Origin of the sequence: Tardiphaga sp. 172_B4_N1_3 (genome assembly GCF_052076035.1) — a bacterium.
Lineage (GTDB): Bacteria > Pseudomonadota > Alphaproteobacteria > Rhizobiales > Xanthobacteraceae > Tardiphaga > Tardiphaga robiniae.
This window is the reverse complement of sequence record NZ_CP197238.1, coordinates 4,715,544-4,771,855: the sequence shown is the minus strand read 5'-3', so window position 1 is coordinate 4,771,855 and position 56,312 is coordinate 4,715,544. Positions and strand designations below refer to the sequence as shown.

The 56,312-nt window shown below is 61.5% G+C and carries 54 protein-coding genes (2 of these 54 cut by a window edge); 22 read left to right on the top strand and 32 right to left on the bottom strand.

What is annotated here, in order from left to right:
• On the bottom strand, window positions 1-164 hold the start of the coding sequence (thpR, locus tag AB7783_RS22565) for an RNA 2',3'-cyclic phosphodiesterase (protein WP_231078692.1). 373 nt of this gene lie to the left of the window's left edge; only the first 164 of its 537 coding nucleotides appear in the window; its start codon is at window positions 162-164; its stop codon lies beyond the left edge, outside the window.
• 227 nt (window positions 165-391) lie between these two features.
• Complete coding sequence (locus tag AB7783_RS22560) at window positions 392-1,099, bottom strand: arylesterase (RefSeq protein ID WP_089263282.1); 708 nt, start codon at window positions 1,097-1,099, stop codon at window positions 392-394.
• Here AB7783_RS22560 and AB7783_RS22555 point away from each other — a divergent pair.
• From AB7783_RS22555 to AB7783_RS22540, 4 genes are all read left to right on the top strand, one after another.
• Entirely contained in the window at window positions 1,098-1,838 is a 741-nt protein-coding gene (locus AB7783_RS22555) for an ABC transporter ATP-binding protein (protein ID WP_089263284.1), read from the top strand. The two genes, AB7783_RS22560 and AB7783_RS22555, sit on opposite strands and share 2 nt — an antisense overlap.
• A 4-nt stretch (window positions 1,839-1,842) precedes the next feature.
• Complete coding sequence (locus AB7783_RS22550) at window positions 1,843-4,413, top strand: ABC transporter permease (protein ID WP_441278849.1); 2,571 nt, start codon at window positions 1,843-1,845, stop codon at window positions 4,411-4,413.
• Between the two features lie 312 nt (window positions 4,414-4,725).
• Window positions 4,726-5,514, top strand: a complete 789-nt coding sequence (locus AB7783_RS22545; protein ID WP_089263288.1) for a Bax inhibitor-1/YccA family protein — start codon at window positions 4,726-4,728, stop codon at window positions 5,512-5,514.
• Between the two features lie 82 nt (window positions 5,515-5,596).
• The gene (locus tag AB7783_RS22540; protein ID WP_441278848.1) at window positions 5,597-6,121 is read left to right on the top strand and encodes an N-acetyltransferase family protein; all 525 of its coding nucleotides are present in this window, start codon (window positions 5,597-5,599) and stop codon (window positions 6,119-6,121) included.
• A 15-nt stretch (window positions 6,122-6,136) separates the two neighbouring features.
• On the opposite strand, the gene AB7783_RS22535 is transcribed toward AB7783_RS22540, so the two are convergent.
• The 3 genes from AB7783_RS22535 to acnA form a co-directional block, all read right to left on the bottom strand.
• Window positions 6,137-6,511: a DUF2794 domain-containing protein gene (locus AB7783_RS22535; RefSeq protein WP_175369277.1), complete on the bottom strand. Its 375-nt coding sequence runs from the start codon at window positions 6,509-6,511 to the stop codon at window positions 6,137-6,139.
• Window positions 6,512-6,947: 436 nt separating this feature from the next.
• Window positions 6,948-7,700: a DUF1223 domain-containing protein gene (locus AB7783_RS22530; RefSeq protein ID WP_089263293.1), complete on the bottom strand. Its 753-nt coding sequence runs from the start codon at window positions 7,698-7,700 to the stop codon at window positions 6,948-6,950.
• 167 nt (window positions 7,701-7,867) lie between these two features.
• Window positions 7,868-10,588: an aconitate hydratase AcnA gene (gene acnA, locus AB7783_RS22525; protein WP_441278847.1), complete on the bottom strand. Its 2,721-nt coding sequence runs from the start codon at window positions 10,586-10,588 to the stop codon at window positions 7,868-7,870.
• Between the two features lie 228 nt (window positions 10,589-10,816).
• On the opposite strand from acnA, the gene ccmA reads away from it, so the two are divergent.
• The 6 genes from ccmA to AB7783_RS22495 all read left to right on the top strand — a co-directional run bounded on the left by ccmA (window position 10,817) and on the right by AB7783_RS22495 (window position 14,222).
• Entirely contained in the window at window positions 10,817-11,419 is a 603-nt protein-coding gene (ccmA, locus tag AB7783_RS22520) for a heme ABC exporter ATP-binding protein CcmA (RefSeq protein WP_441279750.1), read from the top strand.
• Window positions 11,416-12,090: a heme exporter protein CcmB gene (gene ccmB, locus AB7783_RS22515; protein ID WP_441278846.1), complete on the top strand. Its 675-nt coding sequence runs from the start codon at window positions 11,416-11,418 to the stop codon at window positions 12,088-12,090. The genes ccmA and ccmB overlap by 4 nt, the downstream gene beginning before the upstream one ends.
• Window positions 12,091-12,213: 123 nt before the next feature.
• Entirely contained in the window at window positions 12,214-12,951 is a 738-nt protein-coding gene (locus AB7783_RS22510) for a heme ABC transporter permease (RefSeq protein ID WP_439060166.1), read from the top strand.
• Window positions 12,951-13,130, top strand: coding sequence for a heme exporter protein CcmD (gene ccmD, locus AB7783_RS22505; protein WP_068730071.1), 180 nt, complete (start codon window positions 12,951-12,953; stop codon window positions 13,128-13,130). Before AB7783_RS22510 ends, ccmD begins: the two co-directional genes overlap by 1 nt.
• Entirely contained in the window at window positions 13,127-13,705 is a 579-nt protein-coding gene (locus AB7783_RS22500; protein WP_439078769.1) for a DsbE family thiol:disulfide interchange protein, read from the top strand. Before ccmD ends, AB7783_RS22500 begins: the two co-directional genes overlap by 4 nt.
• A gap of 145 nt (window positions 13,706-13,850) precedes the next feature.
• Window positions 13,851-14,222, top strand: a complete 372-nt coding sequence (locus tag AB7783_RS22495) for a ComEA family DNA-binding protein (RefSeq protein ID WP_089263307.1) — start codon at window positions 13,851-13,853, stop codon at window positions 14,220-14,222.
• 75 nt (window positions 14,223-14,297) lie between these two features.
• On the opposite strand, the gene AB7783_RS22490 is transcribed toward AB7783_RS22495, so the two are convergent.
• Window positions 14,298-15,203, bottom strand: coding sequence for a LysR substrate-binding domain-containing protein (locus tag AB7783_RS22490; protein WP_441278845.1), 906 nt, complete (start codon window positions 15,201-15,203; stop codon window positions 14,298-14,300).
• Between the two features lie 237 nt (window positions 15,204-15,440).
• On the opposite strand from AB7783_RS22490, the gene katG reads away from it, so the two are divergent.
• A complete protein-coding gene (gene katG, locus AB7783_RS22485) occupies window positions 15,441-17,645 on the top strand; it encodes a catalase/peroxidase HPI (protein ID WP_441278844.1) in 2,205 nt (734 codons plus the stop codon).
• Window positions 17,646-17,865: 220 nt separating this feature from the next.
• Window positions 17,866-18,471, top strand: a complete 606-nt coding sequence (locus AB7783_RS22480; RefSeq protein WP_089263313.1) for a glutathione S-transferase family protein — start codon at window positions 17,866-17,868, stop codon at window positions 18,469-18,471.
• Between the two features lie 6 nt (window positions 18,472-18,477).
• Here the strand turns inward: AB7783_RS22480 and fabI are convergent, their stop codons facing one another.
• From fabI to fabA, 3 genes are all read right to left on the bottom strand, one after another.
• The gene (fabI, locus tag AB7783_RS22475) at window positions 18,478-19,284 is read right to left on the bottom strand and encodes an enoyl-ACP reductase FabI (RefSeq protein ID WP_441278843.1); all 807 of its coding nucleotides are present in this window, start codon (window positions 19,282-19,284) and stop codon (window positions 18,478-18,480) included.
• 4 nt (window positions 19,285-19,288) lie between these two features.
• Window positions 19,289-20,515 carry a beta-ketoacyl-ACP synthase I gene (gene fabB / locus AB7783_RS22470; RefSeq protein WP_068730055.1) on the bottom strand — a complete coding sequence of 409 codons (1,227 nt, stop codon included), beginning with the start codon at window positions 20,513-20,515 and terminating at the stop codon, window positions 19,289-19,291.
• An 82-nt stretch (window positions 20,516-20,597) separates the two neighbouring features.
• Window positions 20,598-21,137, bottom strand: a complete 540-nt coding sequence (gene fabA, locus AB7783_RS22465; protein WP_210269351.1) for a bifunctional 3-hydroxydecanoyl-ACP dehydratase/trans-2-decenoyl-ACP isomerase — start codon at window positions 21,135-21,137, stop codon at window positions 20,598-20,600.
• A 307-nt stretch (window positions 21,138-21,444) separates the two neighbouring features.
• Between fabA and irrA the strand changes: the two genes are divergently transcribed.
• Complete coding sequence (gene irrA, locus AB7783_RS22460; RefSeq protein WP_089263317.1) at window positions 21,445-21,933, top strand: iron response transcriptional regulator IrrA; 489 nt, start codon at window positions 21,445-21,447, stop codon at window positions 21,931-21,933.
• Between the two features lie 22 nt (window positions 21,934-21,955).
• Here irrA and AB7783_RS22455 read toward each other — a convergent pair whose 3' ends face one another.
• Window positions 21,956-22,783 (bottom strand): SGNH/GDSL hydrolase family protein, encoded by an 828-nt coding sequence (locus tag AB7783_RS22455; protein WP_441278842.1) that lies wholly within the window; start codon window positions 22,781-22,783, stop codon window positions 21,956-21,958.
• Window positions 22,750-23,277: an SH3 domain-containing protein gene (locus tag AB7783_RS22450; protein ID WP_068730049.1), complete on the bottom strand. Its 528-nt coding sequence runs from the start codon at window positions 23,275-23,277 to the stop codon at window positions 22,750-22,752. Before AB7783_RS22450 ends, AB7783_RS22455 begins: the two co-directional genes overlap by 34 nt.
• A 223-nt stretch (window positions 23,278-23,500) precedes the next feature.
• Between AB7783_RS22450 and AB7783_RS22445 the strand changes: the two genes are divergently transcribed.
• Window positions 23,501-24,502, top strand: a complete 1,002-nt coding sequence (locus AB7783_RS22445) for a 2-hydroxyacid dehydrogenase (protein ID WP_441278841.1) — start codon at window positions 23,501-23,503, stop codon at window positions 24,500-24,502.
• A gap of 29 nt (window positions 24,503-24,531) precedes the next feature.
• On the opposite strand, the gene AB7783_RS22440 is transcribed toward AB7783_RS22445, so the two are convergent.
• From AB7783_RS22440 to tsaB, 11 genes are all read right to left on the bottom strand, one after another.
• Window positions 24,532-25,290: a tRNA (guanine(46)-N(7))-methyltransferase TrmB gene (locus AB7783_RS22440; protein WP_441279749.1), complete on the bottom strand. Its 759-nt coding sequence runs from the start codon at window positions 25,288-25,290 to the stop codon at window positions 24,532-24,534.
• 78 nt (window positions 25,291-25,368) lie between these two features.
• Window positions 25,369-25,785, bottom strand: a complete 417-nt coding sequence (locus AB7783_RS22435) for a helix-turn-helix domain-containing protein (protein WP_068730045.1) — start codon at window positions 25,783-25,785, stop codon at window positions 25,369-25,371.
• Between the two features lie 273 nt (window positions 25,786-26,058).
• Window positions 26,059-27,666, bottom strand: a complete 1,608-nt coding sequence (gene lnt / locus AB7783_RS22430) for an apolipoprotein N-acyltransferase (protein WP_441278840.1) — start codon at window positions 27,664-27,666, stop codon at window positions 26,059-26,061.
• Window positions 27,663-28,778 carry a hemolysin family protein gene (locus AB7783_RS22425; protein WP_093757734.1) on the bottom strand — a complete coding sequence of 372 codons (1,116 nt, stop codon included), beginning with the start codon at window positions 28,776-28,778 and terminating at the stop codon, window positions 27,663-27,665. The genes lnt and AB7783_RS22425 overlap by 4 nt, the downstream gene beginning before the upstream one ends.
• Window position 28,779: 1 nt before the next feature.
• A complete protein-coding gene (ybeY, locus tag AB7783_RS22420; RefSeq protein ID WP_093757733.1) occupies window positions 28,780-29,292 on the bottom strand; it encodes an rRNA maturation RNase YbeY in 513 nt (170 codons plus the stop codon).
• Window positions 29,293-29,357: 65 nt separating this feature from the next.
• On the bottom strand, window positions 29,358-30,413 hold the full coding sequence (locus tag AB7783_RS22415; RefSeq protein ID WP_439078763.1) for a PhoH family protein: 1,056 nt from the start codon (window positions 30,411-30,413) through the stop codon (window positions 29,358-29,360).
• A gap of 4 nt (window positions 30,414-30,417) precedes the next feature.
• Window positions 30,418-31,836, bottom strand: coding sequence for a tRNA (N6-isopentenyl adenosine(37)-C2)-methylthiotransferase MiaB (gene miaB / locus AB7783_RS22410; protein ID WP_120287603.1), 1,419 nt, complete (start codon window positions 31,834-31,836; stop codon window positions 30,418-30,420).
• A 104-nt stretch (window positions 31,837-31,940) separates the two neighbouring features.
• Entirely contained in the window at window positions 31,941-32,645 is a 705-nt protein-coding gene (locus AB7783_RS22405) for an HAD family hydrolase (RefSeq protein WP_441278839.1), read from the bottom strand.
• Window positions 32,646-32,658: 13 nt separating this feature from the next.
• On the bottom strand, window positions 32,659-33,111 hold the full coding sequence (locus AB7783_RS22400) for a Fur family transcriptional regulator (RefSeq protein WP_068730031.1): 453 nt from the start codon (window positions 33,109-33,111) through the stop codon (window positions 32,659-32,661).
• A 42-nt stretch (window positions 33,112-33,153) separates the two neighbouring features.
• The gene (rimI, locus tag AB7783_RS22395; protein WP_089263687.1) at window positions 33,154-33,639 is read right to left on the bottom strand and encodes a ribosomal protein S18-alanine N-acetyltransferase; all 486 of its coding nucleotides are present in this window, start codon (window positions 33,637-33,639) and stop codon (window positions 33,154-33,156) included.
• Window positions 33,639-34,334 carry a tRNA (adenosine(37)-N6)-threonylcarbamoyltransferase complex dimerization subunit type 1 TsaB gene (tsaB, locus tag AB7783_RS22390; RefSeq protein WP_441278838.1) on the bottom strand — a complete coding sequence of 232 codons (696 nt, stop codon included), beginning with the start codon at window positions 34,332-34,334 and terminating at the stop codon, window positions 33,639-33,641. The genes rimI and tsaB overlap by 1 nt, the downstream gene beginning before the upstream one ends.
• A 380-nt stretch (window positions 34,335-34,714) precedes the next feature.
• Here tsaB and AB7783_RS22385 point away from each other — a divergent pair, with 380 nt between their 5' ends.
• Complete coding sequence (locus AB7783_RS22385; protein ID WP_441278837.1) at window positions 34,715-36,394, top strand: methyl-accepting chemotaxis protein; 1,680 nt, start codon at window positions 34,715-34,717, stop codon at window positions 36,392-36,394.
• 74 nt (window positions 36,395-36,468) lie between these two features.
• Here AB7783_RS22385 and AB7783_RS22380 read toward each other — a convergent pair whose 3' ends face one another.
• The 4 genes from AB7783_RS22380 to murJ form a co-directional block, all read right to left on the bottom strand.
• Window positions 36,469-37,038 carry a NifU family protein gene (locus AB7783_RS22380; RefSeq protein WP_089263329.1) on the bottom strand — a complete coding sequence of 190 codons (570 nt, stop codon included), beginning with the start codon at window positions 37,036-37,038 and terminating at the stop codon, window positions 36,469-36,471.
• Window positions 37,039-37,174: 136 nt separating this feature from the next.
• On the bottom strand, window positions 37,175-37,669 hold the full coding sequence (locus tag AB7783_RS22375) for a universal stress protein (protein ID WP_089263331.1): 495 nt from the start codon (window positions 37,667-37,669) through the stop codon (window positions 37,175-37,177).
• A gap of 156 nt (window positions 37,670-37,825) precedes the next feature.
• The gene (gene trpS / locus AB7783_RS22370; protein WP_093757729.1) at window positions 37,826-38,878 is read right to left on the bottom strand and encodes a tryptophan--tRNA ligase; all 1,053 of its coding nucleotides are present in this window, start codon (window positions 38,876-38,878) and stop codon (window positions 37,826-37,828) included.
• An 88-nt stretch (window positions 38,879-38,966) separates the two neighbouring features.
• Window positions 38,967-40,520, bottom strand: a complete 1,554-nt coding sequence (gene murJ, locus AB7783_RS22365) for a murein biosynthesis integral membrane protein MurJ (protein ID WP_441278836.1) — start codon at window positions 40,518-40,520, stop codon at window positions 38,967-38,969.
• A 160-nt stretch (window positions 40,521-40,680) separates the two neighbouring features.
• Between murJ and AB7783_RS22360 the strand changes: the two genes are divergently transcribed.
• Window positions 40,681-41,682, top strand: a complete 1,002-nt coding sequence (locus tag AB7783_RS22360) for an adenosine kinase (RefSeq protein WP_441278835.1) — start codon at window positions 40,681-40,683, stop codon at window positions 41,680-41,682.
• A 162-nt stretch (window positions 41,683-41,844) separates the two neighbouring features.
• Here AB7783_RS22360 and AB7783_RS22355 read toward each other — a convergent pair whose 3' ends face one another.
• The gene (locus AB7783_RS22355) at window positions 41,845-43,029 is read right to left on the bottom strand and encodes a serine hydrolase domain-containing protein (RefSeq protein WP_441278834.1); all 1,185 of its coding nucleotides are present in this window, start codon (window positions 43,027-43,029) and stop codon (window positions 41,845-41,847) included.
• A gap of 274 nt (window positions 43,030-43,303) precedes the next feature.
• On the opposite strand from AB7783_RS22355, the gene AB7783_RS22350 reads away from it, so the two are divergent.
• Together AB7783_RS22350 and AB7783_RS22345 are read left to right on the top strand one after the other, a co-directional pair.
• Window positions 43,304-43,633, top strand: a complete 330-nt coding sequence (locus AB7783_RS22350; protein WP_093757725.1) for a hypothetical protein — start codon at window positions 43,304-43,306, stop codon at window positions 43,631-43,633.
• Between the two features lie 155 nt (window positions 43,634-43,788).
• Window positions 43,789-45,279, top strand: a complete 1,491-nt coding sequence (locus AB7783_RS22345) for an NAD-dependent succinate-semialdehyde dehydrogenase (protein ID WP_089263343.1) — start codon at window positions 43,789-43,791, stop codon at window positions 45,277-45,279.
• Window positions 45,280-45,392: 113 nt separating this feature from the next.
• Here the strand turns inward: AB7783_RS22345 and AB7783_RS22340 are convergent, their stop codons facing one another.
• Window positions 45,393-45,605 (bottom strand): hypothetical protein, encoded by a 213-nt coding sequence (locus tag AB7783_RS22340; protein ID WP_089263345.1) that lies wholly within the window; start codon window positions 45,603-45,605, stop codon window positions 45,393-45,395.
• 277 nt (window positions 45,606-45,882) lie between these two features.
• On the opposite strand from AB7783_RS22340, the gene AB7783_RS22335 reads away from it, so the two are divergent.
• From AB7783_RS22335 to AB7783_RS22320, 4 genes are all read left to right on the top strand, one after another.
• A complete protein-coding gene (locus AB7783_RS22335; RefSeq protein WP_441278833.1) occupies window positions 45,883-46,239 on the top strand; it encodes a hypothetical protein in 357 nt (118 codons plus the stop codon).
• 58 nt (window positions 46,240-46,297) lie between these two features.
• Window positions 46,298-46,648: a hypothetical protein gene (locus tag AB7783_RS22330; protein WP_139285799.1), complete on the top strand. Its 351-nt coding sequence runs from the start codon at window positions 46,298-46,300 to the stop codon at window positions 46,646-46,648.
• A 472-nt stretch (window positions 46,649-47,120) separates the two neighbouring features.
• Window positions 47,121-48,311 carry an efflux RND transporter periplasmic adaptor subunit gene (locus tag AB7783_RS22325; RefSeq protein ID WP_441278832.1) on the top strand — a complete coding sequence of 397 codons (1,191 nt, stop codon included), beginning with the start codon at window positions 47,121-47,123 and terminating at the stop codon, window positions 48,309-48,311.
• Window positions 48,312-48,319: 8 nt separating this feature from the next.
• A complete protein-coding gene (locus AB7783_RS22320; RefSeq protein ID WP_441278831.1) occupies window positions 48,320-51,487 on the top strand; it encodes an efflux RND transporter permease subunit in 3,168 nt (1,055 codons plus the stop codon).
• Between the two features lie 42 nt (window positions 51,488-51,529).
• Here the strand turns inward: AB7783_RS22320 and AB7783_RS22315 are convergent, their stop codons facing one another.
• From AB7783_RS22315 to AB7783_RS22300, 4 genes are all read right to left on the bottom strand, one after another.
• Window positions 51,530-53,722 carry an SLC26A/SulP transporter family protein gene (locus AB7783_RS22315; protein ID WP_441278830.1) on the bottom strand — a complete coding sequence of 731 codons (2,193 nt, stop codon included), beginning with the start codon at window positions 53,720-53,722 and terminating at the stop codon, window positions 51,530-51,532.
• 174 nt (window positions 53,723-53,896) lie between these two features.
• Window positions 53,897-54,814: a phosphoribosylaminoimidazolesuccinocarboxamide synthase gene (locus AB7783_RS22310; protein WP_441278829.1), complete on the bottom strand. Its 918-nt coding sequence runs from the start codon at window positions 54,812-54,814 to the stop codon at window positions 53,897-53,899.
• 66 nt (window positions 54,815-54,880) lie between these two features.
• Window positions 54,881-55,798, bottom strand: coding sequence for a pirin family protein (locus AB7783_RS22305; protein ID WP_441278828.1), 918 nt, complete (start codon window positions 55,796-55,798; stop codon window positions 54,881-54,883).
• A 105-nt stretch (window positions 55,799-55,903) separates the two neighbouring features.
• Window positions 55,904-56,312, bottom strand: partial view of a 3-keto-disaccharide hydrolase gene (locus AB7783_RS22300; protein ID WP_441278827.1) — the 3' portion only. Its footprint extends 194 nt past the window's final position; the window shows 409 of its 603 coding nt (coding positions 195-603); its start codon lies beyond the right edge, outside the window; it ends in the stop codon at window positions 55,904-55,906.

Below are 56,312 nucleotides of genomic sequence, written 5' to 3'. Positions count from 1 at the left end.
GCGATTTCGTTGGCGGAAACGCCATCGATGTCGCCGATGAAGCGAAGCGTGACATGATAATTTTCGGGATCGATCCAGCGTGCGCCTGGCAGGCCGCCACGCAAATTGGCCAATGTCTGGCCGATCTCGGCTGGTATCTCCAGTCCGGCGAACAAACGCGGCATAGTCAGCTCCTCTTTGCCGGGGCGCGATTTTCGCCGAAAGGTGCTGACTACGGTGTGCTTACGCACGCCCGCACCCCTCGGCGAAAATCATGCCCGAACAAACGAGCCGGTGACGAATCACCGATGTCTTTTTTTACCCGACTTCTGTGACTCTGCGAAGCAGATGCCGCGCTCGGTGCATGAAGGTTCCGTGAAAAACCGTCATTAAGGTTGAGGCTGCCTGTTTCTCAACTGCGTTGCCCAGCGATCGTGCCGACAAATGCCTCGACGCTGGGCAGGATGTTTTTCACGACGATGTCGACCCCATCCGCTGTCGGATGCATCGCGTCGGCCTGGTTGAGCTTGCTGTCCCCGGCGACGCCTTCGAGAAAGAACGAATAGAGCGGCACGCCAAATTGCTTGGCGAGATCCGGATAGATCGAATTGAACTTTTCCGCATAGTCGGCGCCGTAGTTCGGCGGTGCCACCATGCCGCAGAGAAGCACGGCGATGTTGCGGGCCTTCAGCCGCGTCAGAATCTCGGTGAGTGCCGCCCGCGGGACCTTCGGATCGGTGCCGCGCAGCGCGTCGTTGGCGCCGAGTTCGACGATCACGCCCTGCGTCCCCTCGGGCACCGACCAGTCGAGCCGCCCGAGGCCGCCCGAGGTGGTATCCCCGGATACACCGGCATTGATCATCTCGACCTCTATCCCCTTGTCCTTCAGGGCCTTTTGTAGCCGGACCGGAAACGCGGCTGCCGCCGGCAGGCCATAACCTGCGCTCAGGGAGTCCCCCAGCACGACCAGTTTGACGGGCTTGGCCGTGCCGGTGGCGGCCGTCTGCGCCGTGGCGGTGGGGATCGGAAGTGCGACCGTCAGCCCGGCGACGACCAGCCACATAAACGTGCGCAGCAGCCCCTCGACCGCCGCAAACGAAGTGCCATATGAAGCTCGCATGGATACTTTCATTGAAGCCTCATCATCGGCCGGCGTTTCGCCGGACACCATTTCAATCTCGAACATCAACCTCTCGCTCGGCACCGGCGCCGCGCGGGTGCATATCCTCAAGGATATCAGCCTGCGCGTCGGATCGGGTGAAGCGATCGGGCTGATTGGCCCGTCGGGCTCCGGCAAGTCCACGCTGCTGATGGTGATGGCGGGGCTGGAGCGTCCTGACTCCGGTCAGGTGGTGGTCAATGGCACCTCTTTCAATGATCTCGATGAGGACGGATTGGCGCGGTTTCGCGGCCGTCATGTCGGCATCGTCTTCCAGTCCTTTCACCTGATCCCGACCATGACGGCGCTGGAGAATGTCGCGGTACCGCTGGAGCTGGCAGGTCATCCCGACCCAGCCGGCCGTGCGGCGCGCGAGCTGGAAGCGGTCGGTCTCGGCGCCCGTCTGCATCACTATCCGACCCAGCTTTCCGGTGGCGAGCAGCAGCGCGTCGCGCTGGCGCGCGCATTGGCGCCGGATCCTGCGATCCTGGTCGCCGACGAGCCGACCGGCAATCTCGACGAATCCACCGGCGGCCAGATCGTCGATCTCTTGTTCGCGCAGCACGCCCAGCGCGGCATGACGCTGGTGCTGGTGACCCACGACAACACGCTGGCGCATCGCTGTGACCGCGTGGTGCGACTACGTTCCGGCCGGATCGATGGTCCCGCCACCGAGCGCAACTGGGTCGAGACGGCCTGATCCGATGATCACCATCACCGAGACCATTCCTAACAGCCGAGGCCCGTCGCTGGCGCTGCGTTACGCTTTCCGCGAGATGCGCAGCGGCCTCCGTGGCTTCTACGTTTTCATCGCCTGCATCGCGCTGGGCGTCATGGCCATCGCCGGCGTCGGTTCGGTCGCGGCTAGTCTCGGCGAGGGCGTGGCGCGTGAAGGCCGTACGCTGCTCGGCGGCGACGTGGCATTCTCGCTGATGCAGCGTGAGGCCAAGCCGGAAGAACTCGCCTTCTTGCGCGCACGCGGTGCGGTGTCGGTTGCCGCAACGCTGCGCGGCATGGCGCGCGCGCCGGACGGCAATCTTGCGCTTGTTGAGGTCAAGGCCGTCGATGGCAGCTATCCCTTGCTCGGCAAGGCGACCCTGGCGCCGGACATGCCGATGAGCGATCTGCTCGCCGAACGTGACGGGGCCTATGGCGCCGCGACGGATACGACATTGATGGCCCGGCTAGGCCTCAAGGTTGGTGACCGCCTCACGGTCGGTAATGCGACGTTCGAGCTTCGCAGCGAAATTTCAGCGGAGCCCGACAAACTCGCTGGCGGTGTCGGGTTCGCGCCGCGTTTCCTCACCAGTGAGGACGCTCTGCGCGCCACCAAGCTTCTGCAGCCCGGCAGTCTGGTGCGCTGGATCTATCGTGTTCGCCTGCCGGACACCGTTTCCGGCGATCGCGCTGCCAAGGCGCTGGCTGACGATGCGCGTGCCCAATTGCCGCAAGCCGGCTGGGAAATCCGTTCGCGCGACAACGCGTCGCCGCAGCTTGAGCGTACCATCACGCGATTCACCCAGTTCCTGACGTTGGTCGGCCTCGCGTCCCTGCTGGTCGGCGGCGTCGGCGTCGCCAATGCCGTGAAGAGCCATATTGATCGCCGTCGCGATGTCATCGCGTCGTTGAAAGCGCTTGGCGCGACTGGCCGCGACGTATTCGCGATCTACCTCACCCAGGTACTGGTGCTGGCGGTGATCGGCTCGCTGATCGGCATGGTGGTCGGTGCGTCCCTGCCGTTTGCCATTGTCGGCCTGTTTGGCAAGCTGCTGCCGCTGCCGGTGGTGCCGGCGCTTCATCTCGGCGAGCTGGCGTTGTCGTTGCTGTACGGGCTGCTGACGGCGCTGGCTTTTGGGCTGTGGCCCTTGGCCCGGGTGCATGACGTCCCGGTCGCGGCGCTGTTTCGTGATGCGGCATTGACGGAATCTCACCGGCCGAAGTTGCGCTACATACTCTGGATGGCACTCGTGGTCGGGGTGCTGATCGCGGTGGTGGTCGGGCTCGCTTACGACAAACGCGTCGCTGCCGTATTTGTGGTGTCGTCGATGGTCGTTTTCGCCTTGCTGCGCGGTATCGCCGGCGCATTGATGGCTTTTGCGCGTAAATTACCGCGGCCGAGCATGACCATGCTGCGGCTGGCTATTGCCAATATCTACCGGCCGGGCGCGCTGACGCCGTCGGTGGTGATGTCGCTCGGGCTCGGCCTGACCGTGCTGGTGACCGTCACCCAGATCGACGGCAATCTGCGCCGGCAGTTCATGGCGGCGCTGCCGGAGAAGGCGCCGTCGTTCTATTTCATCGACATTCCCTCAACCGATGCCGACCGCTTCAGCGCGTTTCTCAGGGAGAAGCAGCCGCAGTCGACCGTCGAGGATGTGCCGATGCTGCGCGGCCGGATCGTCGCCGCGCGCGGCGTCAAGGCAGAAGACCTCAAGCCGTCATCCGATGCCGAATGGGTACTGCAGAGCGACCGCGGCCTCAGTTACACCAACGAGGTTCCGCGCGGCTCCAAGCTGGTCGAGGGCGAATGGTGGGCACCCGACTATAGCGGGCCGCCACTGGTGTCGTTCGAGAAGAAGCTGGCCGACGGGCTCGGGCTCAAACTCGGCGACGAGGTTACCGTCAACGTGCTCGGCCGCGATATCACCGCCAGGATAGGCAATATGCGGTCCGTCGACTGGCAGAGCCTCGGCATCAATTTCGTGCTGGTGTTCTCGCCCAATACCTTCCGCGGTGCGCCACATACCCATATTGCCACGCTGACCGAACCGAAGTCCGATCCGTCCCAGGACGCCGGTCTGGTCAAGGCGGTGGCCGACGCATTCCCGATGATCACCACCGTCCGGGTCCGGGAAGCGCTCGACACTGTGGGATCGGTTGTCACAAATCTCGTGCTGGCGATCCGCGGTACCAGCGCGGTGACGCTGCTCTCGGCCATCCTCGTGCTCGGTGGCGCGCTGGCCGCCGGTCACCGGCATCGCGTCTATGACGCCGTGATTCTCAAGACCCTCGGCGCAACGCGTGCGCGGCTTCTGGGTGCCTATGCCCTCGAATATCTGATGATCGGCCTGGCCACGGCGGTGTTTGGGGTCATCGCCGGCTCGGTGGCGGCGTGGCTGATCGTCACGCGCCTGATGACGCTGAGCTTTGTCTGGCAGGCTGGCAGCGCGGCTGGCGTCGTGCTGGCGGCGCTAATTGTCACAGTGGGTTTGGGCCTGGTGGGTACGTTGGTAGCCTTGAACCAGAAGCCTGCCACCGTGTTACGGAATTTGTGACCTGTTTTGACACGAAGCAGCCTTTGCACGGGCTGATTCGTGCAAAATGACTGAGAAATCGCCAAGCTTGCGTCAGGCTGAAAGTTTACCAGGATGCCTGAATACAAATCGGAGCGACATTCCGCCACGCGTGGAAGCTTGCAGCGAATGTGTTAGTTTACCACATACCCTTTGGGTCAGACATCGAGTGCAGATGACGTCGATTTTTTATGAAATCGAGTTTAGTGTCAGGAAGCGCAGATATCTGGGATATAATTTGAACCGGCGACGCGAACCCTTTGCGATCAGCCGGACAACATCGAGGTTTCGACCATGTCGGATCTAGACCGTAACTATGCTTCCCCCTTCGGCCGGGCCGGCGCGCGCGATGCCGCTGCCGTGGACGCCGGACTGCGCTCCTACATGCTGCGCATCTACAACTACATGACGATCGGTCTGGCCATCACCGGCCTGGCTGCTCTGGGCGTGTACATGGCCGCCGTGACTACCGACCCGTCGGGCGCCGCTGCGCGGATCGGCAGCTCCTACCTGACGCCGTTCGGCTACGCGATGTTCGTGAGCCCGCTGAAATGGGTGTTCATCCTGGCGCCGCTGGTGATGGTGTTCGCCATCTCGTTCGGCATTAACCGGCTGAAGCCGGCTACTGCGCAGTTGCTGTTCTGGGCCTTCGCGGCTCTGATGGGCATCTCGCTGTCGTCGATCTTCCTGGTGTACACGCACACGTCGATCGTGCGGGTGTTCTTCATCACCGCTGCCTCGTTCGGTGCGCTGAGCCTTTACGGCTACACCACCAAGCGTGACATGACGGGCATGGGCTCGTTCCTGCTGATGGGCTTGTTCGGCATCATCATCGCGAGCGTCGTGAACATCTTCGTCGCTTCGTCGATGCTGCAGTTCATCGTGTCGGTCGTCGGTGTGCTGATCTTCGCGGGCCTCACTGCCTACGATACCCAGCGGTTGAAGAATGACTACATCTACGGTTACGCCTCGCAGGGCGGCGATATCGCCGAGCGCGCGGCGATCACCGGTGCCCTGTCGCTCTACTTGAACTTCATCAACCTGTTCACGCTGCTGCTGCAGCTGCTCGGACAGCGCGAATAAGCTCAGAGCATAGAGAAGATCTTAGCCCCGGCCGAAAGGCTGGGGCTTTTCTTTTGGGCGGAGCAAAAATAGTCTCAGCGCCATGTCCGATATTGAAATCAGGCCCGCCACGGCGGCAGATCTGCCCGCGATCACCGCGATCTATGCCGAGGCGGTGCAGTTCGGCACGGCCACGTTCGAAATGATCCCACCAGATTTGGCCGAGATGACGCGGCGTTTCGAGGGGATGGTGAGCGGGGGCTATCCGTATCTCGCGGCTGTGCTGGAAGGCCGGGTTGTCGGCTATGCCTATGCCAGCGCGCATCGCCCGCGACCGGCCTATCGCTTTACCGTCGAGAATTCGATTTATCTCGATCCGAAAGCCCAACGGCGAGGCGTTGGCGGCAAACTTCTCGCGCGGCTGATCGCCGAATGCGAGAGCCGCGGCTACCGCCAGATGGTCGCCGTGATCGGTGACAGCGCGAATGCCGGCTCCATCGCGGTTCATCGCAATGCCGGATTTCAGATGGTTGGGGTGCATACCGATGTCGGGTTCAAGTTCGATCGCTGGCTTGATACCGTTTCGATGCAGCTCGCACTTGGCGACGGCGCCCGCACGCTTCCCTGACGCTCTGCGAATCGATTACACTACCGCCAGCTTGCGATCGATCACCAGGAGCACGCGGTCGAGTTCCTGGCCGCGGCGCAGAATCATGCCGCTGGCCGAAATCACGCTATACATGCCCTGCTTGCGCGCCAGTCGCGGATCTTTCTCGATGCGATAGAGCGGCACTTCCGACGAGCGGCGGAACACCGAGAACACCGCGCGGTCGCGCAGAAAGTCGATGGCGTAATCGCGCCACTCGCCGTCTGAGACCATACGGCCGTACAGATTGAGGATGCGGCTGAGCTCAAGGCGATTGAAGCTGACGACGGGCGCGGTGGCGGGTGATGCGGCGGCTTGGCCCGTCGCCGCGCGATTCTCGGTGGGCTCAGTATCTCCCGGAATCACATTCATGCAGCGCCTCCTGTCATATCGTCGACATGATCGCGCCGACCGCGGTCCTCTGCAAGGGCCGATCCGCAGGCCCGATGGTAGAAATTTCCCGTCACGGGAACGTCAGGTGAATCTTATTGCCGCCAAATTTTGGCCCATCGGGCGCCCTTCTGGATTGCGACAAGAAGATACTGCGTCGGGTCCGGTTCTTCCGGTCTCGGATTCCTCAGCCCCCAGCCCCCCGCGGTCGTTGGGATCGGACCCTGCGCAGGAAGTTAATCCCCACTGGGCCAACGCAAGTTGGTCCTTTTCTTTTTGGTGGATGCTTTTGCGAGACCATCAAACGTCATTGCGATAGGCGAAGCGACGAAGCAATCCAGTTTTCGCCGAGGGCTCACAATGATGCAGGCATGCCACGCGTAAGCGCAGCAGCTACCGAAGTTATCAATCTGAAGACTTACTGTAGCGATGTATAGGCCGCGCCGCGCATCGCGCCGGGCTTGTCGCGCGTGCCGTCTTGCACATAAACGACGGCGGCATCGACGCCATCCCTGGAGATGTTCTCCAGCGGCAGCGTCCAGTTGGCGGCGTTGCCGGTCCAGTCACCGACCTTCAGCCAGTTCCGGACGACATTGTAGTAGGTCAGTTGCTTGCCGCGATTCTCGCCGCGACCGACCGTGATCGGCACTGCCTTCGACACGGAACAGATCCAGACTTCGCCATGCGCTGTATCGGGCGCATTGCTCGATGCGGCAACGGACACGTTGACGTGTTTCCCGGAGACCGACATCGACACCGGCACCGTCATCACGGTGCCTTTCTTGGTTTCGCTGATCGCGCCCTGGATACGATCGGCATCGCTGCCGATCACCTGAGTGGCGCCGTTGACGACGACTTGCGGCGTGTAGACGTCGCGATCACCGCGCATCTGTGAATAGGCCTTCTGCCGCGCGCTGAAACGCGAGTCGGCCAGCGTGTCCTTCCAGCCCAGGTAGTCCCAGTAGTCGATCGGCATGCTCAATGCGATCACGGACGGGTCTTTGGCGAGGTCGCCGATGATCTTGTCTGCAGGCGGGCAGGACGAGCAACCTTGCGAGGTAAACAGCTCCACCACGGCCCTAGGCTGGGCCAGCGCGCTACCGCTTGCTGCAATGGCGGCGCACACGCTGAGCGCGCCGGTCCACTGCGATATGCCGCCAAAGGATTTCATGAGGTTTTGCCACGCTCGAGGTGAGACACATAACAGACGGTGTCGCACATTGGTGTCGCTAACACGTTCATGCCCTCAAACGCCAGAAGGCGGCTCTTCATAGGCCGCCTTCTGTTCACTAGCCACTCACTTCGCGGTGAGGCACTACGTCACACCACGTATGGGCGTCAGGCTGCAAGCTGACGCAGCACGTAATGCAGGATGCCGCCATTGCGGTAATATTCGAGCTCGTCCAGCGTATCGATGCGGCAGAGCAGCGTCTCCTTGTGGAGTGAGCCATCGGCCGACACGATTTCCGCCACCATCTGCTGGCGCGGCTTGATGTCGCCGGTCAGGCCGCGGATCGTGACCTTCTCGTCGCCCTTGAGGCCGAGCTTCTTCCACGATGAGCCGTTCTCGAAGGTTAGCGGCAGAATGCCCATGCCGACCAGATTGGATCGGTGAATACGTTCGAAGCTTTCGGTAATCACGGCGCGAACGCCGAGCAGACGGGTGCCCTTCGCAGCCCAGTCGCGCGACGAGCCGTTGCCGTATTCGGCGCCGCCGAACACGACCAACGGCACCTGCTCGGCCTGGTACTTCATCGCGGCGTCGTAGATCGACATCGCTTCGCCATCGGGCCAGTGCTTGGTCATGCCGCCTTCCGGTACGTTGCCGTCAGCACCCTGCATCATGAAGTTCTTGATGCGGATATTGGCAAAGGTGCCGCGCATCATCACTTCGTGGTTGCCGCGGCGCGTGCCGTACTGGTTGAAGTCGGCCGGGCGCACCTGATGCTCGGACAAATACTTGCCGGCGGGCGAGGTGAGCTTGATCGAACCGGCCGGCGAGATGTGGTCGGTGGTGATCTTGTCGCCGAACAGAGCCAGGATGCGCGCATCGACGATGTCGGTGGTCGGCTCCGGCTCCTTCTTCATGCCTTCGAAGTAGGGCGGGTTCTGCACATAGGTCGAACCCATGTTCCACTTGTACGTCTCGCTCTCGACCGTCTTGATCTTGCGCCAGTTGGCATCGCCGTCGAACACGTTTGCGTACTTCTTCTTGAAGATCGTCGACGTCACGTACTTCTTGATGAAGGCGTTGATATCCTTCGTGGTCGGCCAGATGTCTTTCAGGAACACCGGCTTGCCATCCTTGCCTTCGCCGATCGGCTCGACCGCGAGATTCTTGGTCACCGTACCGGCAAGTGCGTGCGCGACGACCAGCGGCGGCGAGGCGAGATAGTTTGCCTGCACATCCGGCGAGACGCGACCCTCGAAGTTACGGTTGCCCGAGAGAACCGCTGCGGCAACGATGCCGTTGTCGTTGATCGACTTCGAAATCTCCGGCGGCAGCGGGCCGGAATTGCCGATACAGGTGGTGCAACCGAAGCCGACGAGGTTGAAGCCGATCTTGTCGAGGTCGAGCTGCAAGCCGGAATTGGCGAGATATTCAGCGACGACCTGCGAGCCCGGCGCCAGCGAGGTCTTCACCCACGGCTTGGTCTTGAGGCCCTTGGCCACGGCGTTACGTGCCAGCAGGCCGGCGGCGATCAGCACGCTCGGATTCGAGGTGTTGGTGCAGGAGGTGATGGCAGCGATCACCACATCGCCATGGCCGACATCGAAGTTCTTGCCCTCGACGGGGAAGCGCGCGTTGTGGTTATCCGGCTTCTTGTATTCGGTGGTTAGCGCGGCAGAGAAGCCTTCGGCGATGGCGGGCAGTGCGACGCGGCCTTCGGGACGCTTCGGGCCGGCCATCGAGGGTACTACGTCGCCGAGATCGAGCTTCAGCTTTTCGGTGAACACCGGATCGGGCGACTTGGCGGTGCGGTACAGGCCCTGCGCCTTGGCATAAGCGGCAACCAGTGCGACACGCGCCGATTTGCGGCCCGAAGTTTTCAGATAGTCGATGGTGGCGGCATCGACCGGGAAGAAGCCGCAGGTCGCGCCATATTCCGGCGCCATATTTCCGATTGTCGCCTTGTCAGCGACCGACATGGCGTCGAGGCCGGGGCCGTAGAATTCCACGAATTTGCCGACGACGCCCTGCTTGCGCAGCATCTGGGTGACGGTGAGCACGAGGTCGGTGGCGGTGACGCCTTCCTTGAGTGCGCCCGACAGCTTAAAGCCGACCACGTCGGGCAGCAGCATCGATTGCGGCTGGCCGAGCATCGCGGCTTCCGCCTCGATGCCGCCGACGCCCCAACCGAGTACGGCGAGGCCGTTGACCATGGTGGTGTGCGAGTCGGTTCCGACCAGCGTGTCCGGATAGGCGACCTCGAAGGTGCCGGTCTTCTTGCCGACCGTCATCTTCTGCTTCTTCGTCCAGACAGTCTGGGCGAGATATTCGAGATTGACCTGGTGGCAGATGCCGGTGCCGGGCGGCACGACGGAGAAATTCGAGAACGCGCTCTGGCCCCACTTCAGGAACTCGTAGCGCTCCTTGTTCTGCTTGTACTCTTCGGCGACGTTCTTGCCGAACGCCTTGTTGTCACCGAAGAAGTTCACGATCACCGAGTGGTCGATGACCAGATCGACCGGGACCAGCGGGTTGATCTTCTTGGGATCGCCCTTCAGCGCCTGCATCGCATTACGCATGGCAGCAAGATCGACTACCGCGGGGACGCCAGTGAAGTCCTGCATCAGCACGCGCGCAGGGCGGAACGAGATTTCGTGCTCGAGCTTGCGCTTCTTCAGCCATTTCGAGAAAGCAACGATGTCTTCCTTCTTGACGCTGCGGCCGTCCTCGTTGCGCAGCAGGTTTTCCAGCAAGACCTTCATCGAATAGGGCAGCTTCGAAATGCCTGTCAGACCATTTTTCTCAGCGAGCGGCAGGCTGTAGTACACGTAAGTTTTAGCGCCCACCTTGAGGGTTTTTTGGCACTTGAAACTGTCGAGCGAGGTCATGTGAAGGGGTTCCACTTCAGTTAACTGATACCCGGCAATAGGTATCAAAACACCTTCGGCGAGGAGGCCGGTTTGTTTGAGGCGCCGATTGTGTGCTGCATCAGGTTCCGATTTATAGAATCTTTCTAGATGCGCCGCCACACCGACAACCGTTTGCAGCCCTGCGAAATAGTGCAACAACGCCGCGGCGACCTCTGGACCAAATCAGATGGTCATGGAAGGGTTAAGATGCGGCTCTCGGGGCGCAATTTGAGATGCCTGCGGGGTGGCCGCGAAGTCTTCGCCGGGCTCGATTTCGATGCCACGGCAGGCGAGGCCGTGGCGGTCATTGGCCCTAACGGAGCAGGCAAAACCTCGTTGTTGCGGTTGATCGCAGGCCTGCTGGCGCCGGCCGAGGGCTCCATCACTCTCGAGGGCGGCGACGGCGAAATGACTGTTGCCGAACAGGCCCATTACCTGGGCCACCGCGACGCTATGAAGCCGGCTTTGACGGTGACGGAAAACCTGACCTTCTGGGCCGACTTCCTCGGTGGCACGCCGGCCGATCCAGCCACGTGCATTGCAGCAGTAGGTCTCTCCCATGCCGCAGCATTGCCCGCGGGTTTCTTGTCGGCCGGCCAGCGCCGCCGGTTGTCGATTGCGCGTCTGCTGACCGTCCGTCGGCCGATCTGGCTGCTCGACGAACCGACCGCGGCGCTCGATCTGGCCAGCCAGCGGATATTCGCGGGACTGATGACGGATCATCTGGCATTGGGCGGGCTGGTCATTGCTGCGACCCATGGCCCGCTTGGCATTCCTGCACGGGAGTTGCGCATTGGGGGCGAGGCGTGAGTGCCCTTGGCGCGTTGATTCGACGCGACATCCGCATTGCCGTCCGGGTCGGCGGCGGGGCGCTGATCGGTGTGCTCTTCTTTCTGACGGTTGTCGTGCTGATGCCTTTCGCGCTGGGGCCGGATCTGGCGCTGCTGGCACGGCTAGGGCCGGCGATTCTTTGGCTCGGGGCGCTGCTCGCGAGCCTGCTGACGCTGGACCGGTTGTTTACCGCCGACCACGACGATGGGTCGCTGGATCTCATCCTGATGAGCCAGACGCCGCTGGAACTCGCCTGCGCCGCCAAGGCCCTTGCCCACTGGCTGGCCGCAGGCGTGCCGCTGATCGTCGCAACGCCAGTGCTGGGGCTGCTGCTCAATCTCGACGGTCCGTCGACGCTGGCAGTTGCGCTGACGCTACTGGCGGGTACGCCAGCACTGACCTTCACTGGCATGATCGGCGCCGCGCTGGCGGTGACGCTGCAGCGCGGTGGGCTCTTGCTGGCGGTGCTGGTGTTGCCGTTGTCGATCCCGGTGCTGATTTTCGGCGTTGCGGCGTCGAATGCCGCCATCCTTGAGCAGGGGGCACTGACATTTTCGACCCCGTTCTCCATTCTCTGCGCGCTGTCGCTGGCGAGCCTCGTGATCGGGCCTTTTGCGGCGGCGGCGAGCCTGCGGCATGGACTGGATTGAGACGGTTGGAATAATCACGACAGGCTGAGACACTGGATTGACCTGGGTCAACTCGTCGCGAGCCGTGTTGAACGAGAATAAGTTGCATTGATCGCGGACAGAGCCGCGACTATTGGAAATGCCATGACGCTGACCGAACTCGCCAATCCGACCCGGTTCCTGTCGCTTGCCACACGCATCCTGCCGTGGCTGGCGATAGTGACAGGCGTTCTGCTCGCAATCGGCCTGTATCAGTCGGCCATGGCTCCGGATGACTACCAGCAGGGTGCCACCGTCAAGATCATGTTCATCCATGTGCCGAACGCCTGGCTATCGATGTTCGTCTGGGGGGTCATGAGCGTGGCATCGCTAGGCACGCTGGTGTGGCGGCATCCGCTCGCCGACGTCGCCGCCAAATCCGCAGCACCGATCGGCGCGGCCTTCACCTTTCTCGCATTGGTCACGGGATCGCTCTGGGGCCGGCCGATGTGGGGTACCTATTGGGAATGGGACGCCCGACTGACTTCGGTGCTCATTCTGTTTCTGATGTATCTCGGCCTGATCGCGCTGTGGCGTGCCGTTGAAGACCCATCGCGGGCGGCGCGCGCCGCTGCGGTGCTGACGCTGGTCGGCGCCATCAATATTCCGATCATCAAGTTCTCGGTCGATTGGTGGAATACGCTGCATCAGCCTGCGTCGGTGATGAAGATGGGCGGCTCGTCGCTCGACAAGTCGTTTCTGATCCCACTGCTGGTGATGGCGGTGGCATTCTCGCTGCTGTTCATCACACTGCATCTCGCGGCTATGCGTAACGAGATCCTGCGGCGCCGCCTGCGTGCGCTGCAGATGCTGCAGGCCTCAAAGCCGGTGGCACTCCCGTGATGGCGCTTGGTCCCTACGCATCTTTCATCGTCACGTCCTACGCGCTGGTCGCAGCGGTGGTGCTGATCCTCATCGTGTGGATCGCCATCGATCATCGCCGCGTCCGCGCGCGGCTGCATGAGCTGGAATCCTCCGGCGTGGCGCGGCGCTCGGGTCGTGGAGCGACGGATCTCACATGACCGTGCAAGCCACTCCGAAGCGCCGCTGGATGCTCGCACTGCCTCTGCTGATCTTTGCCGCGCTCGCAGGGCTGTTCTGGTTTCGGCTCGGAGCCGACCCTGCGAAACTGCCCTCGGCATTGATCGGCCGCGCCGCCCCGCAGACGGCGTTGCCCGCGCTGGATGGCCTCACCGATAGCGGCGCGCCGGTGCCGGGCCTCGATCCCGCGGCCTTTAAGGGCAAGGTCAGTCTCGTCAATGTCTGGGCGTCGTGGTGCGTGCCGTGCCACGAGGAGGCGCCGCTGCTGACAGAACTCGGCAAGGACAAACGGCTGCAACTGGTCGGCATCAATTACAAGGACGCACCGGACAACGCGCGCCGCTTTCTCGGTCGTTACGGCAATCCGTTCGGCATCGTTGGCGTCGATGGCAACGGACGCGCCGCGATCGAATGGGGTGTCTATGGCGTGCCCGAAACCTTCATCGTCGGCCGCGACGGTCGCATCGCCTACAAGATGGTCGGCGGCATCACGCAGGAGAATTACGAGCGCGTGCTGAAGGTCGAGATCGACAAGGCGCTGCAGGCAGGGTCCTGAGCGCAATCCTCATCATGAGCAAGCCGGCTTAACTACCAAAATAAACTTCAGCTTTTATCTGCGGTTCATTTTCGCGCCATGGCGGCGCCATGAATCCGCAGCTAGCTTGATGGCGTTACTTAACCGTCCTTGGAGGGACACCACGATGCGCCATTTCAAATTTGCTACTTTGACCGCTGCCGCTCTCACTCTGGGTCTGCTCGCATCCGCGCCGTCGATGGCGCAGTCGCCGCAGCCTGCTGCTCCCGCCGGCAAGATGGCTCCGGCCGCCACATCCAAGATGGCGCCTGCCAGCGAATCGAAGATGGCTCCGGCACCGAAGGCTGAACTGCTTGATCTCAACTCGGCGAGTGTTGAGGCGCTCGAGGCTCTGCCCGGCATCGGCAAGGCCTATTCGGCAGCTATCGTCAAAGGCCGTCCGTATAAGGGCAAGGACGAGCTCGTGCAGAAGAAGATCGTGCCCGAGAAGACCTATGACGGCATCAAGGACAAAGTCATCGCCAAGCAGAAGAGCTAGGCGCGATCGCTTCGCTTGTCCGGAGACGCATCGGCGCAGCCGCGCCGGTGCGTTTTCTTTTGCGGTCCATCACGATCAGCCGATAACGCTGTCCTTCACCACATCGCCCAATGCGGCGAAGTCCGCCTTGCGCGGAGACGTCCGGCGAAAGGCGAGGCCGATGGTGCGGCCGGGCTGCGGATTCTCCAACCGCAGGAATTTGACGCGCTGGTCGCGTTGTTCGACATCGGCGGCGATCTGCGGGATCAACGTCACGCCATAGCCGCTGGCGACCATCTGCATCACCGTGGAGAGGCTGGACGCAGCGAAGGCCATGCCGTTGCTGCCGGACTGATGGCCGCGCGCTGCGGTGGCGCAGAAGGCCAGAGCCTGATCGCGCAGGCAGTGGCCGTCTTCCAGCAGGATCAGTCGACTCTGGTCGATCTCCATCGCCTTGATGCGTTTGTCGGCGGGGCGGGGATCGTCTGCCGGCACCGCGAGCAGGAACAGATCGTCGAACAGCTTGGCCGTGTCGATCTCGGGCTCGCCAAGCGGCAGCGCCAGCATCGCAGCATCGAGTGCGCCTGACTTGATATCGTCGACCAGTTGCCTGGTCTGCGTCTCGCGGAGCTCTAGCCGCAATTCCGGAAACTGTTTCTGTAGCACCGGCAGGATCCGCGGCAGCAGATACGGCGCCAGCGACGGGATCACGCCGAGCGTCAGCCGCCCGGTTAAGAGTCCGCCGCGATGCCGCGCAAAGTCCACCAAGTCGCGCGAGGCCGCCAGCACGTCCTCGCCGCGCCGCGCCACTTCGCGCCCAACATCGGTCAGCATCACCTCGCCAGGCCGGCGCTCCACCACCTTGACGCCCAGCGTCCGTTCGAGATCGCGTATCTGCATCGACAGCGCGGGCTGGGTGACGTTGCAGGTCTCGGCCGCGCGGCCGAAATGGCCATGTTTGGCAAGAGCGGCGAGATAGCGGAGTTGGCGGAGCGTGATCATGAATCATCAGATAAACTGATCGGAGGGCGAAGACAATTCGACTGGACCTGATCTAAGAATTCTTCCAATCTCTCGTCACGAAGTCCGACTAGGGTAAGCGCCAAGCTTGCCGAGGAATTCGGCAGATAATTGAAATTAGACAGCTTTTGGGAAATTTGAGCGGGTTTTTGAAGGCGATCCGGCATGTCGGTGTTGCCTGGGACCGCTCATATTCCAAACAGCCAGAAGGAGAGACTGATGGACACGACGAATGAGAATGGCGCCGGCAAGTGCCCCGTTGCGCATAGCCCCGCTGCCCGGGCCAATCGTGACTGGTGGCCGAACAAGCTAGACCTGTCGATTCTCCACCAGCACTCGTCGCTGTCCGATCCGATGGGCGATGCGTTCAACTACGCGGAGGAATTCAAGAAGCTCGATTACGAGGCGTTGAAAAACGACCTGCGCAAGCTGATGACCGATTCGCAGGACTGGTGGCCGGCTGATTTCGGACATTACGGTCCGCAGTTCATCCGCATGTCGTGGCACGCCGCCGGTACCTATCGGCTCAGCGATGGCCGTGGCGGTGGCGGTCGCGGTCAGCAGCGTTTTGCTCCGCTCAATTCCTGGCCGGACAACGTCAACATCGACAAGTCACGCCGCCTCCTGTGGCCGATCAAGCAGAAATACGGCAACAAGATCTCGTGGGCCGACCTACTGATCCTGACCGGCAACGTGGCGCTGGAGACCATGGGTTTTCGCACCTTCGGTTTCGCGGCCGGTCGTGCCGACGTCTGGGAGCCTGATCAGGACGTGAATTGGGGTCCCGAATCCACGTGGCTGTCCCACCGGTCGCTCGACAAGTTCGAAGCTCCGCTTAGTGCCACGGAAATGGGCCTGATTTATGTGAATCCGGAAGGTCCGGGTGCCAGCGGCGATCCGGTTGCGGCCGCCAGCTTCATCCGCGAGACCTTCAAGCGCATGGCGATGAACGACGAGGAAACCGTGGCGCTGATCGCCGGCGGTCACACCTTCGGTAAGACCCATGGCGCTGCGCCTGAGTCCCACAAGGGTCCGGAGCCTGAAGCTGCCGGCCTGGAAGCGCAGGGCCTGGGCTGGAAGAGCAACTACGGTACTGGATCCGGTGCAGACGCCGTTGGTAGCGGCATTGAGGTCACCTGGACGCAGACGCCGGCGCAGTGGAGCAACTTCTTCTTCGAGAACCTGTTCAAGTATGAATGGGTGCAGACCCGCAGCCCCGGTGGGGCCATCCAGTGGGAGGCCAAGGACGCCGAGGAAGTGATCCCCGACGCGCATGATCCATCGAAGAAGCACAAGCCGACCATGCTCACGACGGATCTGTCCCTGCGTCTGGACCCGGCCTATGAGAAAATCTCACGCCGCTTCCTGCAGAATCCGCAGGCCTTCGCTGAAGCTTTTGCTCGGGCCTGGTTCAAGCTGACTCATCGCGACATGGGTCCGCGCGTGCGTTATCTCGGTCCGGAAGTGCCCAAGGAAGAGTTGATCTGGCAGGATCCGATCCCTGCGGTTGACTATCCGGTGATCGACGACACCGACGTCTCTGCGCTCAAGGCCAAGCTGCTGGCATCGGGCCTGACCGTGTCCGAATTGGTCAGCACGGCCTGGGCTTCGGCCTCCACCTTCCGTGGCGGCGACAAGCGTGGCGGTGCCAACGGCGCGCGCATCCGTCTGGCCCCTCAGAAGGACTGGGAGGTTAACCAGCCGGCTCAGCTAGCCAAGGTGTTGCAGGTGCTCGATGGAATCCGGAAGGAGTTCAACGCGGCGCAATCCGGTGACAAGCAGGTTTCGCTTGCCGACCTGATCGTCCTCGGCGGCAGCGCGGCGGTCGAGAAAGCCGCGAAGGATGCCGGCCTGGATGTAACCGTTCCGTTCTCTCCGGGGCGCGGCGACGCCTCGCAGGCGCAAACCGATGTGGAATCCTTCGAGGTGATGGAACCGGTCGCGGACGGCTTCCGTAACTACCTCAAGGGCACGTCTGCCGTACCGGCCGAAGTATCCTTGGTGGATCGCGCGCAGTTGCTGACGCTGACCGCTCCGGAAATGACGGTTCTCGTCGGCGGCTTGCGAGTACTTGGTGCGAATTCCGGGCAGTCCGTGCGCGGTGTCTTCACCAAGACACCGGAGACGTTGACCAACGACTTCTTCATCAACCTGCTCGACATGAGCACGGAGTGGAAGGCAGTCGATGGCTCGAACAATGTGTACGAGGGACGTGATCGCAAGAGCGGCGAAGTCAGGTGGACCGGTACACGCGCCGATCTGGTCTTCGGTTCGCACTCGCAGCTGCGTGCCTTCGCGGAGGTCTATGCAAGCGCCGACGCCAAGCAGAAGTTCGTGAAGGACTTCGTCAAGGCTTGGGTGAAGGTGATGAACGCGGATCGTTTCGATCTTGTCGAGAAGCCGATACTGCAGGCGGCTGAGTAACCTCGGCCCGCCATCGTGAATATGAAAGCCCCTGCGACTATGTCGCGGGGGCTTTTTCTTGTCGCGCCGCGTCATACTCAACTGTCATCACTGACACTGCCGGTTACTGGATCCCGCTTTCGCGGCGATGAGAGTTTCGAAGAGTCTGAGCGCTCTGCGTCTTGCAGCTTTCTCCGAATCCCCGCACAAATGGCAAAATGTTTCTCCGGAGGATCTCCAGATGATGAAACTCTACTGGTCGCCGCGCTCGCGCTCATTCACGGCGCTTTGGCTGATGGAGGAAACCGGCGTCGCCTATGAGCGCGTGCTGACCGATATCTCCACCGGTGCGCAGCGCACGCTGGAATTCCTCGCCGTCAATCCGATGGGCAAGGTGCCGGCTCTGCAGGATGGCGACGCCACCATGGCCGAGGCTGCGGCAATCTGCGCTTATGTGGCCGAGCGCTATCCCGAGGCGAAGCTGGCACCTCCACTCGGCGATTCTCATCGCGCGAAATATCTCTATTGGTTGTTCTTTGCGCCGGGCTGTATCGAACCGGCGATCGCACAGATCGCGACCAAGATGGAGCTGAATCCGGTGGCCGCGGGCTGGGGAGATGCGCAGCGCGTGTTCGATGTGCTCGAAGCCGCGCTTGATGAAGGTCCATGGATCCTTGGCGCACAATTCTCTGCCGCCGATATCGCCATCGGTTCAGGACTGAACTTTGCCGTGCGCAATTTCAAGATGGTCCCGTCGCGCCCGGCGTTCGAGCGCTATCTCGACCGTTGCAGCGCTCGTCCGGCCTTCCAGCGGGCAATGGAATTTGCATCGGGGGAAAAGACGTAAGGCGAATTACTCGCTTGCGTCTGCCTTCAACGCATCCGGATGCGGCATCGAGATGATGTTGTAGCCGGAGTCGACGAAATGCGTTTCGCCGGTTACGCCGCCGGAAAGATCCGACAGCAGATACAGTGCAGTGCCGCCGAGTTCTTCCAGTGTTACGCCGCGGCCGAGCGGCGAATGTTTCTGCTGGAATGCGAACATCGCGCGGGAATCGCCGATGCCCGAGCCGGCCAGTGTACGTACCGGGCCAGCCGACACCGCGTTGACGCGAATGCCCTGGCGGCCAAAGTCAGATGCGAGATAACGCACCGAGGCTTCGAGAGCGGCCTTGGCAACGCCCATGACATTGTAGTTCGGCATCACGCGGGTCGATCCGCCAAAAGTTAGCGTGATCATGGCGCTGCCGGGCTTCATGATTTCCGACGCGCGTTTGGCAATTTCGGTGAAGGAGAAGCAGGAGATCACCATGGTGCGCGAGAAATTGGTGCGCGTGGTGTCGGCGTAGCGGCCCTTGAGTTCGTTCTTGTCGGAGAAACCGATGGCGTGGACCAGGAAATCCAGCCCGCCCCATTTCTCCCTGATCGTAGCAAAGGTCGCATCGACGCTGGCGATGTCCTCGACGTCGCAGGGCAGGATCAGATCGGCATTGAGCGATTCCGCCAGCGGCTTGACGCGCTTGCCAAGTGCATCGCCCTGATAGGTGAAAGCCAGTTCGGCACCCTGCGCATGCAGGGCCTTGGCGATTCCCCACGCGATAGAATGATCATTGGCGATGCCCATGATCAGTCCGCGCTTGCCCTGCATCAGTGATGGCATCGCGTTATGCATCCATCCGCTTGAAGACCAGCGTGGCGTTAGTGCCGCCGAAGCCGAAGGAATTCGACAGCACGGTGCCGACCTTCACATTGTCGATGCGCTTGCGCACGATCGGCATGTCGGCGAAAACTGGATCGAGTTCGGTGATGTTGCCGCTCTCGCAGATAAACCCGTTCTGCATCATCAGCAGCGAGTAGATTGCTTCCTGTACGCCGGTGGCGCCGAGCGAGTGGCCGGTGAGAGCCTTGGTCGCTGAAATCGGCGGGCATTTCTCGCCCGTGCCGAATACGTTGCGGATCGCCTGCATTTCCGGCGGATCGCCGGCAGGCGTCGACGTCGCATGCGGGTTGATGTAATCGATCTTGATGCCGCCGGTGGTGGCCAGCGCCATCTTCATGCAACGCTCTGCGCCTTCGCCCGACGGGGCGACCATGTCGTAACCGTCCGAGGTGGCGCCGTAGCCGATGATTTCGCCATAGATCTTGGCGCCGCGTGCTTTTGCGTGCTCGAGTTCTTCGACCACGACCACGCCGGCGCCGCCGGCGATGACAAAGCCGTCACGGCTGACGTCATAGGGACGCGAGGCCGTCGATGGGGTGTCGTTATACTTCGAGGACATTGCGCCCATGGCGTCGAACAGCACCGAGAGCGACCAGTCGAGCTCTTCGCAGCCGCCGGCGAATACGACGTCCTGCTTGCCCCACTGGATCATCTCATAGGCATTGCCGATGCAGTGGTTCGAGGTCGCGCAGGCCGAAGAGATCGAATAGTTCACGCCCTTGATCTTGAACCAGGTCGCGAGCGTGGCGGATGCCGTCGAGGACATCGCCTTCGGCACCGCGAACGGACCAACGCGCTTCGGACCCTTCGTTCGCGTGATGTCCGCGGCTTCGACGATGGTGCGTGCGGAAGGTCCGCCCGAGCCCATGATGATGCCGGTGCGCTCGTTCGAGATGTCCGACTCTTCGAGACCGGAGTCCTGGATCGCCTGTTCCATGGCGATGTGATTCCATGCGGCGCCTTCGCCGAGGAAGCGCATCGCGCGGCGGTCGATCACATCGGCCGGATTGATGGTCGGTGCGCCCTGCACCTGCGAACGGAAACCGAGCTCTGCGTATTTGTCGGCGCGCGTGATGCCCGACTTTGCCTCATGGAGGCTCGCAAGCACTTCCTGAGTGTTGTTTCCGATAGATGAGACAATGCCCATCCCCGTGACGACAACCCGCCTCATGATCGCCTCGCCCTTTGAATTACGTTGTTGTGGAACTGGCGGTCGCCCCCTCGGAGACCGCCGTTGAATGGCACCCGGTAGATCACGTTCCCGGCTGCAATGCGGCAGGTGCTTCCTGCTTGAACAGGCCGACCTTCAGGTCCTTGGCGCGATAGATAATCTCGCCATCGGCCGAAAGCGAGCCGTCGGCAATCCCCAACCACAATTTTGAACGCATCACGCGCTTGATATCGATGGTGTACACGACCTTTTTGACGTTCGGGAGAACCTGGCCGGAAAACTTCAGCTCGCTGAGCCCGAGCGCGCGACCGGGGCCGATGCCGCCCGACCAGCCCAGAAAGAACCCGACCATCTGCCACATGGCGTCCAGGCCGAGGCAGCCCGGCATGACCGGATCGCCCTTGAAGTGGCAGGCAAAGAACCAGAGGTCCGAATTGACGTCGAGTTCAGCGCGCACGAGACCCTTGCCGAATTCGCCGCCATCAGCCGTGATCTCGGTGATGCGGTCGAACATCAGCATCGGCGGCAGCGGCAATTGAGCATTGCCTGGTCCGAACAGCTCGCCGCGGCCGCAGGCCAGCAGGTCTTCATATGCGTAGCTGTTGCGTTGTTCCTGGATCATGCCGGCTTTCTGAGTCCATCGATGGTGGTGGCTACCCCGGGTGGAGTCGCCACATATAGAATTGTTCCAAATGACACGGGAACTTGCCCGGTTGGGCGCTCTCTATCATAGGCTTATGGGGCGGCAAAGCGGCGGATCGCCTGCTTTTGGCGGGTTATTGACCATGTTGCGAGGCACTGCGGAAGCATCCCTTCTGATGCATGGCTCCTAGTTGCGAAAACCTTGCATCTGAGGCCCCGCCTTTCTATAATAGAAGGCTAATTCAGTGTTCTTTTTGAGTGTGAACGGCAGGATTACTGACGTGGATATGAGCGACAGCGTTTCAGTTCTGGATGACGCAGCTGCGGTTGCGGAAATCAATCACGGCCGTCAGCCGGCTTTGACTGGTTGCCCGTGGCATGACGTCAACGAGATGCTGCAGTCGGTCGGTCTGCGACCCACCCGTCAACGCATGGCGCTGGGCTGGCTGCTGTTCGGCAAGGGCGCGCGTCATCTCACTGCGGAAATGCTGTACGAGGAAGCGACTCTCGCCAAGGTGCCGGTGTCGCTGGCGACCGTTTACAACACGCTCAATCAACTCACGGATTCCGGCCTGCTTCGTCAGGTCAGCGTCGATGGTACGAAGACCTATTTCGATACCAATGTGACCTCGCATCACCACTACTATCTTGAGAACAACCACGAGCTGGTCGATATTCCGGACCAGAACCTCGTGCTGACCAAGATGCCGGAAGTCCCCGAGGGCTTCGAGATCAGCCGCATCGACATGGTCGTTCGTCTGCGCAAAAAGCGCTAACGGCTTTATCCAAATTCTGAAGTTATTTGCGCCGCCGAACCGTTTTCGGCGGCGTTTGCTCGCCAGCTGCAGCCGTCGCCACGATCGCGCGGGCGAGGGAGCGGCCGGTGCATTCGTAGCCGGCTGCGGAATTGTGTAGTCCGTCCCAAGCCGTTAGCGCTCCCATGGAGAGCCCTGCGTCTACTGCACGGCGCATCAGCTCGAAGCGTGAGAACAGCGGTACGCGTTCCTGCCGGGCGGCGTCAGCTATGCTCGCCTGCATCTTGGAATATTGCGATGCGAGAATGACCGGCGCGTATTGCTGATCCATCAGGATCACGTCGGCGCCGTCAGCCTTCAGCAGGCGGATGCCCTCGACGATCCTGCCGGTCAGGCTGTCAGCGCTTTGCAGCCAGGTCACGTCATTGGTGCCGATCTGCCAAATCACGAGATCCGGGCGATGCGCCAGCACATCGCGGTCGAAGCGGGCGATATTGCCCGGGATCGTGTCGGCGTTCCGCCCACTATTGATGACCTCCAGCCGCAGTCCCGGCTTCAGGTGTTGCAGCTCGCTCTGCAGCATGCCGGGATAGGTTTTGGCGGGGTCGGATTGCCACAGGCCGAGCGTCGAGGACGAGCCCATGGCGACGATTTTGAGCGGGCCACCGGTTTTGAGCGCAGCCACGGTGCGCGGAAGGGTCGCATCACCTGACAGCCGCTGATCCACAGCCAGGCACGTCTCAGTGGCGGATTGCGCACGAGCCGGGCCGGACCATGGCAGCGCTACAGCGCCGATCAGTGCGCCGGCGCAGGCCAGGCTCCTGATGCCGGATGCACTCAGTTCACCTTCTCGTCGGCGTAGACGCCCCATAGCCGCTGCTGTTCGATCCAGCCGTCGAAGCCGTTGCCAATCACACGGCACCAGCCATTGTTGCAGCGCTTCACCTGCGCCACAACGCCGGCCTGCAGCCGGGCCGCAACAGCGCTGGTCGCATCCGGATTGTCATAGATCGAGGCGAGTTCGTCCTTGGATTTCATGGTCACGACCGCGGTGCGGCGGCCGGACAGCAGCGAGTGATAGACCCAGCCCTCGGCGCCCTCGGAATCGCGGACGCGGCGCCAGTTCTCGTATTCGGCGGTGATCTCCACCGGCAGGCCGGAGCGAGTATAGACCCAGGCGACATCATTGTCCTTGGTGGGGCCGGCGCGGACATTAACGTGATCCGACTTGAGGCTGACGTAGCGCGGCACCGGCAGGCCGCTGGCGCCCAGCGGCGTGTCCTTGGCAGCGAGAGCCGGATCGATTGCTGCCGCGATCAGAGTACCCATCGCCAACATCGCACACGCAAATCGCCGGAACGCCATCAACCCCACCTCAACCCAATCCAAAGAACGCAAGTGCCGCCGCGCCGCACGCGCCTGTGGGTTCTTGTTTTGGCTTGGTCTTCTGCTAGAGAGGACCCAAGGCCAAGGCACCAAAAAGGGTGTCGGGGAACCCGAGGAAACGGTGAATTCGCGGCTGCGGCAGTTTCGAACAACCAGGTTAATGCGGACTGAACGGATTAGCCAAAGCGCGAGTGAGCAGGACATGTCGGTCAAGAAAAAGCCTCTCGTCATCGTCACGCGCAAGCTGCCGGACTCGATCGAGACCCGCATGCGCGAACTTTTCGATGCGCACATCAATCTCGACGACACGCCTCTGACGTCCGAGCAACTCGCTGAAGCGACCCGCACCGCCGATGTGCTGGTGCCGACCGTCACCGACGAAATCACCAAGGAACTACTCGAGCACCCCGACTGTAAGCTCAGGCTGATCGCCAATTTCGGCAATGGCGTCGACAATATTGACGTCACCGCCGCCCATGCCCGCGGCATCACCGTCACCAACACGCCGAAGGTGCTCACTGAAGACACCGCCGACATGACCATGTCGATGATCCTCGCAGTGCCGCGCCGGCTGATCGAAGGTGCCTCGATCCTGACCGAAGGCAAGGACTGGCAGGGCTGGTCGCCGACCTGGATGCTGGGCAAGCGGCTTGGCGGCAAGCGGCTCGGTATCATCGGCATGGGCCGCATCGGCCAGGCCGTCGCGCGCCGCGCCCGCGCTTTCGGGCTACAGATCCACTATCACAACCGCAAACCCGTCGCCCCGAAGATCGCCGAAGAACTCGGTGCGACCTATTGGGATTCGCTCGACCAGATGCTGGCGCGCATGGACATCATCTCGGTGAACTGTCCGCATACGCCGGCGACATTCCACCTGTTGTCAGCACGCCGTCTCAAGCTGATCCGCAAGGACGCCTATATCGTCAACACCGCGCGCGGCGAGGTGATCGACGAAGAGACGATGATCAAGCTGATCGAGTCGGGCGACATTGCCGGTGCCGCGCTCGACGTGTTCGAACATGAGCCCGCGGTGAGTCCGAAGCTGGTGCGGCTCGCGCGCGCCGGCAAGGTGGTATTGTTGCCGCATATGGGCTCGGCGACGATCGAAGGCCGTGTCGAGATGGGCGAGAAAGTCATCATCAACATCCGTGCCTTCCTCGACAATCACAAGCCGCCGGATCGTGTGCTTCCGAACATGCTGTGAGGCGAAGCGCTTACGCTCGCCGGCTTATCTTACGAGATCAGTTTGAAGATGAGATAGGCCGCGATGCGGCCCTCGCGCGTGGCTTTGCGGCCGTAGCGCGTCATGGTGTAGTTCGGCCATGGCAGACGCCAGTCATCGGCGCGCTCTGCAGTCCAGGTGAAATCCGGCGATCGCGACACATGCCAGAGTGTCCACGCGACGTAATCCGGAATGTCATGCACGAAACGAAATTCGCCTGACGGCTTCAGCACGCGCGCCATCGCAGCCAGTGTTGCGTCCTGCACGAAGCGGCGCTTCCAGTGACGCTTCTTCGGCCAGGGATCCGGATGGATCAGGTCGATGCGTGACAGCGATTGTGCCGGTGCCCATGTGAGAAGTTCGGCGGCGTCGCCGGCGACGAGGCGGATATTGCCGATGTTCTGCGCCTCGATCTGCGTCAGAATCTTCGCCATGCCGTTGATGTAGGGCTCGCAGCCGATGAAGCCGATGTCGGGACGCGCCAGTGCTTCCGCGACGAGATGTTCGCCGCCGCCGAAGCCGATCTCCAGACGCACGGTCTCGATATCAGTGCCGAACAGCGTGCGAATATCGTCAGGTGCCGGATGTGCGATGTCGACGGTGAGCGCCGGCAGCAGCGTCGCCATCAGATCGGCCTGATGGTCGCGCAGCTTGTGGCCCTTGCGGCGTCCGAAGAACGAGCCGGTGTAATGGCCGCTCTCGGCAGGCGTGGACGCACCCGCATCAGCGGGGGCATCGTGATCGTTATGATTGGAATTGGCTGTGGTCATCGCGCGCGAGTGATACAGCCGAAACGCCATCGGCGCCATCAGGCGCGATGACGAATTTCCGTTGAAACTACCGTGATTTTAGCGCTGATCCGGGGCTTCGCGCGAAGCGATCTGTTCGACCAGGTCGACGATGCTGCGGCGGAGCTTGGCATCGGTGATGCGCGTGAAGGCGCGGGTCAGAGCGAGGCCTTCGGAGGTGGCTAGGAAGTCGGAGACATAGGCAGGCGAGGACGCTTCAGCGAAGCCTTCGCCGTTATGGATCGCGCCGGGGCCGCCTTCGAACAGGAACGAGACGGGGACCTGCAGAATTTCCGAAATCTGCTGCAGCCGGCTGGCGCCGACGCGGTTGGTGCCCTTCTCGTATTTCTGAACTTGCTGAAACGTCAGACCGAGGGCTTCGCCCAGCTTTTCCTGACTCATGCCGAGCATAATGCGCCGCATGCGCACACGGCTGCCGACATATTTGTCAACAGGATTGGGCGCTTTCGTCGACATCTCAATTACTCCTGGATCACATCAAGGGAGACGGATCATGCGTGGCAATCCGTCATTTAGGGCGGCTTCGGTTGTAACCAAAGGTATCCTAGTGGATTATAACAACCGCGCAAATTTTCCTAAGCGGAAAATTTAAGCCACTGCACCTTTATTTCTCAATAGGTGAGAAATAAAGCTTACAAAGCTAGCTTAAAAAGCAATCACATCGAGAGGGTTGTTCGGTAGGCGGCGAAAGCTAGCTTGCAAGCTATATCAAATGCTTCAAGTATCAAGCTAGTGGCGTACTGGCGTACGCCGCCGAACGGCGAAAATGATCGCAAGCGCGACAAACATCGCGGCGGGAATATCGCCGATTTTCGAGTAGACCGTCGGCGAAATGGCCGCTGGTAATCCCGAATCCAGCACGCCTTCGACACCGAGATCGAGCCGCGCGATCAGGCGGCCGACAGGGTCGACCACGACGGAAATGCCGGTGTTCGCAGCGCGAACCAGCGGCAGGCCTTCCTCGATGGCGCGGACGCGGCTTTGCTGCAGGTGCTGATAGGGGCCCGTGGAAATCCCGAACCAGCCATCATTGGTGAGATTGACGATCCAGCCCGGCCGATCGTTGCGCGTGGTGATATCGTCCGGGAAAACCGCCTCGTAGCAGATCAGCGGCAGCATGCGCGGCGCGCCGGGAATGTCCATTGGCTTCCGGCGCGTGCCGGGAATGAAGCCGCCATGGACTTTGGTCAATTGCTGGAAGCCGATCTTCTCCATGAAGCTCTGGAACGGCAAATACTCGCCGAACGGCACCAGATGAAGTTTGTCGTAGGTCGACAGGATGCTGCCGTCATGGTCGATCACGTAAATGGAATTATAGGCCTGCGTGATGCGTACGCCGAGCGGCGCATCCGGCGGGCGCACCGCGCCGGTGACCAGCACGGTGCCCTTCGGCAGCAGATTGGCGATCTGCGCCATCGCATCGGGTTCGCGTGACAGGAAGAACGGGAATGCGGATTCCGGCCAGATCAGGATATTGGCTGCACCGACGCCTGAATTCTGCGGACCGGTCGCGCGGTCCGATAGCGCAAGATATCTGCTCATGACATCCGCCTTGGCGGAATAGTTGAAGCGCGTGTCTTGCGACAGGTTCGGCTGCATGATGCGCAGCTTCACATTGGCGACGAGCTGCGTCGGGGTGCGCGATAGCCGGGCCATGCCATAGGTGCCCATCACGACGAGCAGCACCAGCGCAAGCGCCGGCGCCAGCCACGGCCGCTGCGTGCGCGAGCGTCCGTCGATCAGAACCGCAGGCGATGCAAAGATCGCTACAGTGATAAATGTCAGTCCCCAGAGGCCGACCAGCGATGCGCTCTGCGCCAGCGCGAGCGGTTCGGTGAGTGCATAGCCGAACGCATTCCAGGGAAAGCCCGTCAGCACATGGCCGCGCAGCCATTCGCCGATCGTGAGACTCGCCGCGAGCGCGAAGATGCGGCTGGCATCCTTGGTCCAGAGCAAGCGCGCTAGCGCGAAACCGATCGCGGTGAACAGCGCGAGATAGGCGGGCAGGCCGCAGATCGCGGCGGGCAACAGCCATGCGAAGGTCTGCGCGTCGACGAGGAACGCGTAGCCAATCCAGTACAGGCCCGGCACGAAATAACCGAAGCCGAACCACCAGCCCGCCATGGCGGCGGCGGGAATGCCGCGCATCTTGCCTGCAGCAGCGCCATCGATCAGCCAGACGACCACGGGGAACGTGATGAACAGCACCGGCCAGGCGTTGAACGGCGCCATCGCCAGCGACGATACCGCGCCGGTCAGCAGCGCGATGCCTGCGCGCTTCCAACCCCAAGCGAGAATGATGCTGAGTGCGACCGAGCGCAGGCTGCGTGATGTCACGGCGTTCCCGCGCTGTCGCCTGATGGAGGCGTATTTACATTATCATTGGACGGTGCCGCGCCGGTGTCCGATGACGCATCGCGGCGGCGCGGTTCGCGGGCACGCGGCGCAGGCCGCTCCTTGCGGGGGCCGACGCGCAGCCGCTTGACGCGGCGCGGATCGGCATCGAGCACTTCGATCTCGAAATTGCCGGGGCCGGAAATCACCTCGCCGCGCACGGGCAAACGGCCGACATGGGTGACGAGATAGCCGCCGAGTGTCTCGACTTCCTCGCCGTCTTCGCCGGTCTCGAATTCTTCGCCGATCATGGCGCGCACGTCATCTAGGCTGGCGCGTGCATCGGCGATGAAGCTGTCGCCCTGCCTGACAATGGATGGCGGCTCGTCGCTGTCGTGTTCGTCATCGATCTCGCCGACGATCTGCTCGACGATGTCCTCGATGGAGACGAGGCCGTCGGTGCCGCCATATTCGTCGACAACGAGTGCGAGATGGATGCGTGCTGCCTGCATCTGCGCGAGCAGATCGATGGCGCGCATCGATGGCGGCACGTAGAGCAGCTTGCGGATGATGCCGGTGTCAACGACGGTCTGCGCCAGATCGACCGAACGCAGGTCGAGGCCCGCGGGAAACACTTTCTTTTTCTTGGCTGTCGACGGCACGACGTTGCGCGCCTTCACGGTCATGTATGCCAGCAGGTCGCGGATATGAACGATGCCGACGGGATCGTCGAGGGTTTCGTTGAATACGACCAGGCGCGAATGCGCCGCGCTCTCGAACAGGCCCATCAATTCGCCGAGCGAGATATCCTGCTTCACCGCGATAATATCGGCGCGATGCACCATGACGTCGGCGATGCGGCGCTCGTTGAGCCCCAAAATATTGCGCAACATCGTGCGCTCGATGGTGGAGAAGCCGGTCTCGTCCGGCGCGGAGGCGTCGAGCACGACTTGCAGGTCGGCACGCACCGAGCCCGGCTTCCAGCCGAACAGCGAGCGGATCGCGCGGGTCAGCCAGGTCTCCGACGTCGGGCGCATGACCTCGCCGTCGTGAACCACCGCAGGCAGATTGCTTGAGGTCTTCGAATGATCGCTTCTAGTGTCGCCGTCCGGCATCTCAGGTCACCCGATCCTGATCTGCATAGGGGTCCGGGATCCCGAGCGTTGCCAGGATCTCGCGCTCCAGCGCTTCCATCTCTTCGGCTTCGTCGTCCTTCTCATGATCGTAACCGACCAGATGCAGAAAACCGTGAATGGCGAGATGGCTGAGATGGTTGGCGAAGCTCTTCTCTTCTTCGTCAGCCTCGCGGCGCGTGGTCTCGTAGGCAATAGCGATGTCGCCGAGCATGCGCGGCATGTCATCGGGCTCGTCTGCGCCTTCGGGCGGCTGCAGCGCCGGGAATGACAGGACGTTGGTCGGCTTGTCGATGCCACGCCAGTTCTGGTTCAGCGTGCGGATGCCGGCGTCGTCGGTGAGCATGATGGCGAGTTCGGCGTCGGCCGTATCGGTATCGACCATGGCGGCGGCAGCTTCGATGGCGCGGTGAATCACGGCGTCGGCATCGGCCTCCGCGGACCAGCAATCGGCGACAACAAGAACCTCTGTCGCGGGAGATGAATAGGTCGGCATCGGTATCGAACTTCTTTCACGAACGGACCCGATCCCGGGTCCGTCGTCAGCGTATGAGTGTGTCATCAGGTCTTTGTAGCAGCCGCCTTCTGCGGCGTTCCTTCGTAGGCGGCGACGATGCGGGCCACGAGTTCGTGGCGGACGACGTCTTCGCCCGTGAACTTCACCTGCGAGATACCCTGCACGCCGTCGAGCAGACGCGCGGCTTCGGCGAGACCCGAGGTCTGGCCGTTGGGCAAGTCGACCTGCGAGGGATCGCCGGTGATGATCATGCGGCTGTTCTCACCCAGACGCGTCAGAAACATCTTCATCTGCATTGAGGTGGTGTTCTGCGCTTCGTCTAGGATGATCGCGGCATTGGTCAGGGTGCGGCCGCGCATGAAGGCAAGCGGCGCGATTTCGATTTCGCCGGTCTGCAGTGCGCGCTCGACAATGCGCCCGTCCATCAGGTCATAGAGTGCGTCATAGATCGGGCGCAGATACGGATCGACCTTCTCGCGCATGTCACCGGGTAGAAAGCCGAGCCTTTCGCCGGCTTCCACCGCCGGACGCGACAGGATGATGCGATCGACTTCCTTGCGCTCGAACAGCATCGCCGCTTGCGCAACCGCAAGCCAGGTCTTGCCGGTACCGGCGGGGCCGATGCCGAAAACCAGCTCGTTGCTTCTCAGCGCGCGGATATAGGCGTCCTGCGTCGCGGTGCGGGCACGTACCGGGCGCTTGCGCAGATTGATGGTGTCGAAGTTCGAGGCGGCTGCTTTCGACCCCTTGGGATCGAACGGAAACAGCGTGCCTTGCGCCAGCGTCGCGCGGATCGTGCCTTCGACATCGCCGGGGGCAAGGTCATGGCCCTGTACTGCTTGCGCATAGAGCGTTTCGAGCACGCGCCGGGCGGCATCGCAGGCGTCGCGGGTACCGGTGAGGGTGATGTGGTTGCCGCGGGAATCGACGACGACATTCAGCCGGCGTTCGATGATCGCGAGGTTCTGGCCATAAGGCCCGACCAGCGAAGAGGCCGCCCGGTTGTCATCAAAGTCGATGACGACCTGCGTCTCGGCCTGCGGTGGAGTATCGAGTTTACGAACAGCGAGCGTAGACGAATCCGATGCGCTTTTGGCCAAGAATTCAGGCTCCCGTGACGGTGTGAGAACGGACTGGCTGCAACACTGGTGGTACTGGAGAACTAGCAATTGGAGATGATGCGAGGCTGCCGAGCAGGCTATAGCGCTCGAGGCTCTCAATGGTGACCGGAAGCACCTGGCCGATGATGTCGTCAGAAGCCATCACATGGGCCGGCTGCAGGTAAGCGGTGCGACCGACGATCTGGCCGGGATTGCGCGCGGGGCGTTCGAACAGCACATCCACAGTGCGTCCAATCGTGGCCGCGTTGAAGGCCGATTGCTGGCTGTCGATCAGGTTCTGAAGCCTCACCAATCGCTCGTCCATGTCAGCCTGTGACACCGTCTCCTGCAAATCCGCGGCCGGCGTTCCCGGACGCGGTGAATACTTGAACGAATAAGCGCCAGCGTATCCGATTTGTGTGACGAGCGCGAGCGTGGCTGCAAAATCTTCCTCGGTCTCGCCGGGGAAGCCCACGATGAAATCAGAAGTAAAAGCAATGTCTTGCCGCGCGTCGCGAAAACGGTCGATGACGCGGCGATAATCTTCGGCTGTATGTTTCCGGTTCATGGCCGCCAGAATCCGGTCGGAACCGGATTGGACGGGCAGATGCACGAAGGGCATCAGCTCCGGCAAATCGCGATGCGCCGCGATCAGCGTGTCCTCGACATCGCGGGGATGGCTGGTCGAATAGCGCAGCCGGGCGATACCGGGAATCTCGGCGAGGCGATAGAGCAGCGTGCCCAGCGCCCACGGGCGGCCGTCGGGGCCCTCGCCGTGATAGCCGTTGACGTTCTGGCCGATCAGGGTGATCTCGCGCACGCCGTTATCGGCGAGCCGCTGCACGTCGTCGATGATCTTCGCCACCGGGCGCGAGACTTCGGAGCCGCGGGTGTAGGGCACGACGCAGAAGGTGCAGAACTTGTCGCAGCCTTCCTGCACGGTAACGAAAGAGGAAATGCCGCGGGCACGAATCGCTGCCGGCTTCGGCGGCGGCAGGAAGCCGAACTTGTCCTCGATGGGAAATTCAGTGTCGAGCGCGCGGCCACCGGCTTTCGCCTGTTTCAGCAGCGCCGGCAGGTTGTGATAGCTCTGCGGCCCGACCACGACATCGACAACGGGGGCGCGGCGAATGATTTCGTTGCCTTCGGCCTGCGCGACGCAGCCGGCGACGACCACGTTCATCTTGCGTCCGGCCTGCGCGGCTTCCGCCTTGGCGACGCGCAGCTTGCCGAGCTCCGAATAGACCTTCTCGGACGCCTTCTCGCGGATGTGGCAGGTGTTGAGGATCACCAGATCCGCGTCGTCGACATTGGCCGTCTCGACGAAGCCTTCCGGCGCCAGCGTGTCCACCATGCGCTGGGCATCGTAGACGTTCATCTGGCAGCCGTAGGATTTAATATGCAGCTTACGCGGCGCGGTCATGGAACCTGTAATGGGCTGGAAATGCGCTTGCTGCGCAGCGCTCAATTATAGGCTAACGCTCGGAAAATCCAGCATTTCTGCAAAATATAAGTGCTCGCAATGGCTTAGGCGAGGCCGACGGGCTCGCCAGCCAGTGCGCCCCTGGCCATCAAGCCAGGGAGCTGCCGCATATCGTCGAATACGAGATGGGCTCCAGCGGCCGTCAGGGCTGCCGCGGTGGCCGGGCTGCAATGACCGCCACCGTGATAGCCGAACACGGTCATGCCGGCTGCGACCCCCGCCGTCACGCCGGGAATGCTGTCCTCGATGACCACGCAGCGGTTGGGTGCGGCATTCATTTGCGCGGCGGCAAACAGAAACAGATCGGGCTGCGGCTTGCCGCGCTCGACCTGCAGAGCGGAAAACAGATGCGGATCGAAACGGTCGAGCAGCCCGGTCGTGGTGAGGCTGCTGCGAATGCGTGTCGGTGTGCCCGAGGACGCTACGCAAACCGGCTGTGACAATATTGCGAGTGTCTCGGCGATATGCGGGATCGGCTGCAGCTTCGCGCCGAACACCTCGTCGATCGTGGCTTTCAGCGTCGCGGTGTAGTCATCGGGCAGCACGCGGCCGAGCTCGGTCTCGACTTCCAGGCGCGCCTCGCGCGCGGACCGGCCGAGGAAACGCTCATGCACCTGATCGGCGGTGATGGGATAGCCGAACTGTGTCAGGACATCTGCGTGGACGACGCAGGCGAGGGACTCACTGTCGACGAGCACGCCGTCACAATCGAAGATGACGAGATCGAAGCGCGAAGAAACTGAACTCACTTGGTTGATTCGCTCACTTGGTGGTTTTGTCCTCGTCGAGCGGCACGCAGTACAGCTCCAGCCGGTGATCGACCAGCTTGTAACCGAGCTTCGCGGCGACTTCAGCCTGCAATTTCTCGATTTCTTCAGACGTGAATTCGATGACGGTCCCGTCACGCAAGTTGATCAGATGATCGTGATGGCTGTCACGCATCGTCTCGTAGCGCGCGCGGCCTTCGCGAAAATCGTGACGCTCGATGATGCCGGCGTCTTCGAACAGCTTCACAGTGCGATACACCGTCGAGATCGAGATCTTGTCATCCACCGCAACGCAGCGGCGATACAGTTCCTCGACATCGGGATGATCGTCGGCTTCCGCCAGAACGCGCGCAATCACGCGGCGCTGCTCCGTCATGCGCATGCCGGTCGCGGCGCAGCGCGCCTCGATACCAGCAGACTTCATCGCAGATGATTTCAGTGCAGTCATGATCCGAGTCCTATCGTAGCTTCTTTTGCCACTCCGCAGGCCTCAGGACAAGTCGCGCCGCATCACCAACGCATTCAATTCCGCTCCATCCGCTTCCTTGTAGTAGCGTTCCCGGCGTCCCGCGACTGCGAAGCCGGTTCTGTCATAAAGCCGCCGCGCGGGTAGATTGTTTTCCTCGACTTCGAGGAATACGGTACGCACGCCGCGACCGGCCAGATGGCCGAGATGGGTGAGAAACAGATCGCGCGACAGGCCGCGACCGCGATGACCCGGCGACACCGCAATGGAGAGAATCTCGGCTTCATCGGCGGCGATTCGTGAAACAGCGAAGCCGACGAGGCGGCCGCGCAGTTTGAGCCGATGTACGAGGGTGTTTTGTTCGCGCAGCATCTGCTCGAATTCCCCGGCACCCCAGCCGCGATGGAAGGACGCGGCATGCAACTGCGCGAGTTGTCGCGCGTCGCGCAACGTCGCGGGCTCGACCACAGCATTGCCGCGGCTGAACAGGCGCAGCCACCAGGCCGGCATCATGATGCGGCTAGTGCGGCCTGCTGCATCAGGCTGCTTTGCGGCTTGGCATCGGGTGCGCGCAGATAATAGGGACGCGCCAGCGCGGTCTCCGGGTTCACGGCGGCACCGAGCCATGCCACCCATGAGATTTCGGGAGCAGGTTGCATATCGACGCGCAGCGGCGCCGGTGCATCGGACGGCCAGCGCGTGGCCAGGATCTCTGCGGCATTGCCGACCAGATACGGTGCGCCGAACTGCGCGGCCTCAAGGGCCCCGTCGATGGGGATGACGCCCGGCCGCACCAGCGAGGTGCCGTTACCGCTGACGACCTGGAAATAGACATGGTCATGCCGCGCATCGATGGCGGCGATGACAGGCGCATCCATGTTCTCACTGACGACGGGTGCCGCATAGGCCGTCAGTGTGGTGATGCCGACCACGGGCTTGCTGGCCGCCAGGCCAATGCCGCGCGCCGCCGAGAGGCCGACGCGCAGGCCGGTGAAGCTGCCCGGTCCGGTGGTGACGGCGATGCGGTCGAGATCGGCGAAGGCAATGCCGGAATCCGCTATGACGCGCCCGAGCAGCGGCATCAGCGCTTCGGCGTGACCGCGCTTCATCGGCATGGACTCATGCGCAATGAGCTTGCTGGTGCGGGTGTCGAGCACACCTGCGGCGCAGGCGTCGAGGGCGGTATCAATGGCGAGGATCAGCATGATGGGGTGACGCTACCACGGCTTGCGAGGGTTTGCGCCTGCCACTCGCAGAATATCGCTCCACGCGCAATGGTGCTGTGATTCGCGTTGCTGCCGGAGATGGGGCGGCAGCTTTAGCGTGCATCCACTACTCGCTTTCTCATAAAGATATTTCACAAGATACGATAGCGAGATCATGAAAGTTCCCGTGAGCGAAATGCGCCCGTGGACAGCTTCAGTTTCGCTCTGGCTAAAAGCTTCACTTAATAAATTCTTCGGAGATCGATGAGATAAGCATACCGTTCGGGAAGCGACATTTCGCGGATGCGCGTGGCTTTCATGCGGGCTGAAATTATTCGTCTGATTTTTTGAATACGATTATATTTATGGGAGGCGATTCGATGCTGCATTGGTTGAGCAGTTCAGGGGCGCGCGAGGGGCTGGCCCTGGCGGCAGCGATCAAAAAATCGCAAGCGGTGATCGAGTTCAGCGCTGACGGCACGATCCTTGGAGCCAATCAAAACTTCCTGTCCGCCCTTGGATATACGCTGGAAGAAATCGTCGGCAAGAACCACAGCATGTTCGTGACGCCGGAGATGAAGAGCAGCGCGGAATATCGCACGTTCTGGAACAACCTCAATCGCGGCGAGTACCAGGCCGGCGAGTTCAAGCGTCTCGGCAAAGGTGGCAAGGAAGTCTGGATCCAAGGTTCCTACAACCCGATCCTTGGGAATGATGGCAAGCCCCTGAAAATCGTCAAGTTTGCCATGGATACAACTGCAGTGAAAATCCGCAGTATGGACGATGCCGGCAAGATCGCAGCCATCGGTCGTTCGCAGGCTGTCATCGAGTTCAAGCTCGATGGGACGATTGTCACGGCCAATGACTTGTTCTTGAATGTCTTGGGTTACAATCTCGCGGAAATCGAAGGCAAACATCACAGCATGTTTGTCGATTCTGCAACTCGCGACGGCGCGGCCTATCGCGAATTCTGGGCCAGCCTCAATCGTGGTGAATATCAGGCCGCCGAATACAAGCGGATCGGCAAGAACGGCAAAGAGGTCTGGATTCTCGCGACCTACAATCCAATCCTTGATGAGACAGGCCGGCCAATCAAGGTAGTCAAGTTCGCGTCAGACGTTACCGAACAGAAGCTGCGCACGGCGAATTTCTCAGGTCAGATCGAGGCCATCGGCAAGTCGCAGGCCGTGATCGAATTTAGCATGGATGGCATCGTTCTCAGCGCCAATGAGAATTTTCTGGGCGTGCTCGGTTACGCGCTCTCGGAAATACAGGGCAAGCACCACAGCATGTTCGTTGTGCCGAGTGAGCGCGACGGTGCCGACTATCGCGAATTCTGGGCGGCGCTCAAGCGGGGTAATTACCAGGCGGCGGAGTACCAGCGGATCGGTAAGGGCGGCAAACAAGTCTGGATACAGGCTTCGTACAATCCGATCCTCGACCTCAATGGCAAGCCCTACAAGGTCGTGAAGTATGCCACCGACACCACGGCGCAGGTGATCGCGCGCATGAAGAGCGAACGCGTCCGCGCGATGATGGAATCGGTCGCCGCTGGTGCTGAGGAACTGAACGCGTCGGTGCGCGAAATCTCTGAGGCCATGATGAAATCAAAGACCACGGCGATGTCTGCGGTGGGCAAGGTCGAGTTGGCGGACGATCAAGCGCAGCGTCTCAGCACGGCAGCGCAGGCGATGAGTGGGATCGTCGAGCTGATCGGCAACATCACCGGGCAAATCAATCTGTTGGCGCTGAATGCCACCATCGAATCGGCGCGTGCCGGTGAAGCCGGTCGTGGCTTTGCGGTCGTTGCATCGGAGGTGAAAAATCTGGCCAACCAGGCCAAGCAGGCGACCGATAAGATCGCCAGCGAGATCGGCAGCCTCAATGGCATTTCGAGCGATGTGGTCGACGCGCTGAGCGCGATCAAGCAGGAGATCCAGAACGTCAGCGAATATGTCACCGCAACGGCGGCTGCCGTCGAAGAGCAGAGCACGGTGACGAACGAAATGTCATCGAGCATGCAGCGGGCCGCAGAAGAAGCCGCAAGTATCGGCCGCTAAACGAAGGCTGGTTCCAGAAACGAAAATGCCCGGGATTGTCCCGGGCATTTTTATGTGTCGCGGTGCGACCGAACTTACATCGGGCGGACTTCGACAACGTCCGGCACGAAGTGCTTCAGCAGGTTCTGTATGCCGTGCTGCAGGGTCGCTGTCGATGACGGGCAGCCGGCGCACGACCCCTTCATGTTCAGATAAACGATGCCGTCCTTGAAGCCGCGGAAAGTAATGTCGCCGCCGTCATTCGCAACAGCCGGGCGCACGCGGGTCTCGATCAGGTCCTTGATCGTATCGACCGTCTCGGCGTCTTCCTCGTTGAAGAATTCGGCCTCGTCGTCGGAGATCACGTCGCCGCTCACGCTGCCGTCGGCCATCAGCGGCGCGCCGGACATGTAGTGCTCCATGATGGCGCCGAGGATCGCCGGCTTGAGGTGCTGCCAGTCGCTGTCGTCCTTGGTCACGGTGACGAAGTCGGAGCCGTAGAACACTGACGTGACGCCCTTCACGGCGAACAGCTTTTCGGCCAGCGGCGAACGCGTTGCGGCTTCCGGCGAGGTGAATTCCATGGTGCCGCTGTCGAGCACGTCGCGGCCGGGAATGAACTTCAGCGTGGCGGGATTGGGGGTAGCTTCGGTCTGGATGAACATCGGTCTCTCCTGCGTCGCCGGTTCAAGGCCGGCGCGTGAGTATCCCCTAGCAGATGGCGACGAAAAACGCACGGTCAAGGCATGAAATTGCCGAATTCGGCCTATTTCGCAGTCCCTTAGCGGTTCGGCAGGTTGCTTACGACAGCGCGTCGATGTCGAGGTCGCTCAGGGCGCCCGACACGATAACGACCGGCACCGGGAAAGAGCCGACCAGCTTGGCCATCATGGTGACGATCGGACCGGGACCCTCCGCGCCGGCCGATGCAGCCAGCACCAGCATGGAAATGTCGACGTCCTTGTCGATCACGTCGAGGATTTGCTCGGTGGGATCACCCTCGCGGATCACGCGTTCAGGGGTGATGGCAGCGATGCCATTGGCACGGCCCGAGGCGCGGTCCAGCGCGGCATTGGCGCCTTCTTCCGCTTCGGCCTTCATGACGTCGGCAACGCCGAGCCATTGCTGGTTGCGATCTTCGGTGTCGATGATGCGCAGCATTACCACGCCGCCACCGACACGAATGGCCCAGCGACTGGCGTAATACACTGCGCGGTCCCATTCCTCGCTGTCATCGACGACCACGAGGCATTTCGGCTTGTGGCCGCTTTCATAACTACGTCGCTGGGTGCTCATGCATGTCCCGATGCTGTGGCGCTTCTGATGCGCCAGAATGTGAGCGGCTTGGCAATCGTGTCATGCTGCCACGGCGCAGCGGCGTTCGACAAGCGCGACGCGAGGATGGCTTGCGTCGCGTCGATTGTGGCGGAGAAAAGGAATGCGATAGCGAAATTACCGCTTGTGGACGAAGCCGATGATGTCCTTCACGGACTTGATGGTTTCGGCAGCGATGACACCTGCGCGTTCACCGCCATCGGCCAGAACCTGATCGACATAGGTCAGATCGGATGTCGTCAGCCGCTTCATCTCGCCGGCGATAGGCGACAGTTTTTCGACAGCGAGATCGACGAGGCTCGATTTGAAGCCCGAAAACTGCGCGCCGCCGAATTCTGTGAGAATGTCAGCCTTCGACCGATTGGACAGTGCCGCATAGATGCCGACGAGATTATCGGCCTCGGGACGCGGCTCCAGGCCCTTCTCTTCCGACGGCAATGGTTCCGGATCGGTCTTCGCCTTGCGGATCTTCTGCGCGATCGTGTCTGCATCGTCCGTGAGGTTGATGCGCGAATTGTCTGACGCGTCCGACTTCGACATCTTCTTGGTGCCGTCGCGCAGGCTCATCACCCGAGTCGCCGGTCCGGTGATGACAGGCTCCGGCATCGGGAAGTAAGGGCCGTCATGCCCTTGCGCTGCGATGGATTCGGAGAAGTCGTTGTTGAACTTCTGCGAGATGTCGCGGCACAGTTCGAGATGCTGCTTCTGGTCCTCGCCGACCGGAACGTGCGTGGCGCGATACAGCAGAATGTCCGCAGCCATCAGCACCGGATAGTCGTAGAGACCCACGGACGCGTTTTCGCGGTCCTTGCCGGCCTTTTCCTTGAACTGGGTCATGCGGTTCAGCCAGCCGAGGCGGGCGACGCAGTTGAAGATCCAGGCCAGCTCGGCATGGCCGGACACCTGGCTCTGGTTGAAGATGATCTGCTTCTTCGGATCGATACCCGAGGCGATGAAGGCCGCAGTCACTTCACGGGTGTTGCGGCGCAATTCATCGGGCCCGCCCCAAACGGAGATCGGCACGGTGACGGCATGCATATCGACCACGCAGTAGATGCAATTATGCGTCTCCTGCAGTTTGACGAAATTCACGATCGCGCCGAGATAGTTGCCGAGGTGCAGATTGCCCGTCGGCTGGACGCCCGAAAAAACCCGTTGAGTAAAAGCCATCGTCTAGTTCCTGTGCGCCCGTGGTGGAATGCGGGCCAAGGGGCGTGACTTGCCATAGGCGCCGGGCGGCGTCCATTGCCAATCTGCCCTAGCCGGCCGCCGGTGATCGCTTCAGGGCGCCGCGGACTTCGGCCCAGCGCACGGCGCCGGAGAGGGTGAGCAGTGCTGCGTAGATTACCAGCCCGCCAACGATCAGGAGGCCGAGCAAGCTCGCTCGTACCAGGCCGTGGGCCTGTGCCGTCCAGGGCAAGACAAGATGCGCGGCGAGCCATAGCAGGCCGCCCATGGCCAGCGAGGACAGGACAATGATCGGCAGTCGGCGTCTTGCATCATGGTCGGGCGAGAAGCCGAAAGCTGCTGCGCTCCGGACGATCAAAAAGATCGCGCTGCCCCACGCCGCCAGAGCGATCGCCGCCGCGATGCCGCTCGTACCGAATGGCCTATTCAAAACCAGTGCGAAGATGATTGCGATTACCAAACCGACGAGCGTCGCCAGCAGCGGCGTCGTCGTGTCCTCGTGTGCGAAGAAGGTGGGCGACAGAGCTTTCACGAGCACCTGAGCGGGCAGGCCCAAGGCCAGCCATATCAGCGCGCTTGCAGTCGAGACCGTGTCGCTCGCGCCGAACGCGCCGTGTTGAAACAGACACTGCACGATGAGATGGCTCAATATCATCAGTCCGAGCGTAGCAGGCAATGCGAGACCGATCGCGAGTTCAAACCCGCGCGATTCCGCCTGCGCGATGGCGGCTTGATCGTCTGATCGCACGGCGCGCGTCAATGCGGGGACCAGCACCGTGCCCATGGCCGTGCCGACGATGCCGAGCGGCAGTTCAATCAGGCGGTTCGCGAAATACAGCCACGACACGGCAGCCGGAGTCGTCGATGCGATGATTGCGCCGGTGACGACGAGAAGCTGCGGCCCGGAATTGGCGACCATGCCAGGCAACGCCTTGCGGAAGAAGCCGCGCATCTCGCCATCGAGCGACAGCCGCAAAGGCGCCGCCAGATTTCCGCCAGATTTCCGCAAGATCAGCATCAGCAATTGCAGCAGCCCGGCAATGCCCACAGTGGCCGCCATGGCCATAGCGGCAGTGTCTGGCTCTTGCCGCCACACTAGCAGTAGGGCCATGACGGCGATCAGGGCGATGTTGAACAGCAGCGGCGAAAATGCGGTCAATGCAAAGCGTTGTTGCGCGTTCAGCAGTCCCATCATGACAGTGACGGGGCCGGCAAAGGCCAGATAGGGCAGCATCAATCGCGCATTGTCGACGGCGAGTTGCAACGTCGGCTGGCCGACGAAACCCGGGGCAAGCATTGCGATCACGAGCGGCATCGCAAAACCGATCAGGATCGTCGCGACGATCAGCGCAACGCTGATGGTGCCGAGCACACGACCTGCAAAAGCTGCGGCTGCGACGGTGCCCTGCGTCGTCTGGATGCGCAGCCAGGCCGGAATCAGCGCCGCATTCAGCGCGCCCTCGGTGAGCAACCGCCGGATCACGTTGACCAGCTGAAACGCGACCAGAAAAGCATCCGCGATCGGGCCTGCACCGAGCAGCGCAGCCACCATTGCGTCGCGGGCAAAGCCCAGCAACCGCGACGCCAAAGTGCCCGTGGAAACGGTCAGGATGGAACGGATCATAGAACCATCGTAAGGGGCTGTCCTTGCTGGCGCGGGGCAGAACGTGATAGTCGCTGCAGCCATCAAACCGGCCTTTACCGACGGCTCAACTTGGGCGACCGCGAGACGAGTTGAAACGGATTTTCAGCCTCATCGCAATTGCCGCAACGGGATATTCTTAATGACCTCAGCAAAATATGACGTGCTCGGAATCGGCAACGCGATTTTCGATGTGCTGGTGCAGGCCGACGACAAGTTTCTCGCCGCGCATGAGATGACCAAGGGCGGTATGGCGCTGATCGACGAAGCCCGCGCCGCTGCGATCTACAAGGCGATGGGCCCTGCCACCGAAATGTCCGGCGGTTCGGCCGCCAATACCATCGTCGGCCTCGCCAGCCTCGGCGCCCGCGCGGCCTATGTCGGCAAGGTCAAGGATGACCAGATCGGCACGCTCTATACCCACGACATCCGTGCGGCCGGCGTTGCGTTCGACACCAAACCCGCCACCGGCGGTCCGGCCACCGGCTGTTCCTACATCCTGGTGACGCCCGATGGCGAGCGCACCATGAACACCTATCTCGGTGCTGCGCAGGATCTGACGCCCGACGATATTGACGCCGCTGCGGTCGCGGCCTCGTCGATCGTCTATCTCGAAGGTTATTTGTGGGATCCCGCCAGCGCCAAGGAAGCCTTCGTGAAGGCCTCGAAGATCGCCCATGACGCCAAGCGTCAGGTCGCATTGACGCTGTCGGACGCGTTCTGCGTTCGTCGTTATCGTGCCGAGTTTCTCGACCTGATGCGGTCCGGCACCGTCGATCTCATCTTCGCGAACGAGGCCGAACTGACCTCGCTTTACGAAACCACGGATTTCGATGCGGCGCTCAAGCAGCTCGGCCAGGACACCAAGCTCGGCGTCGTCACCCGCAGCGAGAAGGGCTGTGTCGTGACATCGAGCGATGGCGTCGTTGCAGTGCCTGCACACAAGATCGAGAAGCTCGTCGATACCACCGGTGCAGGCGATCTGTTCGCGGCGGGCTTCCTGTTCGGCCTGGTGCGCAACGCCGGGTATGAGAATGCCGGCAAGCTCGGCGCGATGGCCGCCGCTGAGGTCATCCAGCATATCGGCGCGCGTCCCCAGGTTTCGCTGAAGGACCTGGCGGGCAAGAACGGGTTGCCGGTTTAAGACTGCATTTCTTGGGTTTTCTTCTCTGTCGTAATGCCTGGCCAGCGCGAAGCGAGCTTCGCTAGGTGTGCCGGGCATCCACGTCTTGGCAAGAGAGGAAAGTCGTGGATGGCCGGGTCAAGCCCGGCCATGACGTGGTGAGAGATTAGCGCATCGCGGCTCTCACGCCGCCTTCTTCGCACCCAGCCCCGCATAAACGGCGCGTTCGAAATCCGAAAATACCTTCAAACAAGTCGAATCCGCAAATGGTAGCACCTGCATCATGATGACGCCGGTGACGTCGCGCACCGGATCGATCCAGTAATAGGTGTTGGCGAGGCCGGCCCAGGCAAGGCTGCCGGCGCTGCGGCCTTCGGCTGACTGCGCCGTATTGATCATGAAGCTGAGCCCGTATTTCTTGTCGATGCCCGGAAGGAAGTCGACATTGTTACTGGCGGTCGGCACTGCTGAAGCCATCGGCGTCATGTTGAGTTCGCCGATGTGGTTTTGGCTCATCAGCGCGACGGTCTCTGGCTTTAATATCCGATTGCCGTTGCCGGTCCCGTTATTCAGCATCATTTGCGTAAACTTGATGTAGTCGGGGGCGGTGCCATAGAGCCCCCCGCCACCGGCGAAGAATTCCGGATCCTGTTTGATCTCGAACGGGATCGGGGTCAATGCACCGTCGGCGCCGCGGCTGTGCATGGCAACAAGGCGCTTGCGCTGGTCGCCGCCAATCACGAAGGCGGTGTCGGTCATCCCAAGCGGCGCCAGCAAATGGTTCTGGAAATAGGCGTCAAGGCCTTCGCCGCTGACGGCCTCGACGACCTTGCCCACGAAGTCGATATTGGTGCCGTATTCCCAGCGGGTCCCGGGATCGCGCATGATCGGCACCTTCATGGCCGCGTTCAGTCCGGAGCGAAACGGCGGAATGCCGGTTGTCTCGAGATAGCGCACCATGTCGCCGTTCCACATGTCGTAGCAGAAACCGGCGGTGTGGGTCAGCAGATGCCGCAAGGTGATCGGTTGGCGCGGCGGACGTAGTTTCGGAGCGCCTTCGCTGTCGAAGCCATCCAGCACCTGCGTCTCCGCGAGGTCCTGAAGCACGGTCGCCAGCGGTGCATCCAGCGTCAATTTGTCCCGCTCCACCAGCTGCATCGCTGCAGCTGCCGTGATCGCCTTAGTCATGGAGGCGATCCAGAACACGCTGTCCGGTGTGATGGTGGTATCCTTGGATGCGTCGCGCTTGCCGAACGCCCCTTGGTAAATGATCTCGTTCCGCGTCGCAGCCATCGCCACGGCACCGGGAATCGCACCTGTTTCGCTGGCTTGCTGCAGAATCCGGTCAATCTCGACTTGAACTGACATCCGTTTCCTCTCCGATTTTCTTTGATCTTACCGATTTCCGGCGTGGACATTCAACTTGGGCGCGAGGTCGTCGGTCTCGCGGATGTGATTACATTTGCGCTGGTTTTAGCATCTGAGGGGAACCATATCGGGCATGGGAGCGAGTTCGATCGCGCCTTGGAACGAAATTGGTGCAGCTGTGTTCAAAAAATGACGTGAACGTCAAAGCGCCTTCCGACACTAATCCGTAAGACCATGAGTAACACGTGCAGCGTGTCAGCTGCGGAGACCGACGATGATCGCGAACTGGACCGACTGGAAACATTATCCCCGCGCTTCCCGTGGCGAGAGCATCGAGGCCCCGATCGGTCCAGGAATTTTCGAAGTTCGCGTGGCGCAGACCGGCGCCCTGTTCGCTTTCGATGCGGCTGAAAATCTGGCGCAGGCGCTGGCGAAGATTTCGGCCCCGCCCAAATCGTTTATTTCCTGGTTCGGTCGCAGCGACGCAGCGATGCTGCCGGAGCTGGAATACCGCACCTTCTCCACGACCACCCGTGCGAACGCCCGCATCGCTTTCGAGCGAATGATCGATCGGCGCGAGACCTATATGCGCGGCGCGGCCTGATCGGGCTTGCGACGCTCTGCGACTGTTGAATTCGGGCGTTAAATACCCCCTGCGGGCGATAGCTGCCATTCGCCGCCAAGGGGCGCTTTCGGGCCTATACTCCTCTACAAGTCCGCGGCTATACGTTCGCGACACTTTCCGCAGGAGAACCGCCCATGTCACCGACCTCAGCCGCACGCCAGTCCACCGCCCCCTCGCTGCGCGACCGCCTCAAGGACCCCTCGCTGCTGCGCGACAAGTGCTACATCGACGGCGCCTGGGTCGGCACGGGCGAGACCTCGGTGACCAATCCGGTCAATGAGATTGAAATTGCCAAGGTGCCCAATATGGGCGCCAAGGAAACGACGCAGGCTGTCGAGGCCGCCGAAAAGGCGTTTCCGGCCTGGGCCAAGTTCACCGCCAAGCAGCGCTCCAACATCCTTCGCAAGTGGTTCGAGCTGATCATCGCCAACCGCGAGGATCTCGCGCTGATCCTGACCACCGAGCAGGGCAAGCCGCTGGCCGAAGCGCTGGGCGAGGTCGATATCGGCGCCGCCTATATCGAATTCTTCGCTGAGGAAGCCCGCCGCGTCTATGGCGAGACCATCCCGACCCAGCGTGCCGATGCACGCCTGTTGGCGATCAAGCAGCCGATCGGCGTTTGCGGCGCCATCACGCCGTGGAATTTCCCGAACTCGATGATCACCCGCAAGGTGTCGCCGGCGCTGGCCGCCGGTTGCACCGTGGTGATCAAGCCTGCCAACGAGACGCCGCTGTCGGCGCTCGCGCTGGCCGAACTCGCCGAGCGTGCCGGCGTGCCGAAGGGTGTGCTGAACATCATCACCGGCGACGCATCGGCGATCGGCCTCGTGCTCTGCGAACATCCTGCGGTGCGCTTCGTCGGCTTCACCGGCTCCACCAATGTCGGCAAGATCCTCTACAGGCAGGCTTCGGTCGGTGTGAAGAAGCTCGGCCTTGAACTCGGCGGCAATGCGCCCTTCGTGGTGTTCGACGATGCCGACATCGACGCCGCCGTCGAGGGCGCGATCGTGTCGAAGTATCGCAACATGGGCCAGACCTGTGTCTGCGCCAATCGCCTCTACGCTCAGGACGCCATCTACGATCAGTTCGTCGAGAAGCTGGCGAAGAAGGTTGCGGCCATGAAGGTCGGCGACGGCACCGAGCAAGGCATCACCCAAGGCCCGCTGATCAACGAAAAGGCGATCGAGAAAGTCGAGCGTCACATCGCTGATGCCGTGAAGGGCGGCGCAAGGATCGTCACCGGCGGCAAGCGCCATGCGCTCGGTGGTACGTTCTTCGAGCCGACGGTGCTCGCCAATGTGAAGTCGGATGCGCTGGTCTCGCAGGAAGAAACCTTCGGCCCGCTGGCGCCGGTGTTCCGTTTCAAGGACGAAGCCGACGTCATCGCCATGTGCAACGCCTCGCCGTTCGGTCTGGCATCGTACTTCTATTCGCGTGATCTCGGCCGTGTCTGGCGTGTTGCGGAAGCGCTGGAGTCCGGCATGGTCGGCGTTAATACCGGCCTCATCACCACCGAAGTCGCTCCGTTCGGTGGTGTGAAGGAGTCGGGTTTGGGCCGCGAAGGCTCGCATCACGGCATGGAAGAATATGTCGAGATCAAATACATCATGATGTCAGGGATCTGAGGCGTCACCTCCGACCCAATTAAAATTCATTATGCGTCATGCCCGGCCAGCGCGAAGCAAGCTTCGCTAGATGTGCCGGGCATTTGCATTTGGGCTGGCCGAGCCAGCGTCGCTCAGTAGCAGCGACGGACGCGCACGCCATTGACCCAGACGGTGCGGCACGCGACCGCCACCGGGCGGCGCACCACCGCGGCGCCACGATAGCCGGCGCAGCCGGCACGGTAAACGCCGCGTGCGCAGACGACGGCGTTGGCGTCGGTGGCTTCAAACGTCATTGTCGTGCCGAATGCGAGAACGGCTGCAACCATCATTAAGAAAGTACGCATGGTGATCTCCCGGCTGTGTTGGTTGGCAAAACAAACGAAGAAAGGTTCGTGGGCTTCAGTAGGCGGAATTAAGAACGATCAAATGAGAAGTGGCTTCACGCGCAAAGAGTAGTTCGCAGGAGACGCAAAGGCTGAGTGGTCAATGAGAAATCTTGCGACGCCGCCTTGCGTCTCGATCCGACAGAACTTTTATTCAATCTCGTAAATACAAATCCTTGCCGACCAGAAACATGCGACGTGATGATTTCGCCCGGTGTTGATCTCAACAGGAGAAAGCATGTCGGATTTCAGAACCAGGTGGCTTACTTTTTACGGTCGACATATCGAGCCCGCTTCAAAGGAAATATTCAGTCACGTCGAAAAGATGGTGATCGGCACTTTGATCATCTCGGCCGGGGCGCATGTGTCGAGCAATGAGTCCCTGATCGTCCTGTTTGGATATTTGCGCCACGGTCTTGTCGGTCGCGGTGTCATGCTGTTCGGAATTGTTTTGTTGCTGCTGAATTTCCTCGATGGCCTCTACAAGCTCGCAAAGTTGGAATGGCACGTGGCGCTTCAGATCATCATGTCGCTCTGTTACGTCATTCTGTCTGTCCGGTTGATCCAGTTGATTTTGGCCTTCCGTGGAGAGTGATCCCGCCTATTGCCGGGCGCATCGTGTTCATCGTTGAGCGAATGGCGCAAGAACGCTGGTGCAAGCCGGCGAAAGTGATGCGCTGTTGCTGGCCAGGCATTGCACGATGCGGCCGCCACCAGGCGCTATGCCGCCGCAGAGCGATCTGATGTCGCCACCGCATGCTGATCTCATCACGAGCAATTCTTCGCGTGGCCGCATCGGCCGCAGCACGATGGCTGCAGGAGCAGCGGCGGCGGCAGGCGTAGCGGTTGTGGCTGCCGCAGCAGGTGGCGGGGCTGTGCTTTTCACTGCCGCCTTTGGTGCGGCAGTGGCGGGCGCGGGCTTGGTAGCCGGTGGTGTTGCTTCTGTCTTGGGCGCTGCAGCAGGCGTTGGCGCGGTGGCCTTCGGTGCCGCAGTTGGCGCCTGAACTGCGCGCACCGCGCCCGCACATCCCGCAGAAAGACTAGCCATGTTCTTTTGCAGGCATTGCAGCGAGGCTTCTCCACCAGGAGGAACGCTTGAGCAATGCGCGATGTAATCCGAGCGACACTGCGTCTTGATCGCGTCACGCTGCGCCTGGCTCGGCGCTTGCGCAAAGGTGGGGCTCGCGATTGCGATTAGAATGATAGTAGCCATCGATACGCGATATCGCGCGGCCAAGCCGAACATGAAATTCATCGCTGAAATCCTCGTTGCTACCGCCCGGTTAGTCAGGGCAACTGCGTAAAATCTTCAAGAAGCGTGAGTTCTGAAAGGCATTCGCAAAACAACTTCGGTCCGACATCATTTTACGGTTTCGGTTTCACTACAAGTGGATTGTTGCTATTGATGCGGGCGGCTGTCGTTTTTGGCCAAGGTTTTTTTGAGAGTCTTTTGATTGAGGCAGGACAATGCGATTTATGCGCGCCTGTTCATCTGGACCGAAAGATCGCATTGAGCAGCTGCAGCATGTCCCCGCTATACGCGCTGCCGGCGTTGTGCTGACGAGCATCTTTTTAAGTGCCTGCGAGCAAAACACTTTCGTGCCGCCACCGCCGCCGAAAGTTGAGGTGGCGGTTCCTGTGCAGCGCGGCATCACGCGCTTTCTCGAAGCGACAGGCAATACAGCACCGATCAAGAATGTCGATCTCGTGGCGCGCGTTCAGGGCGTTCTGCAGTCGATCAACTATCAGGACGGCTCCTTCGTCAAGCAAGGCACCACGCTGTTCACGATCGAGCCTGAGACATACCAGTTGAAGCTGGAACAGGCGCAGGCTGCGGAAGCCGGTGCGCAGGCGTCTGCAAAGCAGGCGGAAGCGGATTTCAAACGCCAGTCGGACCTCGTATCCCGCCAGGTTGTTGCGCAGTCAACGCTCGAGCAGTCGACGGCGACACGAGAGAATTCACAAGCCAATCTGCAGCAGGCGCAAGTCAACACCAAGATCGCGGCCGTCAATTACGGCTATACGAATGTCATTGCGCCGTTTGACGGCATCGTCAGCGCACATCTGGTGTCGGTTGGCGAACTGGTCGGTGTGGCGTCGCCGACCCAGCTTGCGACGATCGTGCAGCTCGATCCGATTTATGTGAATTTCAACGTCAACGAACAGGACGTTCTGCGCATCCGGGATGAAGCCCGGCGACGCGGGCTGACGGTGAACGATCTCAGGCAGCTGCCGATCGAGATCGGACTGCAGACCGAGACTGGTTTTCCGCACAAGGGCCAGATCGACTACATCTCGCCGACCATCAACCAGTCGACGGGTACGCTGCCGGTGCGAGGTGTTCTGCCAAATCCGGATCGCATCCTGTTGCCGGGTTTTTATGTTCGCGTGCGCGTGCCTATCGACCAGCAGGACAACGCCCTGCTGGTGCCGGATGTATCGCTCGGCAGCGATCAGGCCGGGCGTTATGTGCTGGTCGTGAATGGCGACAATGTCATCGAGCAGCGCAAGGTCGTCACCGGCCCGCTGGAAGGTGAGCTTCGCGTAATTGAAAGCGGTCTGAAGCCGGATGATCGCGTCGTCATTGCAGGCCTGCTGCGTGCCATTCCGGGGCAGAAGGTCGATCCGCAACTGAGAAAGATCGAAGCGCCGACCCCGACCAAATAGGACAGGCCATGATTTCGAAGTTCTTCATCGAGCGGCCGGTCCTGTCCAATGTCATCGCGTTGCTGATGATCCTGATCGGCGGCGTCTCGCTCTATGGCCTCGCAGTCGCACAATATCCGGACGTGGTGCCGCCGACCGTCCAGGTGACGACGCGCTATCCCGGCGCCAGCGCCAAGACCATCGTCGACACGGTGGCGCTGCCGATCGAGCAGCAGGTGAATGGCGTCGAGGACATGCTCTATATGCAGTCCTACAGCGCAGCGGATGGCACCTATTCACTTACGGTCACGTTCAAGATCGGTACCGATCTGAATTTTGCGCAGGTGTTGGTGCAGAACCGCGTATCGAGCGCGCTGTCGTCGCTGCCGACCGCCGTGCAGAATCAGGGCGTGACCGTTCAGAAGAAATCGACGGCAATCCTGTTGTTCGTGACACTGACGTCGCCCAAATCGACCTATGACAGCCTGTTTCTGAGCAATTACGCCACGATCAACATCCGGGACGAGCTGTCGCGTCTGTCGGGGGTCGGCAATGTGACGGTGTTCGGCGCCGGCCAGTATTCGATGCGGATATGGCTGGATCCGAGCAAGCTGCAAGTGCGCGGGCTGATGCCGCAGGATATCATCCAGTCCATCCAGCAGCAGAGCCAGCAGGTTTCTGCGGGGCAGATCGGCATGCCGCCGACGCCCGCGGGGCAGGCCTTCCAGTACACACTGAACATCAACGGGCGGCTGGATGATCCCAGCGAATTCGAGGACATCATCGTCAAGACCGGCGACAATGGCGATGTCACGCGGGTCCGTGACGTCGGACGCGTCGAATTGGGTGCGCAGACCTACAGTCAGATCTTCTCACTCAATCAGAAGCCGGCCGTTGGCATCGGTGTGTTCCAGTCGCCGGGCGCCAATGCGCTCGAGGTGGAGAAAGCTGTCGAGAAGAAGATGGCCGCGCTGGCCACGCAATTTCCCGACGACATCAAATACGATACGCCCTTCGACACCACGGAATTCGTCCAGGCATCGATCAACGAGGTCTACAAGACGCTCCTCGAGGCCGGTCTGCTTGTGCTGGTGGTCATCCTGATCTTCCTGCAAGACTGGCGCGCGATGCTGGTGCCGGCGACGACGGTGCCGGTGACGATCATCGGCGCCTTTGCGGCCATGGCGGCGCTCGGTTTCACGATCAATCTGTCGACCCTGTTCGCCATCGTTCTGGCGATCGGCATCGTCGTCGATGACGCCATCGTGGTCGTCGAAGGCGCGGCCTACAATATCGAGCAGGGCATGTCCGGCCATGACGCGGCGATCAGCGCGATGGACAAGCTGTTCGCCCCGATCATCGGCATCACGCTGGTGCTGATTTCGGTGTTCCTGCCGGCGGCATTCCTGCCCGGGCTGACGGGGCGCATGTATGCGCAATTTGCACTGGTTATCGCGGCCACGGCGCTGCTCAGCGCCGTCAATGCGGCCACGCTGAAGCCGACACAATGCGCATTGTGGCTGCGCCGCCCGGTGCCTCCGGAGAAGCGCAATTTTTTCTATCGTGGGTTCAACAGGGTCTACGACCGGCTCGAACGGGGCTATGCCGCCTTGATCGGTCGTATGGTCGCGCACAGCAATCTCTCGGTTGTCCTGGCATTAATCCTGATCGGTATTGGTGGTTACGGCCTGTCCCGGATTCCCACTGGCTTCATCCCGATCGAGGATCAAGGCTATCTGCTGGTCGCAGTTCAGTTGCCCGATGGCGCCGCGCTGGACCGGACGCAGCGTGTGCTCGATCGGGTCAGCGAATTGGCTGCGAAGACGCCAGCGGTGGAGCAGGTGGTTACCATTGCCGGCATCTCCGCGCTCGACAGCAGCTCCAGCCTGGCCAATGCCGGTGTCGCCTATCTGATCCTGAAAGAATGGAGCGAGCGCGGACCGGGACAGGATCTTCGTTCGCTGTTCGTTGGATTGAACGAGAGCCTGTCGGTGATTCCAGAGGCGCGCATTCTGGTGATCCCGCCGCCTCCCATTCAGGGCATCGGCAATGCGGCGGGCTTCGCCATGCAGATCGAACTGCGCGATGGCAATGCCGATTACAGCAAGCTGCAAGCGATCACCGGCGCGATTGTAGCTAATGCAGAGACGCAGAGTGCTTTGCAGCGCGTCAGTTCGCCGTTCCGGTCGATGGTGCCGCAATTCGATATCGAGATCGACCGCATCAAGACCCAGACCCTACATGTCACGACGGATCAGGTGTTCTCAACCCTGTCGTCCTATCTGGGCTCGTCCTTCGTCAACCAGTTCAACAAGTTTGGCCGCACCTTTCAGGTCTACACACAAGCAGATGCCAAATTCCGGCTGACTGCCCGGGACATCGAGAACCTGATGGTCCGCAACCAGCAGGGCAACATGGTCCCGCTTGGCACCGTGGCGAAGATTACGCCTGCCGTGGGGCCGTCGCTGATCAGTCTCTACAATCTCTATCCGACGGCGACGGTGATCGGCCTGCCAGCACAGGGCTACAGCTCCGGGCAGTCCATGGCATTGATGGAGCAGATCGCAGCGAAGACTCTGCCTCCGGGAACGGGCTTCGAATGGACGGCGATGTCGTATCAGGAAAAGATCGTCGGCAATCAGCTCTATTATGTGTTCGGTCTAGCGCTGCTGCTCGTCTATCTGGTGCTCGCGGGACAGTATGAAAGCTGGTACGCGCCGATTTCGGTGATCCTGGCCGTGCCGCTGTCGCTGCTTGGCCCGATGGCGGTACTGACCGCGCTGCGGATCGAGAACAATCTCTACACCCAGATCGGCATTATCCTTTTGATCGCGCTGTCAGCGAAGAACGCGATCCTGATCGTCGAGGTGGCGATCGAGCTGCATGTGCATGATCGCAAGCCACTACTGGAGTCGGCGGTCGCAGCTGCACGTGCGCGATTCAGGCCGATTCTGATGACGTCCTTCGCCTTCATTCTCGGCGTGCTGCCGCTGGTGCTCGCGACCGGCGCCGGCGCCAACGCCCGCAAGTCGATCGGCATCACCGTATTCTCGGGCATGCTCGCCTCGACCTGCCTTGCCGTCCTGTTCGTTCCGACCTTTTTTGTCGTTGTCCAAAGGTGGGAGAACTGGCGCGCCAGCCGCAAGGCAACGAAACCTGCCAATTCGGCCGTCGGTGTCGGCGGCTCTAACTCGTAGACGATCGCGACGTCCGTTTCAGATGCGCTATGTCGGCTATTCTTACCTTCGCAGCACCGCGATCATCCGGCTCGCAAAAGCCAGCCTCTCCGCCATCACAGACACGAAATAAGTCAGCAGTTTCTGGCTCAATGCCGGATGGTTCTGCTTGATGTCCTCGAAGGCGTCGGCGCGCAGCAGATACAGCACGCTCGCGATCTCTGCCTGGATGGTGGCGCTGCGCGGTGCATAGGCGACAAGGCCCATTTCGCCCACCGTCGTGTAACGCCCGAGGCTGCGCACCCGCGTCAGCTTGCCATCGCCCGCCGGCACCATGATGCCGAGTCGGCCGTCCAGAATGAAGTGCATGGAATCGGCAGCGTCGCCAGCCTGAACGATGATCTCGCCGGCAACGACCTCGACGCGCTGGCAGCGTCGCATCAGTTCTTCGGAATCGTCGGCGGTGCGCAGGATCTTGGTGAACCAGTCGCGCAAGTTGGCTTCTTCTTCCGCGAGTCCACGATGCCGCGCGATCACCTCGTTCTCGCACCACTCCAGCGCGTGATCGAGTTCGCCCATGACCTTGACGGCGTCATCGATGAACAGGCTGGCGCGCAAATTGCGATTGGCTGAGGGATGAAGATTGGCGAGCACCAGCGTGGTGCCGTGGCCTTCGGCGATGCGCTTGATCTGGGCGAAGCTGTGGGCGGCCGACGAATCGATGCCCGTCACCAGCTTGAAGTCGAAGACGAGATAGCGGCACTCGGGATGACGGCGCAGCAGCGCCTTGACATGCAGATAGAGCCGGTTGGCCGAGCCGAAGAACAAATAGCTCTGCAGGTTAAGGCCTTGGATTTCGCGGCCATGCGCCGCCAGCGTACGCTGATCCTCAAGTGATCGATCGAGCGAACTGCGATATTCGGAGCCATCGAAACCGTATTTGATCGAGGATACCCGCGATACGCTGAGCGCAAAGGTGGCGCAGCCGATCACGATGCCGATCAGCACGCCGGCCACGAACCCCCATGTGAGAATAATGATGATGATTGCCAACAGCGACAGGTAGTCGAGCAGCGACAGCCGCTTGCGGGAGTCGACGATCCAGCGATGAAGTTGCTCCAAGCCGAGATACAGCAATAGGCCGCCGAGCACGAAGCGCGGCATATAGGCCAGCAGCGCGGGGTCGACGACGAGCATCAGCGCAGCTGCCGCCGCGACGGTGAGGCCCGAAAGCCGCCCCGTGGCACCGCTGTTGCGATTCAGGAGCGAACGACTGATCGAGATGCAGCCGGCATAGCCTCCCAGTACCCCGGCCAGGATATTGGCCGCCCCGGTCGCATTGAGCTCGCGTTCGATATCGGCTTCCCGATGTGCGGCGACTTCGAGGCCCGTCGTATTGAACAGGGTACTCACGGCCGTCACGAAGATCACAGCGATGAAATTGCCGATGAGTCCGGGGAGCGCCTGCCATGGGTATCCGTCGCTGAAGAACGCCCAGGGCAAGGTCAGGCTGGCTTTCGGCGGCGATGCGAACGTCCAGCCGATTGCCTGGGCCTCGATTACCGATACGCCTGAGATCCGGAAGACGAGATGCGCAGCTATGACGCTCCCGAGAAGAATCATCGGCAGGCCTAGTGGCTTACGGGACCGATGCCAGGTCGCATAGATGGTCAGTGCCACGGCTGTGGCGGCCAGCAATTCGTAGAGCGTCATCGGATTGGCGAGTTTTGCCAGGTTCGCCCATTGCAGCTTGTGGCCGGTGATCACCTGAAAGGCGCCGGCGACAATCAGGCTGGCGGTGGCTCCGAGAAAGCCGCCGATGACCGGATATGGCACATAGCGGATCGCGCGTCCCATGCGGGTAACGCCGAAGCCGCACAGCACGATGCCGGTGATAATCGTGGCCGAGGACAGGGTGATGAGTACCGGGCCGAGCAAGGCAGACGGTGCATCGGCCGTGACGATGTGCTCGACCAGGGCTGCCGCCAGGATGGCGGTGACGGCCGCAGTAGAGCTCTCGGGGCCGGCGACCGCGAAGGGAAACGAACTGCCGAGCGCGATCACGGCGGCGATGACGCTTGCAGAGATGAAGGTCGCGGCGATGCCGTAGGGCAGCAGCGAGGCCAGCGGCCCGGTGAAGATCAGCACCGAATAGGACAGGCCGAAGCTGATGGTGAGGACGCTGGCGATCAGGCCGCCGAACACGTCATTACGCCAGGTGTGCAACACGCCCGGACTGACAAGGGAGTCAGCCATGGGCGGCCACTTTCAAAGCGAAGAGGATGCTGGAGGCGGGCCGGAAGTATGTCACGCGCGAACCTGTAGGAGCGCTGCGCGACAGGCGCAACCGCCGCCGTCTCTGGTAGACGACGGTGAGATGTACGGACAAGACTATTTTTATGACAGTCCGCGGGAAAGACGGTCAGTTTGTTAGTTGATGACCAGCTCCGTGCCGGTCAGGCGGCGATAGGCCTCCAAATAGCGCTTGCTGGTGGCGTCGATCACCTCAGGGGGCAGCGGCGGCGGCGGGGCTTCACCGTTCCAGCGGCCGGCCCGGCGCTCGATGTCGAGATAGTCGCGCAGCGGCTGCTTGTCGAAGCTCGGCTGTGGCTGGCCCGGTCTATAGACATCGGCGGCCCAGAAACGGGAGCTGTCCGGGGTCATCACCTCGTCGATCAGGATGATGCGGCCATTGCCTTCCCTGCCGAATTCGAACTTGGTGTCGCCGATGATGATGCCGGCCTCGCGGGCGATCTCTTCACCCTGGGTGTAGACGGCGCGCGTCATGCTCTCGAGGGTGAAGGCATCCTCCTCGCCGATAATCTCGCGCATCCTGGCGATGGTGATGTTTTCGTCATGGCCGGTCTCGGCCTTGGTCGCCGGGCTGAACACCGGTTCGGCGAATTTCTGGCTTTCGAGCAGCCCCGCTTCCAGCTTCTCGCCGGCCAGCGTGCCTGACGCGGCATATTCCTTCCAGGCCGAACCGGAAATGTAACCGCGAATCACGCACTCGATCGGAAACACGGTGGTGCGCCGGCACAGCATGGCGCGACCGGCCAAGGCGGCGCGGTGACCTGCCAGAGCCGGCACCTGCCTGATGATCTCGTCAGCATCGGCCGAGATCATGTGATGCGGGACCACGCCGCCAAGCTGGTTGAACCACCAGGCGCTGATCTGGGTCAGTACCGCGCCCTTCATCGGGATGGTCTCGTTCATGACAACGTCGAAGGCGCTGATGCGGTCGGTGGTCAGCAGCAGCACGCGGTCGTCGCCGACGGCATAGATATCGCGCACCTTGCCGCGACCGATCTTAGGGAGGGGCAGGTCGCTGGTGGCCATCGTGGTCATGTCAGGGTCTTTCGAAAGCAGAGTCGTCCGGCGTCTGGCCGGCGGCGGTATGATGAAGGAGTGAGTCTATTCCGGCAGCGGTATGAATTCGTGTTCGTTGGGCACATGGGCGAAGCGGCCGGTCTTCCAGTCCTCTTTCGCCTGCTCGATGCGCTCCTTGCTGGAGGACACGAAATTCCACCACAGGTGCCTCGGCCCTTCCAGCGCGTCGCCGCCGAGGAACATCATGCGGGTATTGCTGATAGCCTTGATGGTGATGGCATCGCCGGGCCGGAAAATCAGCAGTTGCGGCCCCTCATGGCGGTCGCCGGCGATCTCGATCTCGCCATCAACCACATAGACTGCACGTTCCTCATGGTCGGGATCGAGCGGCACGCTGGTGCCGGCGTCAACGGCCACTTCGGCATAGAACCATGGCGACACCATCGACACCGGCGACGCTTTGCCAAACGCCTTGCCGGCGATCACGCGTGCGGTGAAGCCCGTATCGGTGATGGTGGGCAGGCTGTCCGCGGCATAATGCTGGAACGACGGCGCGATTTCCTCGGAGCCTTTGGGCAATGCGATCCAGCTCTGCAGACCAAGCATCTTCTGGCCGTCGCGGCGTTGCACATCCGGGGTGCGCTCGGAATGGGCGATGCCCTTTCCGGCGGTCATCAGATTCATGGCACCCGGCTGGATCTCGCGGACATTGCCCTCGCTGTCGCGATGCATGATCGCGCCGTCGAACAGATAGGTGACGGTGGCGAGACCGATATGCGGATGCGGTCGCACATCCATGCCCTTGCCGGAGATGAACTGCATTGGGCCGAAATGATCGAAGAAGATGAACGGGCCGACCATCTGGCGCTTGCCGTGGGGCAGGGCGCGGCGGACGAGAAAACCGTCGCCGAGATCGCGGGTGCGCGGCACGATTACCAGCTCCAGCGCGTCACAGGTCTGGGCGTCGCCGAGGATCGGATCTTCTGATGGTTGCCAGCTCATGAGGGGCTCCGTGGGGTTGGAGCCATCATAGCAGCATTTGGCGGGGCGGGTAAAAGGGGCTCAGCCCGGATGGATCGCTCCGTCCGGACTGAGGAATGGCTGTGCTTACAGCGGCTTGATCTGGACCTTGCGGAATTTCACCACGCCGGAGCCGTATTGCAGGGCGATCGGGCCAACGGCGTGCTTGGTGTCCTCGACGTCGACGGTCTTTTCGCCGTTCAGGATCACCGTGAGCTTCGGGCCCTTCGCCGTGATCTCATAGGTGTTCCACTTGTCCGCCGCCTTGGGCATCGGATTGACCTTGGCCACGTCGACGATGGCGCCGGTGCCGTAGGACGGGTCGGGCCGCTTGTCGAAGATGTTGACCTCGTAGCAGGTCTTGCCGTCGATCACCTTCGGGTTATCGCAGCGGATGAAGATGCCGCTATTGGCTTCGGCATCGGTCCAGAACTCGGCCTTGATCTGGAAATCCTTGTAGGGCGTCTTGCTGACGAGATAAGCGAGATCCTTGCCG

Excerpts from the sequence above, each read along its gene's own strand:
- AB7783_RS22555 (WP_089263284.1), top strand. The coding sequence starts at position 1,098 with ATGGATACTTTCATTGAAGCCTCATCATCGGCCGGCGTTTCGCCGGAC.
- AB7783_RS22560 (WP_089263282.1), bottom strand. The coding sequence starts at position 1,099 with ATGCGAGCTTCATATGGCACTTCGTTTGCGGCGGTCGAGGGGCTGCTG.
- AB7783_RS22550 (WP_441278849.1), top strand. The coding sequence starts at position 1,843 with ATGATCACCATCACCGAGACCATTCCTAACAGCCGAGGCCCGTCGCTG.
- AB7783_RS22545 (WP_089263288.1), top strand. The coding sequence starts at position 4,726 with ATGTCGGATCTAGACCGTAACTATGCTTCCCCCTTCGGCCGGGCCGGC.
- AB7783_RS22540 (WP_441278848.1), top strand. The coding sequence starts at position 5,597 with ATGTCCGATATTGAAATCAGGCCCGCCACGGCGGCAGATCTGCCCGCG.
- AB7783_RS22535 (WP_175369277.1), bottom strand. The coding sequence starts at position 6,511 with ATGAATGTGATTCCGGGAGATACTGAGCCCACCGAGAATCGCGCGGCG.
- AB7783_RS22530 (WP_089263293.1), bottom strand. The coding sequence starts at position 7,700 with ATGAAATCCTTTGGCGGCATATCGCAGTGGACCGGCGCGCTCAGCGTG.
- acnA (WP_441278847.1), bottom strand. The coding sequence starts at position 10,588 with ATGACCTCGCTCGACAGTTTCAAGTGCCAAAAAACCCTCAAGGTGGGC.
- ccmA (WP_441279750.1), top strand. The coding sequence starts at position 10,817 with ATGCGGCTCTCGGGGCGCAATTTGAGATGCCTGCGGGGTGGCCGCGAA.
- AB7783_RS22510 (WP_439060166.1), top strand. The coding sequence starts at position 12,214 with ATGACGCTGACCGAACTCGCCAATCCGACCCGGTTCCTGTCGCTTGCC.
- ccmD (WP_068730071.1), top strand. The coding sequence starts at position 12,951 with ATGGCGCTTGGTCCCTACGCATCTTTCATCGTCACGTCCTACGCGCTG.
- AB7783_RS22500 (WP_439078769.1), top strand. The coding sequence starts at position 13,127 with ATGACCGTGCAAGCCACTCCGAAGCGCCGCTGGATGCTCGCACTGCCT.
- AB7783_RS22495 (WP_089263307.1), top strand. The coding sequence starts at position 13,851 with ATGCGCCATTTCAAATTTGCTACTTTGACCGCTGCCGCTCTCACTCTG.
- AB7783_RS22490 (WP_441278845.1), bottom strand. The coding sequence starts at position 15,203 with ATGATCACGCTCCGCCAACTCCGCTATCTCGCCGCTCTTGCCAAACAT.
- katG (WP_441278844.1), top strand. The coding sequence starts at position 15,441 with ATGGACACGACGAATGAGAATGGCGCCGGCAAGTGCCCCGTTGCGCAT.
- AB7783_RS22480 (WP_089263313.1), top strand. The coding sequence starts at position 17,866 with ATGATGAAACTCTACTGGTCGCCGCGCTCGCGCTCATTCACGGCGCTT.
- fabI (WP_441278843.1), bottom strand. The coding sequence starts at position 19,284 with ATGCCATCACTGATGCAGGGCAAGCGCGGACTGATCATGGGCATCGCC.
- fabB (WP_068730055.1), bottom strand. The coding sequence starts at position 20,515 with ATGAGGCGGGTTGTCGTCACGGGGATGGGCATTGTCTCATCTATCGGA.
- fabA (WP_210269351.1), bottom strand. The coding sequence starts at position 21,137 with ATGATCCAGGAACAACGCAACAGCTACGCATATGAAGACCTGCTGGCC.
- irrA (WP_089263317.1), top strand. The coding sequence starts at position 21,445 with ATGAGCGACAGCGTTTCAGTTCTGGATGACGCAGCTGCGGTTGCGGAA.
- AB7783_RS22455 (WP_441278842.1), bottom strand. The coding sequence starts at position 22,783 with ATGGGGCGTCTACGCCGACGAGAAGGTGAACTGAGTGCATCCGGCATC.
- AB7783_RS22450 (WP_068730049.1), bottom strand. The coding sequence starts at position 23,277 with ATGGCGTTCCGGCGATTTGCGTGTGCGATGTTGGCGATGGGTACTCTG.
- AB7783_RS22445 (WP_441278841.1), top strand. The coding sequence starts at position 23,501 with ATGTCGGTCAAGAAAAAGCCTCTCGTCATCGTCACGCGCAAGCTGCCG.
- AB7783_RS22440 (WP_441279749.1), bottom strand. The coding sequence starts at position 25,290 with ATGACCACAGCCAATTCCAATCATAACGATCACGATGCCCCCGCTGAT.
- AB7783_RS22435 (WP_068730045.1), bottom strand. The coding sequence starts at position 25,785 with ATGTCGACGAAAGCGCCCAATCCTGTTGACAAATATGTCGGCAGCCGT.
- AB7783_RS22425 (WP_093757734.1), bottom strand. The coding sequence starts at position 28,778 with ATGCCGGACGGCGACACTAGAAGCGATCATTCGAAGACCTCAAGCAAT.
- ybeY (WP_093757733.1), bottom strand. The coding sequence starts at position 29,292 with ATGCCGACCTATTCATCTCCCGCGACAGAGGTTCTTGTTGTCGCCGAT.
- miaB (WP_120287603.1), bottom strand. The coding sequence starts at position 31,836 with ATGACCGCGCCGCGTAAGCTGCATATTAAATCCTACGGCTGCCAGATG.
- AB7783_RS22400 (WP_068730031.1), bottom strand. The coding sequence starts at position 33,111 with ATGACTGCACTGAAATCATCTGCGATGAAGTCTGCTGGTATCGAGGCG.
- rimI (WP_089263687.1), bottom strand. The coding sequence starts at position 33,639 with ATGCCGGCCTGGTGGCTGCGCCTGTTCAGCCGCGGCAATGCTGTGGTC.
- tsaB (WP_441278838.1), bottom strand. The coding sequence starts at position 34,334 with ATGCTGATCCTCGCCATTGATACCGCCCTCGACGCCTGCGCCGCAGGT.
- AB7783_RS22385 (WP_441278837.1), top strand. The coding sequence starts at position 34,715 with ATGCTGCATTGGTTGAGCAGTTCAGGGGCGCGCGAGGGGCTGGCCCTG.
- AB7783_RS22380 (WP_089263329.1), bottom strand. The coding sequence starts at position 37,038 with ATGTTCATCCAGACCGAAGCTACCCCCAATCCCGCCACGCTGAAGTTC.
- AB7783_RS22375 (WP_089263331.1), bottom strand. The coding sequence starts at position 37,669 with ATGAGCACCCAGCGACGTAGTTATGAAAGCGGCCACAAGCCGAAATGC.
- trpS (WP_093757729.1), bottom strand. The coding sequence starts at position 38,878 with ATGGCTTTTACTCAACGGGTTTTTTCGGGCGTCCAGCCGACGGGCAAT.
- murJ (WP_441278836.1), bottom strand. The coding sequence starts at position 40,520 with ATGATCCGTTCCATCCTGACCGTTTCCACGGGCACTTTGGCGTCGCGG.
- AB7783_RS22360 (WP_441278835.1), top strand. The coding sequence starts at position 40,681 with ATGACCTCAGCAAAATATGACGTGCTCGGAATCGGCAACGCGATTTTC.
- AB7783_RS22355 (WP_441278834.1), bottom strand. The coding sequence starts at position 43,029 with ATGTCAGTTCAAGTCGAGATTGACCGGATTCTGCAGCAAGCCAGCGAA.
- AB7783_RS22350 (WP_093757725.1), top strand. The coding sequence starts at position 43,304 with ATGATCGCGAACTGGACCGACTGGAAACATTATCCCCGCGCTTCCCGT.
- AB7783_RS22345 (WP_089263343.1), top strand. The coding sequence starts at position 43,789 with ATGTCACCGACCTCAGCCGCACGCCAGTCCACCGCCCCCTCGCTGCGC.
- AB7783_RS22340 (WP_089263345.1), bottom strand. The coding sequence starts at position 45,605 with ATGCGTACTTTCTTAATGATGGTTGCAGCCGTTCTCGCATTCGGCACG.
- AB7783_RS22335 (WP_441278833.1), top strand. The coding sequence starts at position 45,883 with ATGTCGGATTTCAGAACCAGGTGGCTTACTTTTTACGGTCGACATATC.
- AB7783_RS22325 (WP_441278832.1), top strand. The coding sequence starts at position 47,121 with ATGCGCGCCTGTTCATCTGGACCGAAAGATCGCATTGAGCAGCTGCAG.
- AB7783_RS22320 (WP_441278831.1), top strand. The coding sequence starts at position 48,320 with ATGATTTCGAAGTTCTTCATCGAGCGGCCGGTCCTGTCCAATGTCATC.
- AB7783_RS22315 (WP_441278830.1), bottom strand. The coding sequence starts at position 53,722 with ATGGCTGACTCCCTTGTCAGTCCGGGCGTGTTGCACACCTGGCGTAAT.
- AB7783_RS22310 (WP_441278829.1), bottom strand. The coding sequence starts at position 54,814 with ATGACCACGATGGCCACCAGCGACCTGCCCCTCCCTAAGATCGGTCGC.
- AB7783_RS22305 (WP_441278828.1), bottom strand. The coding sequence starts at position 55,798 with ATGAGCTGGCAACCATCAGAAGATCCGATCCTCGGCGACGCCCAGACC.